At 56.5% G+C, this 56,351-nt stretch carries 54 protein-coding genes (2 of these 54 only partly in view); 15 read left to right on the forward strand and 39 right to left on the reverse strand.

The window, feature by feature from the left end:
- From AOC04_RS01600 to AOC04_RS01610, 3 genes are all read right to left on the reverse strand, one after another.
- Positions 1 to 754 carry the 5' portion of a siderophore-interacting protein gene (locus AOC04_RS01600; RefSeq protein WP_060690853.1) on the reverse strand. Its footprint begins 29 nt before the window's first position, so 754 of the gene's 783 nt are visible here — the first part of the coding sequence; it begins with the start codon at positions 752 to 754; its stop codon lies beyond the left edge, outside the window.
- The gene (locus tag AOC04_RS01605) at positions 751 to 1,320 is read right to left on the reverse strand and encodes a PadR family transcriptional regulator (protein ID WP_060690854.1); all 570 of its coding nucleotides are present in this window, start codon (positions 1,318 to 1,320) and stop codon (positions 751 to 753) included. Before AOC04_RS01605 ends, AOC04_RS01600 begins: the two co-directional genes overlap by 4 nt.
- A 282-nt stretch (positions 1,321 to 1,602) precedes the next feature.
- Positions 1,603 to 4,707 carry a transglycosylase domain-containing protein gene (locus AOC04_RS01610; protein ID WP_060690855.1) on the reverse strand — a complete coding sequence of 1,035 codons (3,105 nt, stop codon included), beginning with the start codon at positions 4,705 to 4,707 and terminating at the stop codon, positions 1,603 to 1,605.
- A 370-nt stretch (positions 4,708 to 5,077) separates the two neighbouring features.
- On the opposite strand from AOC04_RS01610, the gene AOC04_RS01615 reads away from it, so the two are divergent.
- Complete coding sequence (locus AOC04_RS01615) at positions 5,078 to 6,493, forward strand: amino acid permease (RefSeq protein WP_060690856.1); 1,416 nt, start codon at positions 5,078 to 5,080, stop codon at positions 6,491 to 6,493.
- 115 nt (positions 6,494 to 6,608) lie between these two features.
- Here AOC04_RS01615 and AOC04_RS01620 read toward each other — a convergent pair whose 3' ends face one another.
- From AOC04_RS01620 to AOC04_RS01630, 3 genes are all read right to left on the reverse strand, one after another.
- Complete coding sequence (locus AOC04_RS01620) at positions 6,609 to 7,718, reverse strand: OpgC family protein (RefSeq protein ID WP_060690857.1); 1,110 nt, start codon at positions 7,716 to 7,718, stop codon at positions 6,609 to 6,611.
- A 164-nt stretch (positions 7,719 to 7,882) separates the two neighbouring features.
- The gene (locus tag AOC04_RS01625; RefSeq protein WP_060690858.1) at positions 7,883 to 8,167 is read right to left on the reverse strand and encodes a putative quinol monooxygenase; all 285 of its coding nucleotides are present in this window, start codon (positions 8,165 to 8,167) and stop codon (positions 7,883 to 7,885) included.
- A 15-nt stretch (positions 8,168 to 8,182) separates the two neighbouring features.
- The gene (locus tag AOC04_RS01630; protein ID WP_060690859.1) at positions 8,183 to 9,802 is read right to left on the reverse strand and encodes an FMN-binding glutamate synthase family protein; all 1,620 of its coding nucleotides are present in this window, start codon (positions 9,800 to 9,802) and stop codon (positions 8,183 to 8,185) included.
- A 293-nt stretch (positions 9,803 to 10,095) separates the two neighbouring features.
- Between AOC04_RS01630 and AOC04_RS01635 the strand changes: the two genes are divergently transcribed.
- Genes AOC04_RS01635 through AOC04_RS01645 form a run of 3 tightly spaced genes read left to right on the forward strand, consistent with a single transcriptional unit; the run spans position 10,096 to position 11,733 of the window.
- A complete protein-coding gene (locus AOC04_RS01635) occupies positions 10,096 to 10,536 on the forward strand; it encodes an NUDIX hydrolase (protein ID WP_060690860.1) in 441 nt (146 codons plus the stop codon).
- Positions 10,537 to 10,560: 24 nt separating this feature from the next.
- On the forward strand, positions 10,561 to 11,199 hold the full coding sequence (locus AOC04_RS01640; protein WP_060690861.1) for a LysE family translocator: 639 nt from the start codon (positions 10,561 to 10,563) through the stop codon (positions 11,197 to 11,199).
- A gap of 12 nt (positions 11,200 to 11,211) precedes the next feature.
- Positions 11,212 to 11,733, forward strand: a complete 522-nt coding sequence (locus AOC04_RS01645) for a GNAT family N-acetyltransferase (protein ID WP_060690862.1) — start codon at positions 11,212 to 11,214, stop codon at positions 11,731 to 11,733.
- Between the two features lie 66 nt (positions 11,734 to 11,799).
- Here AOC04_RS01645 and metR read toward each other — a convergent pair whose 3' ends face one another.
- Complete coding sequence (gene metR, locus AOC04_RS01650) at positions 11,800 to 12,717, reverse strand: transcriptional regulator MetR (RefSeq protein ID WP_060696843.1); 918 nt, start codon at positions 12,715 to 12,717, stop codon at positions 11,800 to 11,802.
- Positions 12,718 to 12,824: 107 nt separating this feature from the next.
- Between metR and metE the strand changes: the two genes are divergently transcribed.
- Positions 12,825 to 15,137: a 5-methyltetrahydropteroyltriglutamate--homocysteine S-methyltransferase gene (gene metE, locus AOC04_RS01655; RefSeq protein WP_060690863.1), complete on the forward strand. Its 2,313-nt coding sequence runs from the start codon at positions 12,825 to 12,827 to the stop codon at positions 15,135 to 15,137.
- A 68-nt stretch (positions 15,138 to 15,205) separates the two neighbouring features.
- Here the strand turns inward: metE and AOC04_RS01660 are convergent, their stop codons facing one another.
- Genes AOC04_RS01660 through AOC04_RS01685 form a run of 6 tightly spaced genes read right to left on the reverse strand, consistent with a single transcriptional unit; the run spans position 15,206 to position 22,441 of the window.
- Positions 15,206 to 16,597 (reverse strand): sigma-54-dependent transcriptional regulator, encoded by a 1,392-nt coding sequence (locus tag AOC04_RS01660; RefSeq protein WP_060690864.1) that lies wholly within the window; start codon positions 16,595 to 16,597, stop codon positions 15,206 to 15,208.
- Positions 16,594 to 18,357 (reverse strand): sensor histidine kinase, encoded by a 1,764-nt coding sequence (locus AOC04_RS01665; RefSeq protein WP_060690865.1) that lies wholly within the window; start codon positions 18,355 to 18,357, stop codon positions 16,594 to 16,596. The genes AOC04_RS01660 and AOC04_RS01665 overlap by 4 nt, the downstream gene beginning before the upstream one ends.
- A complete protein-coding gene (locus AOC04_RS01670) occupies positions 18,357 to 19,481 on the reverse strand; it encodes a GNAT family N-acetyltransferase (RefSeq protein WP_060690866.1) in 1,125 nt (374 codons plus the stop codon). The genes AOC04_RS01665 and AOC04_RS01670 overlap by 1 nt, the downstream gene beginning before the upstream one ends.
- Before the next feature lie 14 nt (positions 19,482 to 19,495).
- Positions 19,496 to 20,362, reverse strand: a complete 867-nt coding sequence (locus AOC04_RS01675) for an alpha/beta hydrolase (RefSeq protein ID WP_060690867.1) — start codon at positions 20,360 to 20,362, stop codon at positions 19,496 to 19,498.
- Positions 20,359 to 21,753 (reverse strand): aspartate aminotransferase family protein, encoded by a 1,395-nt coding sequence (locus AOC04_RS01680; protein WP_060690868.1) that lies wholly within the window; start codon positions 21,751 to 21,753, stop codon positions 20,359 to 20,361. The genes AOC04_RS01675 and AOC04_RS01680 overlap by 4 nt, the downstream gene beginning before the upstream one ends.
- The gene (locus AOC04_RS01685; RefSeq protein WP_060690869.1) at positions 21,746 to 22,441 is read right to left on the reverse strand and encodes an MtnX-like HAD-IB family phosphatase; all 696 of its coding nucleotides are present in this window, start codon (positions 22,439 to 22,441) and stop codon (positions 21,746 to 21,748) included. Before AOC04_RS01685 ends, AOC04_RS01680 begins: the two co-directional genes overlap by 8 nt.
- Before the next feature lie 226 nt (positions 22,442 to 22,667).
- Here AOC04_RS01685 and AOC04_RS01690 point away from each other — a divergent pair, with 226 nt between their 5' ends.
- Positions 22,668 to 23,432 (forward strand): MipA/OmpV family protein, encoded by a 765-nt coding sequence (locus AOC04_RS01690; protein ID WP_060690870.1) that lies wholly within the window; start codon positions 22,668 to 22,670, stop codon positions 23,430 to 23,432.
- A 65-nt stretch (positions 23,433 to 23,497) separates the two neighbouring features.
- On the opposite strand, the gene AOC04_RS01695 is transcribed toward AOC04_RS01690, so the two are convergent.
- The 14 genes from AOC04_RS01695 to AOC04_RS01760 form a co-directional block, all read right to left on the reverse strand.
- On the reverse strand, positions 23,498 to 23,917 hold the full coding sequence (locus tag AOC04_RS01695) for an EamA family transporter (RefSeq protein WP_082363640.1): 420 nt from the start codon (positions 23,915 to 23,917) through the stop codon (positions 23,498 to 23,500).
- 10 nt (positions 23,918 to 23,927) lie between these two features.
- Entirely contained in the window at positions 23,928 to 24,302 is a 375-nt protein-coding gene (locus AOC04_RS01700; protein ID WP_060690871.1) for a DMT family transporter, read from the reverse strand.
- The gene (locus AOC04_RS01705; RefSeq protein ID WP_060690872.1) at positions 24,299 to 25,219 is read right to left on the reverse strand and encodes an arginase family protein; all 921 of its coding nucleotides are present in this window, start codon (positions 25,217 to 25,219) and stop codon (positions 24,299 to 24,301) included. The genes AOC04_RS01700 and AOC04_RS01705 overlap by 4 nt, the downstream gene beginning before the upstream one ends.
- A gap of 149 nt (positions 25,220 to 25,368) precedes the next feature.
- Positions 25,369 to 25,695 carry a GlpM family protein gene (locus AOC04_RS01710; RefSeq protein WP_171970561.1) on the reverse strand — a complete coding sequence of 109 codons (327 nt, stop codon included), beginning with the start codon at positions 25,693 to 25,695 and terminating at the stop codon, positions 25,369 to 25,371.
- 8 nt (positions 25,696 to 25,703) lie between these two features.
- Positions 25,704 to 26,981: a two-component response regulator AauR gene (aauR, locus tag AOC04_RS01715; RefSeq protein WP_237178920.1), complete on the reverse strand. Its 1,278-nt coding sequence runs from the start codon at positions 26,979 to 26,981 to the stop codon at positions 25,704 to 25,706.
- Between the two features lie 44 nt (positions 26,982 to 27,025).
- Positions 27,026 to 28,930 carry a two-component sensor histidine kinase AauS gene (aauS, locus tag AOC04_RS01720; protein WP_060690875.1) on the reverse strand — a complete coding sequence of 635 codons (1,905 nt, stop codon included), beginning with the start codon at positions 28,928 to 28,930 and terminating at the stop codon, positions 27,026 to 27,028.
- A 156-nt stretch (positions 28,931 to 29,086) separates the two neighbouring features.
- On the reverse strand, positions 29,087 to 29,821 hold the full coding sequence (locus AOC04_RS01725) for an amino acid ABC transporter ATP-binding protein (RefSeq protein WP_060690876.1): 735 nt from the start codon (positions 29,819 to 29,821) through the stop codon (positions 29,087 to 29,089).
- The gene (locus tag AOC04_RS01730) at positions 29,818 to 30,492 is read right to left on the reverse strand and encodes an amino acid ABC transporter permease (RefSeq protein ID WP_060690877.1); all 675 of its coding nucleotides are present in this window, start codon (positions 30,490 to 30,492) and stop codon (positions 29,818 to 29,820) included. Before AOC04_RS01730 ends, AOC04_RS01725 begins: the two co-directional genes overlap by 4 nt.
- Complete coding sequence (locus AOC04_RS01735; RefSeq protein ID WP_060690878.1) at positions 30,492 to 31,238, reverse strand: amino acid ABC transporter permease; 747 nt, start codon at positions 31,236 to 31,238, stop codon at positions 30,492 to 30,494. Before AOC04_RS01735 ends, AOC04_RS01730 begins: the two co-directional genes overlap by 1 nt.
- Before the next feature lie 203 nt (positions 31,239 to 31,441).
- Positions 31,442 to 32,362: a glutamate/aspartate ABC transporter substrate-binding protein gene (locus AOC04_RS01740; protein WP_060690879.1), complete on the reverse strand. Its 921-nt coding sequence runs from the start codon at positions 32,360 to 32,362 to the stop codon at positions 31,442 to 31,444.
- A gap of 362 nt (positions 32,363 to 32,724) precedes the next feature.
- Complete coding sequence (glpD, locus tag AOC04_RS01745) at positions 32,725 to 34,263, reverse strand: glycerol-3-phosphate dehydrogenase (RefSeq protein WP_060690880.1); 1,539 nt, start codon at positions 34,261 to 34,263, stop codon at positions 32,725 to 32,727.
- 259 nt (positions 34,264 to 34,522) lie between these two features.
- Positions 34,523 to 35,278, reverse strand: a complete 756-nt coding sequence (locus tag AOC04_RS01750) for a DeoR family transcriptional regulator (protein WP_060690881.1) — start codon at positions 35,276 to 35,278, stop codon at positions 34,523 to 34,525.
- A gap of 138 nt (positions 35,279 to 35,416) precedes the next feature.
- Positions 35,417 to 36,922 (reverse strand): glycerol kinase GlpK, encoded by a 1,506-nt coding sequence (gene glpK / locus AOC04_RS01755; protein ID WP_060690882.1) that lies wholly within the window; start codon positions 36,920 to 36,922, stop codon positions 35,417 to 35,419.
- An 87-nt stretch (positions 36,923 to 37,009) separates the two neighbouring features.
- Complete coding sequence (locus AOC04_RS01760; RefSeq protein WP_060690883.1) at positions 37,010 to 37,861, reverse strand: MIP/aquaporin family protein; 852 nt, start codon at positions 37,859 to 37,861, stop codon at positions 37,010 to 37,012.
- Positions 37,862 to 38,241: 380 nt separating this feature from the next.
- Here AOC04_RS01760 and ybaK point away from each other — a divergent pair, with 380 nt between their 5' ends.
- On the forward strand, positions 38,242 to 38,712 hold the full coding sequence (ybaK, locus tag AOC04_RS01765; protein ID WP_060690884.1) for a Cys-tRNA(Pro) deacylase: 471 nt from the start codon (positions 38,242 to 38,244) through the stop codon (positions 38,710 to 38,712).
- A gap of 83 nt (positions 38,713 to 38,795) precedes the next feature.
- Here ybaK and AOC04_RS01770 read toward each other — a convergent pair whose 3' ends face one another.
- Positions 38,796 to 39,905: an ABC transporter ATP-binding protein gene (locus tag AOC04_RS01770; protein ID WP_060690885.1), complete on the reverse strand. Its 1,110-nt coding sequence runs from the start codon at positions 39,903 to 39,905 to the stop codon at positions 38,796 to 38,798.
- Positions 39,902 to 40,822 carry an ornithine carbamoyltransferase gene (gene argF, locus AOC04_RS01775; RefSeq protein WP_060690886.1) on the reverse strand — a complete coding sequence of 307 codons (921 nt, stop codon included), beginning with the start codon at positions 40,820 to 40,822 and terminating at the stop codon, positions 39,902 to 39,904. The genes AOC04_RS01770 and argF overlap by 4 nt, the downstream gene beginning before the upstream one ends.
- A gap of 409 nt (positions 40,823 to 41,231) precedes the next feature.
- Between argF and grxD the strand changes: the two genes are divergently transcribed.
- Positions 41,232 to 41,573 (forward strand): Grx4 family monothiol glutaredoxin, encoded by a 342-nt coding sequence (gene grxD / locus AOC04_RS01780; RefSeq protein ID WP_060690887.1) that lies wholly within the window; start codon positions 41,232 to 41,234, stop codon positions 41,571 to 41,573.
- Positions 41,574 to 41,675: 102 nt separating this feature from the next.
- Here grxD and bfr read toward each other — a convergent pair whose 3' ends face one another.
- Together bfr and AOC04_RS23240 are read right to left on the reverse strand one after the other, a co-directional pair.
- Positions 41,676 to 42,146: a bacterioferritin gene (gene bfr, locus AOC04_RS01785; protein ID WP_048378033.1), complete on the reverse strand. Its 471-nt coding sequence runs from the start codon at positions 42,144 to 42,146 to the stop codon at positions 41,676 to 41,678.
- Positions 42,147 to 42,344: 198 nt separating this feature from the next.
- The gene (locus AOC04_RS23240) at positions 42,345 to 42,563 is read right to left on the reverse strand and encodes a bacterioferritin-associated ferredoxin (RefSeq protein WP_073508905.1); all 219 of its coding nucleotides are present in this window, start codon (positions 42,561 to 42,563) and stop codon (positions 42,345 to 42,347) included.
- Positions 42,564 to 42,841: 278 nt separating this feature from the next.
- Here AOC04_RS23240 and AOC04_RS01790 point away from each other — a divergent pair, with 278 nt between their 5' ends.
- Entirely contained in the window at positions 42,842 to 43,444 is a 603-nt protein-coding gene (locus AOC04_RS01790) for a peroxiredoxin (RefSeq protein WP_060690888.1), read from the forward strand.
- Between the two features lie 76 nt (positions 43,445 to 43,520).
- Here AOC04_RS01790 and rnt read toward each other — a convergent pair whose 3' ends face one another.
- On the reverse strand, positions 43,521 to 44,195 hold the full coding sequence (gene rnt, locus AOC04_RS01795; RefSeq protein ID WP_003443180.1) for a ribonuclease T: 675 nt from the start codon (positions 44,193 to 44,195) through the stop codon (positions 43,521 to 43,523).
- A complete protein-coding gene (gene pyrC, locus AOC04_RS01800; protein WP_060690889.1) occupies positions 44,192 to 45,238 on the reverse strand; it encodes a dihydroorotase in 1,047 nt (348 codons plus the stop codon). The genes rnt and pyrC overlap by 4 nt, the downstream gene beginning before the upstream one ends.
- 155 nt (positions 45,239 to 45,393) lie before the next feature.
- Between pyrC and AOC04_RS01805 the strand changes: the two genes are divergently transcribed.
- From AOC04_RS01805 to AOC04_RS01815, 3 genes are all read left to right on the forward strand, one after another.
- Positions 45,394 to 46,299 (forward strand): flagellar protein MotY, encoded by a 906-nt coding sequence (locus AOC04_RS01805; RefSeq protein WP_060690890.1) that lies wholly within the window; start codon positions 45,394 to 45,396, stop codon positions 46,297 to 46,299.
- A 128-nt stretch (positions 46,300 to 46,427) separates the two neighbouring features.
- A complete protein-coding gene (locus tag AOC04_RS01810) occupies positions 46,428 to 47,645 on the forward strand; it encodes an argininosuccinate synthase (protein WP_060690891.1) in 1,218 nt (405 codons plus the stop codon).
- Positions 47,646 to 48,103: 458 nt separating this feature from the next.
- The gene (locus tag AOC04_RS01815; protein ID WP_060690892.1) at positions 48,104 to 48,730 is read left to right on the forward strand and encodes a response regulator transcription factor; all 627 of its coding nucleotides are present in this window, start codon (positions 48,104 to 48,106) and stop codon (positions 48,728 to 48,730) included.
- 86 nt (positions 48,731 to 48,816) lie between these two features.
- On the opposite strand, the gene AOC04_RS01820 is transcribed toward AOC04_RS01815, so the two are convergent.
- The 4 genes from AOC04_RS01820 to metG all read right to left on the reverse strand — a co-directional run bounded on the left by AOC04_RS01820 (position 48,817) and on the right by metG (position 53,019).
- Positions 48,817 to 49,005 carry a PA3496 family putative envelope integrity protein gene (locus AOC04_RS01820; protein WP_060690893.1) on the reverse strand — a complete coding sequence of 63 codons (189 nt, stop codon included), beginning with the start codon at positions 49,003 to 49,005 and terminating at the stop codon, positions 48,817 to 48,819.
- 106 nt (positions 49,006 to 49,111) lie between these two features.
- A complete protein-coding gene (gene nth, locus AOC04_RS01825) occupies positions 49,112 to 49,750 on the reverse strand; it encodes an endonuclease III (RefSeq protein ID WP_060690894.1) in 639 nt (212 codons plus the stop codon).
- Positions 49,751 to 49,801: 51 nt separating this feature from the next.
- Positions 49,802 to 50,791, reverse strand: a complete 990-nt coding sequence (gene rsxB, locus AOC04_RS01830; RefSeq protein WP_060690895.1) for an electron transport complex subunit RsxB — start codon at positions 50,789 to 50,791, stop codon at positions 49,802 to 49,804.
- A 176-nt stretch (positions 50,792 to 50,967) separates the two neighbouring features.
- A complete protein-coding gene (gene metG, locus AOC04_RS01835; RefSeq protein WP_060690896.1) occupies positions 50,968 to 53,019 on the reverse strand; it encodes a methionine--tRNA ligase in 2,052 nt (683 codons plus the stop codon).
- Between the two features lie 147 nt (positions 53,020 to 53,166).
- Between metG and apbC the strand changes: the two genes are divergently transcribed.
- Positions 53,167 to 54,261: an iron-sulfur cluster carrier protein ApbC gene (gene apbC / locus AOC04_RS01840; protein WP_060690897.1), complete on the forward strand. Its 1,095-nt coding sequence runs from the start codon at positions 53,167 to 53,169 to the stop codon at positions 54,259 to 54,261.
- 210 nt (positions 54,262 to 54,471) lie between these two features.
- On the opposite strand, the gene AOC04_RS01845 is transcribed toward apbC, so the two are convergent.
- Complete coding sequence (locus AOC04_RS01845) at positions 54,472 to 54,681, reverse strand: cold-shock protein (RefSeq protein ID WP_002554837.1); 210 nt, start codon at positions 54,679 to 54,681, stop codon at positions 54,472 to 54,474.
- Between the two features lie 353 nt (positions 54,682 to 55,034).
- On the opposite strand from AOC04_RS01845, the gene dcd reads away from it, so the two are divergent.
- Both dcd and AOC04_RS01855 read left to right on the forward strand, forming a co-directional pair.
- Entirely contained in the window at positions 55,035 to 55,601 is a 567-nt protein-coding gene (gene dcd / locus AOC04_RS01850) for a dCTP deaminase (RefSeq protein ID WP_003443164.1), read from the forward strand.
- Positions 55,602 to 55,695: 94 nt separating this feature from the next.
- Positions 55,696 to 55,896, forward strand: coding sequence for a hypothetical protein (locus AOC04_RS01855; RefSeq protein ID WP_060690898.1), 201 nt, complete (start codon positions 55,696 to 55,698; stop codon positions 55,894 to 55,896).
- A gap of 156 nt (positions 55,897 to 56,052) precedes the next feature.
- On the opposite strand, the gene AOC04_RS01860 is transcribed toward AOC04_RS01855, so the two are convergent.
- Positions 56,053 to 56,351, reverse strand: partial view of an ABC transporter ATP-binding protein gene (locus AOC04_RS01860; protein WP_060690899.1) — the end only. 466 nt of this gene lie beyond the right edge of the window; 299 of the gene's 765 nt are visible here — the last part of the coding sequence; its start codon lies off the right edge, out of view; its stop codon occupies positions 56,053 to 56,055.

Consider the following 56,351-nt stretch of genomic DNA (forward strand, 5'->3'; position numbering starts at 1 on the left):
AGTAACCTGCAGCTTTGACGAATTCTTCATTTAGACCGTGGGTATCGAGCAACACTCTGCGGACTTTGCGCGATAACGCCGTTTCGGTGGCGACCCAGGCATAGAGCTTGCCCTGGGGAATGCTTAGTCCTTGGACGATCTCCAGCAAATTGTTTGAGCCGTCGCGATGAACCCAAATCACGTCGACTGAGGCTGCGCTGTTCAAGGTTTGCTCTTCAGCGGCATTTTCCACTTCGACCACCACCAGGGCGCGGCGATTGGCGGGCAGTTCTTCCAGGCGCCTGGCAATCGCAGGCAGTGCCGTTTCGTCGCCGATCAGCAGGTAGCTGTCGAACATGTCCGGCACCACCATCGAACCCCGCGGGCCGCCGATATACAACCATTGCCCCGGCCTGGCCTGAGCCGCCCATGTGGCTGCCGGGCCGTCGCCGTGCAAGACAAAATCGATGTCCAGCTCAAGTGTGTCCAGGTCATAGCGACGCGGGGTGTAGTCGCGCATCGGGGGCATGGTCTTGCTCTTCATGCCTGCACTCAGCTCCAGATTTTCCAGAGTCGCCAGTTCTTCGGCTGTCTGCGGGAAAAACAGTTTGACGTGGTCATCGCTGCCCAGACTGATAAAGCCTGCCAGTTGCGCACCGCCAACAGTGATGCGGCGCATGCGCGGAGTCAGATCGACTACGCGTAGCACGTCCAGTTTGCGGCGTTTGATTTCATGCGTGACCCGGTGAATGGTCTGGGTATCAGTGGCATTCATTCAGCGTGCTCCTGCGAAGTGACAGGGCCATCGACGATGGCTTTGGCGGTGTTATTGAGCAAATCGCGGACCCGCACTATTTCCGCCGGGCTCCAGCGGCCGTGGTGCATTTGCAAGGCATGGCGCAAGTTGTGCACCGCTTCGTGAATTTCTGCCGGGCGATCATGGCCGCGCAGTGAGCGCTTGCTGACATCGATGCGCATACGCACGCCATCCAGGGCGATGGCTTGATCGCTCAGGGACTGGCGGCCCAGGTCGGTCACGCAATAGCGTTTTTTCCCGCCTTCAGCGTCGCCCTGAATCATTTCACTTTCTTCAAGGAAGGTCAGCGTGGGGTAGATCACGCCGGGGCTGGGGCTGTAGGCGCCGTCGAACATGGTCTCGATCTGGCGGATCAGGTCGTAGCCGTGGCAAGGCTGTTCAGCGACCAGAGCCAGCAGCAGCAATTTCAGATCGCCGGGTGCAAATACCCGTGGTCCGCGCCCGCCGCGCTCGCGGCCGGAGCGTTTCTCGAAACCGTCCTGGCCCGCGCCATGGTCGCGGTGATGGGGATGATGTTCTCTCATTTCTCTTAGTCCTCTCTGCAAGTTAGATACAACTTAAGATATATCTTAAGAAGTGCGCAAGTGCAGTAGACGAACGGTAATTATTCTCAACTGGAATCCTGTCAACAACCTACCGATGAACTGCCTACAAACCCGCCGCTGAACTGCTGACAAACTGTAGGAGCGAGCTTGCTCGCGAGCTCTGCTCGATCTTGCAGAAGAGCTCGCGAGCAAGCTCGCTCCTACAGGGTAAGCAGGGTAAGCAGGGTAAGCAGGGTAAGCAGGGTAAGCAGGGGAGCCGGTTCAGAGGGTTTGTACGGGTTTCGGGATCTGGCACAGGGTTTGGGTGCCGGGTTGCAGATAGGGCGTGAGAATGGGGGCCATGCCCTTGAGCACTTGCACCGGTAACGCCGAGGTGAACTTGAAGGCTTCGGCCGAGCGCCCGGGTACGAAGGCTGTCAACGTGCCGAAGTGGTGATCGCCGATGTAGAACACAAAAGTGGCGGTGCGGTTGATCGATTTTGAACTGAGGATTCGGCCGCCGGCGCCCATGCTTTCGATCCGGTTGTCGCCGGTGCCGGTTTTGCCTCCCATGGCCAGCGGGGTGCCATCGTCCACTTTGAAACTGCCCGATACTCGCCGCGCTGTTCCCGCGTCGACCACTTGCGACAGGGCATCGCGCATTGCGGTCGCGACTTCGCTGGGCATGACCCGCACCCCTTTGTCGGGGTCGTTTATCAAGCGTGTCTCGTACGGCGTATCTGCAGCGAAATGCAGGGTATCAATACGCAACACCGGCAAACGGACGCCATCGTTAAGGATGATGCCCATCAGTTCAGAGAGTGCAGCCGGGCGGTCCCCGGAGCTGCCAAGCGCCGTGGCGAGGGACGGTACCAGGTGGTCGAACGGATAGCCCACCTGTTGCCAGCGCTGATGAATATCAAGGAAGGCTTCGATCTCCAGCATGGTGCGAATCCGGCTGTCACGGGCGCTTCTGTGCTTACTTTTAAACAGCCAGCTGTAAACTTCCTGGCGCTCGAACTCACTGGCGGTAACCGCTTGCTGGAAGGTGGCTTGCGGGTTATTCAGCAGATAGCCCAGCAGCCACAGGTCCAGCGGATGGACTTTGGCAATGTAGCCCTGGTCCGGCAGGTCGTAAGTGCCCGGACCGTAGCTTTGGTAAAGCTTGGCCAGACGTTCGTCAGTGATTTTGTCGCTGCTCAGGTGCGAGCGTACGAACCTGTTGAAGGTGGTTTGATCGGCGCGCGGGAACAGATAGCGGTGTACCGCGGACATGCGAATGGCGGTCGGGTGCATGCTGTCGAGAAAGGTCTCCAGTCGCGCCTTGGAATCCTTGCCTTTGTATTTTTTCCAGAACTTGAGCATGTAGGTCGTCCCTTCGCGGTCGGCGAAGCGGCTCAGGTATTCCTGACGGCGCGGGTTCTGGTCGTCGCGCAGCAATTCAGCATTATTGCTGGGTGCCTGATAAGAGGTGTAGCGCACCACGTCGCGCATAAGACGCACGAACGGCAGGTTGATCGATTCCCGTATTGCGTCGCGCAGGGAGGGGCTTCGGTTGTTGTCCTGATTGCGGAAGTTGTGGAAGTGATGCATGCCGCCGCCAGTGAAGAAGCCTTCCCCCGGATTGGCTGAGTATTGGCGATCCAGAGCCGCATCGAGCATTTTGGCGAGGCTGGCGCCGGGGTTCTGGATCATGTAAGTCAGGGCCCAGCGAGTCAGCGGATCCTGGTCGGTAATCTGGATTTTTTTCAGATTGGCGCTTGGCTGGCTGCCATAGCGGTCATGCAACTCGGAAATGATCTGCAGGTAGGTGGTCATGACCCGCAGTTTTGCCGTTGAGCCCAGTTCCAGCTTGCTGCCTTCATTGATATCAAACGGTTGGTCGGTGCTGTCGGTCTGAACTCGCGCGCGCGCGCCGTCGGGAGTCAGTTCAAACAGGGTGAAGCTGTAGCGCACCTGAGCCGTACTGGCAGGCGTCAGTAAGCTTGGGCCCAACAGGCCGAGCTTGCCGGCAACGACAGGGTCAGCCAGTTTGCGCAGATAGTCGCTGGCTTGCTGCTGCAAGTCGCCCTGCAGGGTGCTGGTGGCTGACAGATCAAGACGGTCGAGGTCATACAGCGGGCGTTTGAGCAGAACCGAAAGCCGGCTGCGGGCAAGGCTGATGCCCTTGTTGGTTTCGATGGGTTGAATCGTCGGAGCCTGTTGCCAGTCGCGATAGGTGACACGGCTGGCCAGGGCGGCGTCGGTCAGTGCGGGATCGATCACATTATTCTGTGCGAGTAAGCGTATGTGGCTGTCGGTCAGTTGCGCCAGTTCGTCGTGGCCCTTGGTCAAATAATGTGAAGGGCGACGCTGGGCAATCATCAGTGACAACACCTCGCGCAGGGCCAGGCCTTTGCCGGCCAGGCTTTTCGGGTCAGTGGCGGTGCTGGCCAACTGCTGATTGACCTGATTGAAATCGGCGCCGTACCACACACGCAAACCCTCAGCCATGCCATGCACTTCGCCATGGCCGGGTACGGCTGACAGCGGCACGCTGTTGAGGTAGTCGCGTACTACTTTTTGCCGTGCTTCCAGGGTTTGCGGACCGCTCTGGTACGCCCGCACACTCGCTGAAATCATTTGCCTGAGCTTTTCGCCACCGGAGACGGTCAGGCCATCCGGAGAGTGGCGGTACTTCTCGAGTTGGGTGGCCAGGGTGCTGCCCCCTGCGGACTGGCCGGGCAAGTGCAGCAGCTTGGCCACCTGGGAGTAGGCGGCCATGGCAAAGCGAGGCCAGTCGACCGCGGGGTTGGTAAGCGGCTCTTTGGGGTCCAGCAGGTCGCGGTTTTCAATGAACAGCAAGCTGTGAACCACCAGCGGCGGAATACTGGCAAAGCTGGAGTACAGCTGCTGCGGGTAGTTGAATTGATACAGCGGGCTGCCCGCACAGTCGGTGATGGAAAGGCCTGCCTGGATTTTTTCCGAATAAGGTACGAAAAATCCTTTTTGGCTGTAGCTCATTAGCTCAGGGGAGAAGCGGGTTTGCTGAGCGATGATGTAGTCACGCTTTAAGAGACGCGGCAGGAAATCACCCAGGGAGCTGTAGCCCAGTCGCTGGTCGAAAGGGCCGGCGCCGGGATAGCGCATTGCGTCGCTGGGGCCATCATGCATGGAGTAGCTCAGGGCGGCAGCAAAACGGCTGAACTCCCTGGCCTGGAGTTTGGAGGTGCGCACTTCGTTGACGATGGCAAACCCGAGGACGACCAGTGCAATTAACACCAGCAGCCAGAACAATCCCCAACCATAACGCCGCGATTTACCCTTTTTTGGCGGGGGCACAGGATCCGCCATTGTTACTGATGGCTCTGCAGTTTTATTTGAATTGGAATTCCACAGTACGCCCATAGTTAACAGATCCACCTACGCATATTGGCTGCGCTTTAATGAAGCGTAGTCGCTGGCGCAAGCAGGCGAAAAAATTTGTGCAGAACGACACGAACAGATTTTCCCGACGGGTGCGGGCACCCGATTGCTAAGTGGTATTAGTCCCAAAGCGTAGGAATAGAGCGTTCCGCCAGGTAAATACGTCTTTGGGCGGGGCATGACTGTGTACCAACCCTGTGCAATACTCGCCGCCGATCTCAATAGGGCATTTCCCTTTTGGTCTATCGACCTACAAGGTCAGGGCCGATCAAGAGGCAAGTCTGGTTAGGTACCCGGCTTGATCGAGCGCTCAATTGATGCACATCCAATAACAAGACGAGGTTGTACATTTATGCCAGTCGGCAACCACCAGCCCCACGGTGAAACCGTACAGGGCGGTCCGCTCAAACGCGAACTGGGCGAACGCCACATTCGCTTGATGGCACTCGGTGCCTGCATCGGTGTCGGCCTGTTTCTGGGCTCGGCCAAAGCAATCGAAATGGCCGGTCCGGCCATCATGCTGTCCTACATCATCGGTGGCCTGGCCATTCTGGTGATCATGCGCGCACTGGGCGAAATGGCCGTGCACAACCCGGTAGCCGGCTCGTTCAGCCGCTACGCCCAGGATTACCTGGGCCCATTGGCCGGATTTCTGACTGGCTGGAACTACTGGTTCCTGTGGCTGGTGACCTGCGTTGCAGAAATCACTGCGGTTGCGGTGTACATGGGGGTCTGGTTTCCCGATGTGCCGCGCTGGATCTGGGCGCTGGCGGCACTGATCAGCATGGGCTCGATCAACCTGATCGCGGTCAAGGCTTTCGGTGAGTTTGAGTTCTGGTTCGCCCTGATCAAAATTGTCACCATCATTGCGATGGTTATCGGCGGGATCGGCATTATCGCGTTCGGCTTCGGCAATGATGGCGTCGCGCTGGGTATTTCCAACCTCTGGACCCATGGCGGCTTCTTGCCCAATGGTATTCAGGGCGTGCTGATGTCCCTGCAAATGGTGATGTTCGCCTACCTCGGCGTCGAAATGATCGGCCTTACCGCCGGCGAAGCCAAGAACCCGCAAAAGACCATCCCCAGCGCGATTGGCTCGGTATTCTGGCGCATCCTGCTGTTCTACGTCGGCGCGCTGTTTGTAATTCTGTCGATCTACCCGTGGAACGAAATCGGAACCTCGGGCAGCCCGTTTGTCATGACGTTCGAGCGCCTGGGCATCAAGACAGCTGCCGGCATCATCAACTTTGTGGTGATTACCGCCGCACTGTCATCCTGCAACGGCGGGATTTTCAGCACGGGTCGCATGCTCTACAGCCTCGCGCAAAACGGTCAGGCCCCGGCCAACTTTGGCACTACCTCGAAAAATGGTGTGCCGCGTCAAGCTTTGCTGCTGTCGATTGCCGTATTGCTGGTAGGTGTATTGCTTAACTACCTGGCACCGGGCCAAGTGTTCGTATGGGTGACTGCGATTGCGACCTTCGGTGCGATCTGGACCTGGCTGATGATCCTGCTGGCTCAACTGCGCTTTCGCAAAAGCCTGAGCCCGGAGGAGGCTGCTGGCCTGAAGTACCGCATGTGGCTGTATCCATACAGTTCATACGCCGCTTTGGGCTTCTTGCTGATGGTTGTAGGGCTGATGGCCTACTTCGAGGAAACCCGGATCGCCCTGTTCGTAGGCCCGGCGTTCCTGATTCTGCTGACGGTGCTGTTTTACGTGTTCAAGCTGAAGCCGACTCAAGCAACATCGGCAGCGGTCCGTAGTTAAACTGCCTCGCTCCCACAGGTCTGTAGGAGCGAGCTTGCCTCGCGAGGCAACACCCCGGTCAATCCGTTGAACCGAAGTGTCTGCATCGCCGGCAAGCCAGCTCCCGCAGTGCTGCTTACCTGGCCGGTTGGGCCAGGCGCTTGTTCCAGTCCAGCCATGCGGCCAGCACGGCCATGATTCCTGCGCCCATCAGTGCGCTGAAAACCTGCATGACGACCCGGTCACCACCCAGTGCATTCAGCATGTCGGCCAATGGCGCCAGAATCACACCCAGACAAAACACTTCAAGAGAATATCGGCCCATGCGGCAGGTTTGACGGGCGAACCAGTTGTTCAGCCAGGCACTGTGGGGCACACATTTGGCAACCACATACGCTAACGCCAGAAAGTGCAGCAAGCGCACCGGCGAGAGATTGGTTTTGCTGATCGGGTACAGGTATTCCCCCAGCCATAGCGGCATGACGGCGTCGTGCAACTGAGGCCACTTCCATGACAACGCCAGCAGACCTGTGAGCAACAGGTACACCACAGCCGATATGAACAGCGTTTGATGCCACAGTGGCCGGGTTTCAGGCGCTTTGATTTGCTGGCCGTGAAGTGCAGCTGCGCCCCCCAGAACAAACAGGAACTGCCAGGCCATCGGGTTGAAGAACCACACCCCGCCTTCTTGAGCGGCGAAGTTCCACACCGGTGCCATCAGGTAAAGCGCGAAAGACAGGGCAACGACGTAGCGGGCTTTGCGCAGCAACAACGGCAGCACCAGCGGCAACCCGAGCAACAGCACGATATACAGTGGCAGCGGGTCCATCAGGTTGGGTTTGAAGCGCAGGAGCAGCTCATCGGTCAACGCTTGTTGCGGGTTGCTCAAGAAGTACTGCAAGCCCATCTCTTGCACCAGATCCCGGGTCTCTACATGACTGTTGGCAAAGAACACGATACCCATCAGCACTGCGAGCAAGAAGATGTGTACTACATACAGTACCCAGGCGCGGCGCAAGATTTTTACCCCGGCGATCAGCAGACCATCGCGCTGTGCGATTTTTCCGTAGGCCAGTACCGCGGCATAACCGGCGAGAAATACAAAGATTTCCGCGGCATCACTGAAGCCGAAATTACGCACGGTCAGTTCAGCCAGCGGGTTATGCGGGATGTGATCCCAGAAGATAAAGATCAGCGCCAGCCCGCGAAAGAAATCGATGCGGTGGTCGCGTCCGTTAATCGTCACGGTGAGTACTCAAACGAAAGGTTTAATTAAGACCGGCGCGCGTAACAGATGATGCGCGCCGTACATCGGCGGCGCGCAGGGTGCGGGTATTGGAGGCTAATTGCAAAGGTTGGATATTGCAGAATGTCACAAGGGCTGCAGGTTCCTGGCAGCAAAGTGTGTCGTCAAAAAGCACTCATAAACATAAACGTACATTCCCGTGCCTGACAGGCGTTGATCTGCGGTACCAACCGCCTGAAATGCTCACTTTGACAGTGAGCATCCAGAGCGGCCTGATCGGGCCATTGCTCGACAAAAATGAAATGCCCCGGGTCCAGGTGATCCACATACAGGTCGTAAGCGATGCAGTCTGGCTCCAGGCGGGTTTTTTCCACCAGTTCGGCGTACCACGGGCGCACCGTTTCAAGGTGTGCGGGTTTGATGAAGTCTTCGGCAATCACTTTCAACATGTTGATCATTCCTTGTCAGGCCACGGCAATTTCATTGGGCTCAAAGCTGTCGGCCCGGGCCATTTGCCACATGCGCGAGTAGAACTCGCCATTGATTTCGCCGGTCAGCAACTCGCCGGGTTTGAGGAATACGTGCAGTTGCGAGAAGAGTTTGATTTCGGTGGCTGTCACGCGCCGAACCAGGTGTTTGGCCGAGAGTTGCGCCGGGTGTTCCAGGCCTGCTGCCGCGAGCATTTCGGCAAGTGCCTTGAGTGTGTTGGTGTGGAACTGCAACACCCGCTGGGCCTTGTCGGGAACCACCAGTGCCCGCTGGCGCAAAGGGTCCTGGGTAGCGACACCGGTCGGGCACTTGTTGGTGTGGCAGGACTGGGACTGAATGCAGCCGACGGCAAACATGAAGCCCCGGGCCGAGTTCGCCCAGTCGGCGCCAATGGCCAGCACGCTGGCAATATCGAATGCGCTGACAATCTTGCCGCTGGCCCCCAGCTTGATTTTGTCTCGCAAATTCAAGCCCACCAGGGTGTTGTGGACGAACAGCAAGCCTTCGCGCATCGGTGCGCCGATGTGGTCGGTGAACTCCACGGGGGCTGCGCCGGTGCCGCCTTCCTTGCCATCGATCACGATAAAGTCGGGGAGGATCCCCGTTTCGAGCATGGCCTTGGCAATCCCCATGAACTCCCACGGGTGGCCCAGGCAAAACTTGAAACCGACAGGCTTGCCGCCGGACAACTCGCGCAGTTGGGCGATGAATTGCATCAGTTCCAGTGGCGTTGAAAATGCACTGTGGCGCGACGGCGAGACGCAGTCTTCGCCCATGGGGACACCGCGTGTTTCTGCAATTTCCGGGGTGACCTTGTGCTTGGGCAAAATACCGCCATGGCCCGGTTTGGCACCCTGGCTCATCTTGATTTCGATCATTCGAACTTGCGGCGTGCGTGCTTGCTCGGCAAAGCGCTCGGGGTCGAAACGACCGTCAGAGGTCCGGCAGCCGAAATAGCCGCTACCCAGTTCCCAGGTCAGGTCGCCGCCGTTTTCACGGTGATAGGAACTGATGCTGCCTTCGCCGGTATCGTGGGCAAAGTTACCGAGCTTGGCGCCCTGGTTCAGGGCGCGAATCGCATTGGCACTCAATGAGCCAAAACTCATCGCCGAAATATTGAAGATAGAGGCCGAGTACGGCTGGGTGCATTGCGGGCCACCGACAATGATGCGGAAGCTGGCGGGGTCAGTGAGCGGGGCCGGACGCATGGAGTGGCCGATAAACTCGAAGCCGGGCTGGTACACGTCAATCAGGGTGCCGAAAGGTTTGTCGGCGCTTTCATTCTTGGCGCGTGAATAGACCAGGGAGCGTTGGGCGCGTGAGAAGGGCAGCGCATCGCTGTCGGACTCCAGCAGGTATTGGCGGATCTCCGGGCGGATGGCCTCCACCAGATAGCGGATATTGCCTAGGATCGGGTAGTTGCGGCGCACCGCATGGGGGCTTTGCAGCAGGTCGAAAATGCCCAGTACACTCAAGATCAGTGTCACAGTGGTGAAGGGCCATAACCACTCGTAGTGCATAAACGGCAGGCTGGCGAGAGTGAAGATTACGCAGAAGGCAAAAAACGCATAGCGGCTTAACAGTGACAGGCTCATACGGTTTCCTGTTTCAGGCTTGTCTGTTCAGGCGGGCGTCGAACAGAAGAAACGGGGCGGTAAACCCCCGGCGATATAGCGGCTGCAGTCGGCTCGCTGTCTAGGGTGTCGTCAGGTCTCTCTCTGAACTGGAGGTTTGCTGATCAGGCATCTTACCCATTGAACGGCATTTAGTGTCTTATACCCGGCGAAAGTCCATACAGATGGCTCGATTATGCCTGTGATCTGTGTCTGTGCATTGGCGTGAAGCCATGTGATCCTTCTGGCCCTGTCTAATCTGTTGGTCAACTCTTGTGACGTCTTCTGAACATTTCTGCGCAACCTCCAAAGTCATCCGGATTGCCGCTGCCGTACTGATAGGCCCTGATGGCCGAACCTTGCTGGTGCGTAAGCGTGGTACCCGGGCTTTTATGCAGCCAGGTGGCAAGATCGAAGCCCATGAGCAGCCGGTCAATGCCCTGGCCCGAGAGCTGGAAGAGGAGCTGGCGCTGAACATTGATCCGGCCAGTGCCACTTATCTGGGGCATTTTTCGGCACCTGCGGTCAATGAGCCGGGTTTTGAAGTGCAGGCCGAGTTGTTCCTGTTGCACATCCAGCAATCAGTCAGCCCGGCTGCCGAGATTGAAGAAGTGCAGTGGATTGATCCGTGCGGTGACGGCGGTCTGGAATTGGCGCCCTTGACCCGTGATCTGATCCTGCCTTTTTATCGCGACAGCGTGCTGACTTCTGCCTGAGCCCCCGGCTGACAAGGATTGACCATGATTGCTGCTCAAGATCTGCTGATTTTCGCTGCGGCATGTTTGCTGATGGTTTTGACACCGGGGCCAAACATGATTTACCTGATTTCGCGTTCGATCTGTCAGGGGCGAAAAGCCGGGGTTACGTCACTGCTCGGTGTGGTCGCAGGTTTTTTTGTGCACATGTTTGCCGCAGCTGCCGGGCTGACGGCGGTATTTCTGGCCGTGCCGATGGCCTATGAACTACTGAAATGGGCGGGTGCCCTGTACCTGTTATGGATGGCCTGGCAGGCGCTAAAACCGGGCGCCCGTTCGCCTTTTGAAGCGCAGGAGCTGGCGCCGGATTCATCCCCCAAACTGGTGCTGATGGGGTTTATGACCAGCGTGCTGAACCCCAAGGTAGCGGTGTTTTACCTGTCGGTGTTTCCGCAATTCATCAGCCCTGAGCATGGCTCGATGTTTTCCCAGAGCGTACTGTTGGGCCTGACCCAGATCAGCGTCAGTTTCACCGTGAACCTGTTGATTGCGCTGTTTGCTTCAGGCATCGCCTTCTGGTTTGTGCGTAACCCGTTGTGGCTGGCCGTACAGCGTTACGTGATGGGCTTTGTATTGGCCGGGCTGGCGGTTAAATTGATGCTGGAACAACGTAAAACCCTATGACCTGGACCCTCAATGGCTATAGAACTGCTTGACCCCTCACACGCCAGCGCTTATCGCCAGTTGATGCTGGAAGCCTACGCGCTGCACCCGCAGGCTTTTGTTTCCAGCCTGTCAAACCGTGAAAAGTTGCCGCTGAGTTGGTGGCAAGGGCAGCTGGATGATGAGCTGAGTACGCTATTCGGCGCCTTTGTCGATGCCCGGCTGGCCGGGATAGTCGGTCTGGCTTTCGAACCATGGGAAGACGCCCGGCACAAAGCCACGTTGTTTGGCTTGTACGTTACTCCGGCCTTTCGCGGACAAGGGCTGGGCGAGCACCTGGTGCAGGCGGTGCTGTCACTGGCCGAAGAGGAGCCTGAAATCAAAGTGCTGGAACTGACTGTGAGTGCCAACAGCCTCGGGGCGCTGGCGCTGTATCGCCGCTGCGGGTTTGAACAGTCGGGGCTTGAAGACTGTGCGATCCGGGTAGGGGAGGAGTATTACGACCGGGTGCATATGCGCCGGCTGGTACAACCGGCCAACACCCCGGACCTGTAGGCGCGAGCTTGCTCGCGAGCCGTTATCAAGAGCTCGCGAGCAAGCTCGCTCCTACAGGTTACAGGTTTAGCGAACGGCACTTACCCCGTCCAGGGTCGAGAACGATGTGTCTTTGGCCGTCAGCAAAAAGTCGCGCATATAAGGTGCATCGAGCATATCGGCACGTACCGCTGCATATAGCGTGGCAAACAACCCTTTCTCACCCAGGCGCTTGGCTTTTACATAGCCGCGTGAGCTGTATTCATGCAAGGCCCAGTGCGGCATCCCGCACACACCGCGGCCACTGGCCACGAGCTGCATCATCATGACCGTCAGCTCGGAGGTGCGTACTTGCGCCGGTTCAACGTCAGCCGGTTCCAGGAAGCGGGTGAAGATGTCGAGGCGGTCGCGCTCCACCGGGTAGGTGATGAGAATTTCGCTGCTCAAGTCCTCAGGCACGATAAATGGCTTGCTCGCCAGAGCATGCTGATTGGCAACTGCCAGCATGGCTTCGTAGGTAAACAGCGGTACGTACGTCAGCCCTGCGATCTCTTGCGGGTCAGAAGTAACCACCAGATCCAGATCGCCACGGGCCAGTGCCGGCAAGGGCGCGAAAGCAAAGCCCGAAGCCAGGTCCAGTTCAACCTCGGGCCAGGCGTCGCGGAACTGATCGATGGTGGGCATCAGCCACTGGAAGCAACTGTGGCACTCAATGGCCATGTGCAACCGTCCGGCCGTACCTCCGACCAAGCGGGCGATATCGCGCTCGGCGCCCCGTAGCAGCGGCAGCATGGCGTCGGCCAGTTGCAACAGACGCAAACCGCCGCTGGTGAAACGAACCGGCTTGGTTTTGCGAACGAACAGCGGCATGCCCATGCGCTCTTCCAGCTCTTTGAACTGATGGGATAAAGCAGATTGTGTCAGGTGCAGACGTTCAGCCGCTTCGACCAGGCTGTCGGACTCGCGTAAAGCGTGCAGGGTTTTGAGGTGACGAATTTCCAGCACGGTGGCTCCATGAGTAAATTTGATGATCAACACGAAAACGTTGAGTTTGTCTCATGTTGTGGTGCGTGTCGATAATTGTGCCATTACTTACACGAAGGAATGTCGTTATGGCCCTGGCACACAATCTTGGTTTCCCGCGTATCGGTGCGGATCGTGAACTGAAAAAAGCACTCGAAGCGTACTGGAAAGGCGATATTGACCAGGCCGCCCTGCAAGCCGTAGGTCGTGAGTTACGCGCCACCCACTGGCAACTGCAAAAAGACGCCGGCATTGACTTGCTGCCGGTTGGTGACTTTGCCTGGTATGACCAGGTGCTGACCCACTCGCTGACTTTCGGTGTCATTCCCGAACGTTTCGCCAACACCCTCGACGCTGAAGGCCGTCCAACCCTGGACACACTGTTCGGAATGGCCCGTGGTGCGAGCCAGAGCTGCTGCGGGGGGGAGCACAGTAAAGGTCAGTATGCGCAAGAACTGACCAAGTGGTTTGATACCAATTACCACTACCTGGTGCCCGAGTTCAGCCAGGATCAGCGCTTTGAACTGAACTGGAACCAGTTGTTCGAAGAAACCGCCGAAGCGCTGGCGCTCGGCCACAAGGTCAAGCCGGTGATCATTGGCCCGCTGACTTATCTGTGGCTGGGTAAAGCCAAAGGTCAGGAGTTCAACAAACTCGAGCTGCTGGAAAACCTGTTGCCGGTGTACGCCGGGATTCTTTCCCGTCTGGCCGAGCAAGGCGTGGAATGGGTACAGATTGACGAACCGATTCTGTCGCTGGACCTGCCTCAGGAATGGAAAAACGCCTTTGAGCGCGCTTACCACATTCTTCAGTACTCACCGCTGAAGAAGTTGGTCGCCACCTATTTCAGCGGCCTGGAAGACAACCTGGGTCTGGCTGTCAGCCTGCCCGTAGAAGGTTTGCACGTAGACCTGGTGCGCGCCCCTGATCAGTTGCATGCCATTCTGGATCGTCTGCCAACTTATAAAGTTTTGTCGTTGGGGCTGGTGAACGGTCGTAACGTATGGCGCTGCGATCTGGAAAACGCACTGGCCCAGTTGCAGGCTGCCGAAGAGCGTTTTGGTGACAACCTTTGGGTAGCCGGCTCTTGCTCGCTGCTGCATAGCCCGGTTGATCTGGACCGCGAAACCCGACTGGATGCCGAACTTAAAAGCTGGCTGGCGTTTGCCAAGCAAAAGTGCGGCGAGATTGCCGTGCTGCGTGATGCGCTGAATATTCCCCAGGATGCCAAAGTACAACAGGCACTGGCCCAAAGCCGCGCCGTGCAGGCCAGCCGCGCCAACTCGCCGCGGATTCACAATCCCGCCGTGCAAGCGCGTATCGACGCGATCACTGCAGCTGACAGCCAGCGTCAGTCGCCGTTTGCCACCCGTATTGAAGTGCAGCGTGCCCGCCTGAATCTGCCGGCGTTCCCGACCACCACCATTGGTTCGTTTCCGCAGACCGCATCGATTCGCCTGGCGCGTCAGTCCTACAAGCAGGGCAAGTTATCGGTCAGTGAATACACCGACGCCATGCACAGCGAGATTCGCAATGCCGTACAAACCCAGGAGCGTTTGGGCCTGGACGTGCTGGTCCACGGTGAGGCGGAGCGTAACGACATGGTCGAATACTTTGCCGAGCAGCTGGATGGTTACGTGTTCACCCAATACGGCTGGGTTCAGAGCTACGGTTCCCGATGCGTGAAACCGGCGATCATTTTTGGCGACCTGAGCCGTCCCCGGGCCATGACCGTAGAGTGGATCAAATACGCTCAAGGGCTGACCGACAAGGTGATGAAGGGCATGCTGACCGGCCCGGTGACCATGCTGATGTGGTCATTCCCCCGCGAAGACGTATCGCGCAAGGTACAGGCGCAACAACTGGCGCTGGCGATTCGTGACGAAGTAGTGGACCTGGAAAAAGCCGGGATCAAGATTGTGCAGATTGACGAAGCGGCCTTTCGTGAAGGTTTGCCGTTACGCCGTGCGCAGTGGCAGGAATATCTGGACTGGGCCGTCGAGGCTTTCCGTCTTTGTGCTTCGGGAGTCGGGGATGAAACGCAGATTCATACCCACATGTGCTACAGCGAGTTCAACGACGTGATCAAGTCGATTGCCGAAATGGACGCTGATGTCATCACCATCGAAACCTCGCGTTCGGACATGGAACTGCTGGATGCGTTTGAAGCGTTCGATTACCCGAACGATATCGGCCCGGGTGTGTATGACATCCACTCGCCACGGGTTCCGGACACGGCCGAGATGGTCAAGTTGCTGAGCAAGGCGGCCCGACGTATTCCCGCTGAGCGACTGTGGGTCAACCCTGATTGCGGCCTCAAAACCCGTGCCTGGGTCGAGACCGAAGCGGCATTGATCAACATGGTGGCGGCGGCGCGGCAGTTGCGTGCGCAAGTAGCCTGAACCCTCGGCACAACTTTGTAGGAGCGAGCTTGCTCGCGAGCATTTGATGTGGAAACAGGGATTTGGCTTTATCTGATGATTTTATCCACGTGGATATCGAGCTTTTTCAGGCGATACCAAAAGCTGCGCTCTGAAATACCAATCAACTGTGCAGCAGCAGCCTGTACGCCCTGGGCTTGTTGCAAGGCCGCAAGGATGTAGGCTTTTTCCACCTCTGCCAGCGCCGCTTCCAGATCGGGCGGCACGGCTGGCCCCGGGCTCAGCAGGGCGCTGGCTTGGCTCGGCTGGGCGCTGAACAGGTAGGGCGGCAAGTCACTGTCCTGGATCGTGTTGCTGGTGGCCACAATGGTGGCGCGTTCGACACAGTTTTGCAGTTCGCGAATGTTGCCCGGCCAGTTGTATTCGGCCATGGCCTGCAAGGCACTTGGGCTGAAGCCGGTAATCCGTTTGCCCGCAGTTGCCCCCAGATTGTGGGCGAAGTGTCGCGCCAGCGGGGCGATGTCCTCAACGCGCTCGCGCAGGGCGGGAAGCGGGATCGGAAATACATTCAGCCGGTAATACAAATCCTCGCGAAACTCTTTGTTGGCCACTGCTTCCAGCAGGTTTTTATTGGTGGCCGCAATTACCCGTACATCGACCTTGCGCTCTCGCGGATCACCCACGGGCTCAATTACCCGTTCTTGCAGCGCACGCAAAATCTTGGCTTGCAGTGCCAGGGGCATATCGCCAACTTCATCGAGAAACAACGTGCCTTTGTCTGCCTGCATGAAGCGCCCGACACGATCGGCGACCGCGCCGGTAAATGCGCCTTTGCGATGACCGAACATCTCGCTTTCCAGCAGCCCCTCGGGAATGGCCGCACAGTTGACCGCGACAAAGGGTTTGTCGGCCCGGCTACCGTGTTTGTGGATGGCCCGGGCAACCATCTCTTTGCCGGTACCGCTTTCACCGGTCAGCAGGATAGTAGCGTTGCTGTCACGTACCGAGTCGATGGCGTGCAGCACCCGACGAAAACTCGGGCTGTCACCTATCAGGTTCTCGATATGCCGGTGTTCGTCGAGTTCGGCTCGCATGCGCGCGTTGTCGCGCAGGATGTCGCGAAACTGCAGGGCTTTGCTGACCGAGACATCCAGTTCATCGATATCGAAGGGCTTGGCTATGTAGTCGTAAGCACCATTGCGCATCGACTGTACGGCGTTTTTCACCGTGCTGTAGGCCGTCATCACAATGACGGGCAGTTGCGGATAACGCAGTTTGACCTCAGCCAGCAGTTGCGGGCCGTCCATACCGGGCATGCGCCAGTCGCTGATGATCAGGTCGATGTCTTCCTGCTCCAGAATGGCCAGTGCTTGCAGGCCATTGCCTGCGGTAAATACCTGCACTTCGTTCTGGCTCAGCGCGGAACTGAGCAGGTCGCACAGTTTCGGCTCGTCATCGACCACCAGGATGTTGTGACTCATGACTCATCCCCTCCATGGGCCGGAATATACAAGTTGAAGGTGGTTCCGGCGTCTTTCTCGCTGATGCATTCAACACGACCGTCGTGGTTATCCATGATTGAGAAAACCTTGGGCAAACCCAAACCTGTACCTGAGGCCTTGGTGGTGACAAAGGGCGTGAAAATTCGCTCGATCATGTCAGGTTCAATACCTTGGCCGGTATCGATAATGCTGATCACAGTGTCATCGTTGTCATCACGGGCGATGCGTAATGTCAGGTGCCCGCCGCCGGGCATGGCGTCGATGGCATTGATGATCAGGTTCAGACAGGCCTGTTTCAGTTGCCGGGTGTCCGCGTAAATGGTCGCCCCGGGGGCTTTGTCGTCTATTTCGGTTTTGATGTTGTGGCTGTCCAGCTCGGGCTTGCAGAAGCCCAGAATATCCTCGACCAGAGGGCGTGCCGGCTGGACTGAACGCACCGGTGCACTGGGTTTGGCAAAGTCGAGGAAGTCAGTGATCAGTTCGTTGATTCGCGATACCTCGCTGATCACGTACTCCAGATGGCGCTTGTCGGTTTCGTCCAGATTGGCCCGCCGGTGCAGCAGTTGGGTGGCGGTTTTGATAATACCCAAGGGATTGCGAATTTCATGGGCCAGGCCCATCGCGACTTCGCCCAGTGCATGCAGGCGATCACGGCGCCGTAACTGAGCCTCAAGGTGATGCAGTTGGGCCAGGCGCACGGTCATGTGGTTGAAGGTGCTGCTTAACTCTGCCAGTTCATCGCGCCCTGACACTGTCACCAGTCGTGTGTAATCCCCGGCGGTCACAGCTCGCACACCTTCAGACAGCCCCCGCAACGGCCGGGTCAGGCGCGCGGAAACCAGCCAGCCAACGCTCAGCGAAAGCATCGAGCCGACCAGGAAAATCAGTGCAAACAGGTTGCTCTGATTGACCAGGCCGACAAGGCTGGTATGGCGTAGAAGACCACTGTAGATCACCCCTTGCAGTTCACCGGTATTGTTGAGGATTGGCCAGTACAGCCCGCTGTAGCGGCTGGTGAATTGCTCGCTGGGCTGCTTGGTTTCACGCAATATTTGTTCGATCGCATGCGGCACCTGGGGCTGGCGGTCATCAAAGTGCTGACTGGAGAAAATCTCGGAAAAGCCATCGGGATTGGCCAGATACAGGCGCAAATCCAGGGAGTGCACGTCAGCGACGCTGGTCAGAAAACTGTTGTCCATATAAGTGGCAACCAGCAGTTGATAGGCCTCGCCATCCTGAGTGGTAGGGAAAGTCGACACTACAGTACCTGTCGGCACGCCGCCCACGTCGATGGTTTGCAGCACTGCGTTGGGCGCAAGGCTGATCTGGTCAACGATGTCTTCGCTGGCCGTGCTGAAAACTACTTTGTGATCACTGCTGCGAATCAGCGCTACGACGTCAATGTCCATCGCGCCTGCAATATCAGCGGTCAGTTTGTCGTGGCGCAGCGCTGCATGGGAAGAGGGCGGGTGGGTATAGCGCAGGAACAACTGTGCGGCGCGGGCATTGTCGTGAACGATTTCACCAATTTCGTCTTTGACGATCTTGGTCGACTCCTGCAGCCAGACCCGCACGTTGCTGTCGAAAATATGCGACAGCGTGGTGGCGGCCAGTTCGGCAGCGATCATGGTGGGAATGACGCTGACCAGCCAAAAAGCCAGGACCAGTTTGCGCTGAACCGTCCAGCGCGAGACCTTGAACGGTTGGGCATTGCGCGTTGATTCAGGCGTGATTGGCATTAATGCTCGCTTATTGCTGCCGCAAGGGCGGGGTCATGACGGTCGGGGCGGATGAACAGTTTGACCAGTTTGAGCACGTTATTGATCAGCCGGTTGCGATGGCGGAAAAACAGTGTATTGCTCTGGAAGCTGCACCCTAGTCGAACTTTGCAGGCGTATCCGGCCTGGCCGCACTCGTATAGCTCGATCCCGTTACGGATGCAGTAGTCGACGTTTACCATCCAGCTTCTGAAATACAAACTGTACTCGCGCGTCAGTTCAAGGTCGTGACCGAAAAACTTGTCGATCAGCCGATGTTCGTTAATCAATACCAGATTGAATGCTACCAGTTGGTCGTCGAGCCAATACAGCACGCAGAGTGCCCGGTCCCCAAGTTGCCGGAGGATACCTGTGAAATAAGCGGGTGGTAAGCGTTCGAATTGCAGGTCGCTGCGCGCCAGGCTCGCTTCATACAACCGCATGATATCGGGCAAAACATCGTCAATGGCGCTGCGCCATTCCACCCGGGGGCCGGGCGAGCGCAATTTGCGGCGCAAGTCTTTGCGGGTGGACTTACCCAGGGAGCCGAGGTAACAGTCAACCGAGCCAAAAGGCACCGGCAACATGGCACTGGGAAGGCTGGGCATGGACTGAAACCCCGCCGCCTTGCAGCTTTGCGACCAGTCATCGTCGTTGCTGGAGACATCCTTGACCGCTATCAAGCCGATGCCCAGTCGGCTGGCATCTTGCTGGGCCAGACTAAGCAGTTGTGCCAGCAGGGCCGGCCGCTGGGCAGGTTGAATATGGCTGGCGGTGCCAGCGGTGCATTGTTCGGTCACCGGCGAGCCGATGGCGTATAGATGCAATTGCATCAGCCCCGGCACTGCACGGTTCAGTTTTTCGGTAAACCGTTTACCAATACCCTGAACCGTGGTGTCGAGGCGATAGCTGGTGGTGAATGCGGTGGCGGCGGCAATCAGGTCAGAACCTTTGAACAGCGCCAGGTAGCGCCATTCGAAACCCTCAATGCCAGCGTTTTCGACAGCCATGATGTAGTCCCAATCCTCCAGAGAACCTGGGAAACAGTCATTCCAGGCCTCGCGTTTAATGGCCTGGATTGATGAAAAGGCTTGGGCTGTAATCATGGATCCTCCTTGGGTCAGGCCTGCTGCAGGTACTCGACAGGTTCCTGTGAGACGGTGCTGTTTTTCTTGATGAAGGCGGCACTCAGTTCAATCACTCGACGGTATTGCAGATCGACGGTGATCATGTGGTAACAGTTGTCGAGCAGAACCTTGGTCACCGGACCGCCCAGATGGCGCTCCACGTAATCGGCGTTCCAGCGGCTGGTGATGTCGTCTTCGATGGAGTGCAGCACCAGTGCGGGCGTGGTGATCGACGGCATGCGTTTTTTCACCACGGCATTCATCCGGTGCAGTTCGCGCACGGTGATGCCTTCCATCGTCAGTAGCCCGGCATTACTGCTTTCACCCGCTTTCATCTGCCGTTCAACGATTGCCCGCAAGCGCTCGTTCTTGATCCCGTAAGGCGGTTTCTCCTCAAAACTGCACAGGCGGACGCCGAACGGAATTGCCATCAGCAACGGTGTCAGGAATGCCAGTTTGTTAATGCTCCAGCCGTCGTACCGCAAGGTGGTGGAATACATCAACAAGCCCGCCACTTGCCCCGGATGCTCGGAGGCTACGTACATCGACATCACGGCCCCCATCGACAAGCCGCCGACGAAAACCTGGCTATGGCGCTGGCGCACATCGGCGAAGGTCTTACGCACCCCTTCGTACCAGTCTTGCCAGCCGGTGGCCTGCAGGTCGCTGTTGTCTCCGCAATGGCCAGCCAGAGTCGGTACGTACACCGTGCACGTCCCGTCCTTGGCCAGCCCCTGGGCCACCCGACGCAACTCCGTCGGGGTGCCTGTGAGGCCGTGGATCAACAGAATCCCGACCTCGCCCGTGCCGAGAACGAAACCGGCGTCGCCTTCGCCCAGATCGATCCCTGCACTGTTCACCGTTTCATGGCCCGATGCAGCAGGCGGTCGAGCAGGGCGATGCCCAGATCGATTTCGGCGTAGCTGATTTCCAGCGACGGAGCCAGGGTGATGACGTTTTTGTAGTAGCCGCCAACGTCCAGAATCAGACCCAGGCGCTTGCCGTCGATTTCGATGTCGCCTTTCATTCCTTCTTCAACCATGTAGTCCAGGGTTGCCTTGTCTGGCGTGAAGCCATCCGGGCCGCAGATTTCGCAGCGCAGTGCCAGGCCCAGGCCGTCGACGTCGCCGATGATCGGATAGCGTTTCTGCAAGTCCTGCAGACCTGCCAGGAAGTATTTGCCTTTTTCCATGACCATCGCGCCGTAGTCGATTTCGCTGGTCATTTTGAACATTTCCAGACCGACCGCAGTGCCCAGCGGGTTGGAGGCGAAGGTCGAGTGGGTCGAGCCAGGCGGGAAAATTTTCGGGTTGATCAACTCCTCACGGGCCCAGATACCGCCCAGCGGGTTGAGACCGTTGGTCAGTGCTTTACCGAACACGATCACGTCGGGTTTGACGTCGAAGTGCTCAATGGACCACAGCTTGCCGGTGCGCCAGAAGCCCATCTGGATTTCATCGACCACCATCAAAATGCCGTGTTGATCCAGCACATGCTTGAGTTCGCTGTAGAAGTTCATCGGTGGAATCACATAGCCGCCGGTACCCTGGATGGGTTCCACGTAAAACGCTGCATATTCGCTCTGACCGACTTTCGGGTCCCATACGCCGTTGTATTCGGTTTCAAACAAGCGGGCGAATTGCTGCACGCAGTGGCTGCCATATTCTTCTTTGGTCATGCCTTTCGGGCCGCGGAAGTGATACGGGAAGGGGATGAAGTTGGCACGTTCGCCGAAGTGGCCGTAGCGACGGCGGTAGCGGTAGCTGGAAGTAATCGATGAGGCGCCGAGTGTTCGGCCGTGGTAGCCGCCTTCGAAGGCAAACATCAGGCTTTTACCGTTGGTGGCGTTACGTACCACTTTCAACGAATCCTCGATGGACTGCGAGCCGCCGACGTTGAAGTGCACTCGACCGTCGAGGCCGAACTTGTTTTTGGCATCGACCGCAATGCGCTCCGACAGCTCGATCTTGCCTTTGTGCAGGTATTGGCTGGCGATCTGCGGCAGGGTATCGATCTGTTGTTTCAGTGCGTTGTTCAAGCGCGGATTGGAGTAACCGAAGTTAACTGCCGAGTACCACATTTGCAGATCCAGATAAGCCTGGTCGCTGGTGTCCCACACGTAGGAGCCTTCGCAGCGGCTGAAAATGCGTGGCGGTTCGATGTAATGAACGGTGTCGCCGTACGAGCAGTACTTGGCTTCTTTTTCCAGAAGAATCTGGTCTTCAGGTGTAGCAATTCGGATATCAGACATGATTGAAGAGTTCCTGCTGTTCACGAGAATAGTGGGGTGCGTTGGCGGCATTGCTAGGCAATTCGGCGAACAGGGCTGCCAGTTCGGAGAATGTGTCGAAGCGGGCATAGGGAATGCCGTTGCGCTCGCAATGGTCGGCGAGGCTGTCTTTGGCAAACACGAAATCGGCGCTTGCAGCCACACACATGTCGGAGCGGCCGTCACCAATCACCAGCACGCGTTTGCCGCCGGGAGTGGTTTTACATTTGCAGTTGCCTGAGGCCGCACGGCAGGCATCGCTTGCATGCGGGAAGTCGATGCGCCAACTGTTGTGGTCAACCTGGCGCAGGCGGTTGGCGAGGATCGGCAGCAGGCTCACGTAGTTACGGGCCAGAATGCGCGCGATGCCCTGTTCGATACCGTCACTGACCACTTCGATAGAGGCTCCGAGACCGATGACGTGGTCAACGAAGTCCGGAAAGTCCGGGTCAATCTCAACCGTATCGAAATAAGCCAGCAGTTCGGCTGGGGAAGCTTTAACCAGCGACAGCTGGCGGCTGAGGCATTCCCGCGAACCAATTTCACCTTTGACCCATTGATCTTCGATCGCTTCCCAGCTGGGGTCGGCGAAGCGTTGAAGAATGTTGTCGATGACATCGGTACGGGTGATGGTCCCGTCGAAATCACACACGATATGCCATTGCATCATCTGCATTGTCCTGTTGTGGAGAAGCGCACTTTGCGCATATACGGGACAGAGCATGGACTGTGCCAACTTGCCAAAGCCCCGTGGGCCGGGGCTTTGGCAATGGGGTGCGGTAAAAAGGCAGCAGCAAGCTACAATTTTTGTAGCTTGCTACAAACAACATCAGTGCTTGCGTCGAGTGTTCAAAAAATGGATTTATGCGCGCATGAATTTTTATGGAAGTTTCGTAATGAAAACCTCAGCGCCTGTTTTTATGTTTCTCACATTGTTGAGTGTTGGTGCTGGGGCACATGCTGCGGATGGTCCCAGTGGAGAAGTCGGGGTCGGGATTGGCTATCAGCCGTCCGATCCAAGTGGCAGTCGCTATCAGACGGTGCCGTTGCCGTATTTTGATGTGGACTGGGGCGATGTCAGCCTTGATACCGACGATGGCCTTACCTGGAGCGCCTTAAAGACGGATGGCTGGAGTGCGGGGCCCTTTATCAATTACTTGTCGGGGCGTAACGCCAACGGTTCGCTGCGAGGATTGCGCGATGTATCGGATATGGCCCTGCTGGGCGGCTTTGTGCAATACAGCCCTGCCGAGTTCTGGCGTGTGTATGCGCAACTGGGCCAGGCCGTAGGCGGTAGCGGCGGGCAGGGCGGGTTACTGGGCCAAGTGGGCGGTGAGCTGGGTTATCCCCTGGGACTAGGGATTATTGGCAGCAGCCAGTTGGCGGCGCACTTTGCAGATGGTCGGCAAATGTCCACTTTCTTTGGCGTCAGCGCCAGTGAAGCCCAGGCTTCAGGGATCTCTGCCTATCACGCCAGCGGTGGCTTCCAGAATGTGACGCTGACCCAGAACGTTGAATTCCCGCTGGCGCAGCATTGGTCGCTGGTGGCCAGCGTCAGCTGGGTTCGCCTGGTGGGTTCGGCGGCCGACAGCAGCATCGTCAGAGAGCAAGGCGATGTGAATCAGGGCTCGGTGCAGACCGCGGTCAGTTATAAATTCTAAAGCACAGGCACCCTTGTTTTTGAGGGGGCCGGCATGCCGGCTCCCTCAGGTGTGCGGTCGATCTCTCAGTGCTCCGGCTCGCCGTCAGCCAGCAAGGCAATTCCGCCAATGATCACCGCCACGCCCACCCAGTGCAGTGTGCTGATGTGCTCGCCCAGGCCCAGCCATGACCCCAGCAACACGCCTACGAATACCAGCGAACTCAGTGGAAATGCCAGCGACAGACTGCTGCGGCGCAATATCAGCATCCATACGAAAAATGCCCCGATATAGCAGGCAATGGCTGCCCATACCCCGGGGTTCAGCATGACGTCTTGCAGCCATTGCAGGGTGAAATCCATATTGCCCAACTGATCGCCACCGACTTTGGTCGCAATCTGCCCAGCGCTTTCGAGGATGATCAGCAGAGCCCACAGTACAACGGTGCCCAGACGGCCATGCAGCCATCCATTATGTGGCTGATTCATCGGTTCAGTGTTTTGCATGATTTATCTCCTAAGCTCCGGCGATGCAGACCAGCAACACGCCGAGGGTAATCACCAGAGTGCCCATCCAGCGGCGACGGCTGACGTGCTCGCCAAGAAACACCTTGCCGGCGTAGACCACTCCGCAATACGCCAGCGCCGCGGCCGGAAATAACAAACTCAGCGGTGCCCGCGACAACGCTTCGAGCCAGATGAAAAACTCGATCACGTAGGCGCCGATGCCCGCCCACAGCATGGGCGCCTGGAAGACTTGGCCCCAGAAGGCATTCAGGCGAAAGCCGCCTTCGAGTTCGGGTAACCGGTCGAGGCCGATTTTGAAACACAGTTGGCCGATCACATCGAGCACGATAGAAAACGCCACTAGCGCAATAACAATCAAAGTCACGGGAACAGTTCCTCAAACAGTGAAATAAGGGCTTTGTTGGTGGTGGAGTTGCGCAGCAAGTCGGCTTCACTCCAGCGCTCTGGTGCAGGCTGATCGGACCTGGCCTCCCAGCGTTTGAGCAGGTTGCGGTGGGGCGCCCTGGCGAACTCGCCGCATACATCGATTCCCAGTACCCGCTTGCTGGCAGCCAGAGCACGGATGGCATGCAGCAAGTGGGTAAGGCGCATGCCGCCCTGATCCCAATTGGTGGCAGCGTCTTCGCTGGCCAGCACGTCTTTGTCGATGGTGATCCACACGGCGGGGGTTGGCAGGCTCTGGATCAGGTCGTCGATAAAGGTTGGCCAGTCCAGATCGGCCAGGTTGCGCCAGTGCAGATGATTTTCGTGTTGCTCATGGCCCGCGCCATCGCCGATTCGGCCCCAGACTTTGGTGGGCGCGTGTTGCCAGGGGAACAATTGCAGAGCCCCGCTGCGCAAGGCCCCCAGGTTGGCGCCCTTGAACTGCGGACTTTGCAGGTCATCGCTGCAGGGGCCAAGGGTGACGATACGCTGGATGTTTGGCAGCTTCAGGGCCCGGTTGATCCATGAACCGCAATGCCGGCGGGGGGCAAAGCGTACCCAGTCAGGGTGATTGTCGAAGTGGATCAGCGTGACCGGCTCTGCAAGGTCTGCCAGCAAAGCCGGTGTCAGATGGTGGTAATCACCGGAGCCGACAAAGAATATCTCCGGCTTGTGTGCCGGTCGTTCGGGGCGGTTTTGCAAGGCTTTGATGAAGCGTTGATAGTTGCGTTCGCTGGACCATAGCCGCAATTTCGGGCCCAGCTCCAGTAAATCAAGGCAAGTGGCACGACCATCGGCCAACCGCAGCGCAATAGGCGCTTGAGCAGTCAGGCTGTGGTCAAGATCTAGAATATTCAACGTGTTATCTACCCCCGTGTATTCGCCGCCAGGTCAGGCCGGGCGGGCTTTAGGGGGTAAATGCAAGGGACGGGCCAGAATATTTGCGGGAGCGGGTTTCTGCGGGAGCGAGCTTGTTCGGCTTTGCTATCGCGAACACCCACTCCTGGTCAGTGCAACCGTACCCAGACACTGACCAGTATGGTCGCGGCAATCAGCCAGGCTACGGCGGCGAGTGCCAGTGACGCTTCAAGGCGCATGCGGTCCACCAGTACGTAGAGCGCCGCGAGGTAGACGAAGTAGGGAATGATCGACCACATGCCGAAGACAATGGTGGTTTTCAGGTCGTCCAGTGATCGCCCTTTGCCGACGATGTAATGGGCAATCAGGGCGAAGGTCGGGAACAGCGGGACCAGACCTGCGATGTAGTAGTTTCTGGTTTTTGCCAGCATCGCCAGGATGATGACCACGGCGGCGCCCAGTGCAGCTTTTAGAATCAGATCCATCAGTGAGCCAGCCCGTATTTTTTTACTTTGTCGAATAGCGTGGTTTTAGCCATGCCCAATTCCTGGCTGGCCTGGGTCAGGTTACCGCCGCTGCGTTGTAGCGCATCATTGAGCAGGTTGCGTTCGAAGGCTTCCACCGCTTCTGAAAAACCCAACCCTTGGGCTGCGTTGCTGCCCGATTTTTTGAAGGCCGGCAGGCCCAGGGCAAAGCGCTCTGCCACGTTGCGCAGTTCGCGCACGTTGCCCGGCCAGTCATGGCTCATCAGGTTGGACAGGGTCTGGTTGTCCAGTTCGGGGGCCTCCCGGTCGAAGCGCAGGGACGATTGCTGCAGGAAGTATTCGAACAGTTGCAGGATGTCTTCGCGGCGTTCGCGCAGAGGCGGTAGCTCGAGCGTCACTACATTCAAGCGGTAATAGAGGTCGCTGCGAAACTGGCTGGCTTTACTCAGTTGATCCAGGTCGGACTTGGTGGCGGCGATCACCCGGCAGTCGACATCGATGCTTTGGTTGGAGCCCAGGCGCTCCAGCGAGCGCTCCTGCAATACCCGCAGCAGTTTGATTTGCAGGTTGAGCGGCATGCTTTCAACTTCGTCGAGAAACAGGGTGCCGCCGTCGGCATGTTCGATCTTGCCGATCCGCCGTTTCCCGGCCCCGGTGAAGGCATTGGCTTCGTGGCCGAATATCTCGCTTTCAAACAGGTTTTCCGGCAGCCCGCCGCAGTTAAGCGCAACAAATTGCCGGGGCTGGCGGCGGCTGAAGTCATGCAGACAGCGGGCGACCAGCTCCTTGCCAGTACCGGTTTCGCCTTCAATCAGCACGTTGGCAGAGGTGTCGGCGACGTTGGCGATCAATTCGCGTAATTGCTGCATGGCAGGCGAGCGGCCGATGATCCGGCCTTCAAGGGAGTCACGCTCGGCCAGTTGCCGGCGCAGTGACCACACTTCCCGGGCCAGGCCGCGTTGCTCCAGTGCCCGGCGGGCGATATCGACCAGCCGTTCCGGAGAAAACGGTTTTTCCATAAAGTCATAGGCTCCATCGCGCATGGCTCCCACGGCCATCGAAATATCGCCGTGCCCGGTAATCAGGACCACCGGCAGACTGCGATCACGCGCCTTGAGCCGTTTAAGCAGCTCCAGGCCATCAATTCCCGGCAGTCGGATGTCACTGATGACAATGCCGGGGAAATTGTCCCCGACCATTGTCAGTGCCTGTTCGGCACTGCTCACGCCTTCGCTGCGAATATCTTCCAGTGCCAGCGCCTGCTGGCATCCGAGCAGGACATGGGGGTCGTCTTCGACAATCAGGACGGTCAGCTCGTTATTCATATCGGCTCGGCCTTAGCGGGTTGCAACAGCGGTAATAAGAGGACAAACGCGGCACCACCGGTGGCCGGGAACTCGACGCTGAGGTTACCTCCGGCGGCGGCGGCCAGACTGGCCGACAGGGTCAAGCCCAGGCCCAGACCCTGCTCGCCTGGTTTGGTGGTGAAGAAAGGTTCAAACAGATGTTTTCGGCTTTCGGGGTCAATGCCGGGACCGTTATCGCGAACACGCAGGCGATATTTACCGTCGCCGGATTCGCCTTCCAGCCACAGCCGGGGGGGATCTGCCTGGTCTTGCATGGCGTCCAGCGCGTTGCCGATCAGGTTGACGAGAATTTGCTCCAGCCGGGTCTGATCGATCTTGAGCTGGACATCACTGAAGTCGCGATGCAGTTCGACAGCGGACGCTTCAAGGCGAACGGCCAGCAGTTGCAAGGTCGCGTCGACCGCCTTTTCCAGGCTGGCCTGGCCCTGGTCATCGCCGCGCCGGGCAAAAGAGCGCAGGTTGGCTGTGATGCGGCCCATGCGGTCGACCAGATTGTTGATGGTGTTGAGATTGTCCGCCGCTACCTTCAGGTCGCCGCGCTGGAGAAACCGTATGGTGTTGCCCGACAGCGTGCGCAAGGCGGCCAATGGCTGATTCAGTTCATGGGCAATGCTGGTAGACATTTGCCCGATGGCGGCCAGCTTGCCGGCCTGGACCAGTTCGTCCTGTGCGTGGCGCAGTGTGTCTTCGGCCTGGCGGCGTTCACGAATCTGGCCTTTGAGCCGTTCGTTGCTGGCGCGCAGGTGGGCGGTGCGCTCAGTGATTTTGCGTTCCAGCTGATTGTTGGCCTCTTGCAGGGCTTCGCGGGCTGCAAGCCTGGTGGCAATCACTTTGCGCCGCTCATTCCAGGCAATCAGCAAGAAGGCCAGCAGGGCAAAGGCGACGGCGACCAGCATGCCCTGATTGGCGGCTGCACGACGCAAATCCTGCAACGGGGTCAGCAGGGTTATTTCCCAGGGTGTGTCGTTCAATTTTCGGGTCTGGGCCAGATAACTGACTTCTTTATCATCTGTGACCAGTTCGCTATTGGCGGCAAAGGTGACGGTTTCTACGCCTTCGGCCAGTTGCTCGCGCTCAAGTGGCTGAAGTTCGTTAAGCGGCCACCAGTAATACTGCAGGCTGCGCGCCAGCCGCTCTTTGGTGTCGGCAGTCAGGGGGCGGACCGATTTCAGGCGACGGGTCGGGTCACTCGACAGAATGATGATGCCGTTTTCATCACTGACATAAGCTTCGAGGCGGGCGCGTTGCCAGCGTTCTTCAAGAGCTTCGAGGCGGACTTTGATGACCGCCACGCCAATGATCTTGCCGTGTTCTTCCAGGCCATGTGCCAGGTAGTAGCCCGGCTCGCCGGAGGTACTGCCGATCCCGTAGAAACGTCCCGGCTGACCGCGTACTGCGTCTTGAAAGTAGGCGCGGAAGGACAGGTCTTCACCCAGATAGCTGTCGGTATCGCGCCAGTTGCTGGTGGCCATTACCCGGCCCGTAGTGTCGAGCACATAGATTGCCCGGCTGCGGCTGCGTCGGTTCAGGCCTTCAAGGTATTGATTAACGGTAACCCGGTTCTGCGCGGTCGGATCAGCCAGCAGTTGCGAAACGCTGGACTCCAGCTCCAGCAGGCTGGGCAGGTAGGTGTATTTGCCGAGTTCGCTCTCGACAGTGCGTGCGTGGAGTTCTAGCTGACGCTCGCCGTTCTCGCTGAGGCTGCGGATGCCAAAGTGTTCGCTGATGCGATAGCCGGCATAACCGAGCCCGACGGTTAGCAGCAGGATCAATGGCGGTAGCAGCAAATGACGGAGCAGGCGAGGTTTCACGGCAAGTGATGGCGGGGCACCGCGATAAAGAGTGGGGTCGCATTTCATCACAGATGCCTTGGGTCAACCACTGCGCAAGGGCAGCCGATTAACAGAAATCTCCTTCAGGAGCGGGCTTGCCTCGCGATGATCGCCACACGGTTAACCAATTGACCGCGTCGCATCTTCTCGAGACAAGCCCGCTCCTGCGGGGAATGGTGCTGCTTAGTGCTGCAGGATCTTGGCGAGGAAGTGCTGGGCCCGTTCGGAACGGGCCGATACATCACCGAAGAACTCTTCTTTCTCACAGTCTTCGACGATCTTGCCCTGGTCCATGAAGATCACCCGGTTGGCGACCTTGCGTGCAAAACCCATTTCATGGGTGACGCACATCATGGTCATGCCTTCGTGGGCCAGTTGCACCATCACGTCGAGCACTTCGTTAACCATTTCCGGGTCGAGGGCAGAGGTCGGCTCGTCAAACAGCATCACGATCGGGTCCATGGCCAACGCGCGGGCAATGGCGACACGCTGTTGCTGGCCGCCGGAGAGTTGCCCCGGGTGCTTGTGGGCATGCGCCGACAGGCCAACGCGTTCCAGCAGTTCGAGGCCTTTTTTGGTGGCTTCTTCCTTGCTGCGCCCCAAGACCTTGATCTGCGCGATCGTCAGGTTTTCGGTGATGGTCATGTGCGGGAACAGTTCGAAATGCTGGAACACCATGCCAACCCGCGAGCGCAGTTTTGGCAGGTTGGTCTTCGGATCGGCAATCGAAGTGCCATCGACCACGATGTCGCCTTTCTGGAACGGTTCAAGGGCATTGACGCACTTGATCAGGGTCGATTTACCGGAGCCGGACGGGCCGCAGACTACAACCACTTCGCCCTTTTTGACTTCAGTACTGCAATCGGTCAGTACCTGGAAGTCCCCGTACCACTTGTTAATGTTCTTGATCGAGATCATACGGCAAACCTTTTTTGCAGACGCTTGACCAGCAGCGAGGCGGAAAAGCTGATGATGAAATACACCAGACCGGCGAAGATCAGGAACTCATTGGAGCGGCCGATAATATCGCCATTGGAGCGAGCAGCATTGAGGAAGTCCACAAGGCCAACGGTGTAAACCAGCGAGGTGTCCTGAAACAAAATGATGCTCTGTTGCAGCAGCAGCGGAGTCATTTTGCGAAAGGCCTGAGGCAGGATGATCAGGCGCATGGCCTGGCCGTAACTCATGCCCAGCGCTTTGGCTGCGCCCATCTGACCTTTGGGTATGGCCTGTACACCGGCCCGTACGATTTCGCAGAAGTAAGCGGCTTCGAACATGACGAACGCCACCATGCACGACTCGAACGCACCGATCGGGGTGTCTTTGCCGGTGATCCAGCGCAGTACGAACGGCACTGCCAGGTAGAACCAGGTAATGACCAGCAGCAACGGGATGGAGCGGAAGTAGTTCACATAAGCGCCGGCCAGGTTGGCCAGCCACTTGCTCGACGACAACCGCATCAGTGCCAGTACGGTACCCAGAGCAATACCACCGATAACCCCCAGAACCATGAGCTTCAAGGTCATGATCATGCCGTTCCACAGGCCGGGCAGGGCAGGAACAATCCCGCTGAAATCGAAGAAGTCCATTATTTGCCCCCCAATGACATCAGGCCGGGCACCGCGACTTTCTTCTCGATCAGGCGCATCAGCAGCATCAGGCTCATGTTCAGGGTGAAGTAAATCAGCGTAGCCAGGGTGAACGCCTCAAACAGGTTGGCGGAGAATTCAGCTGTCTGTTTGGTTTGCGCCAGCAGTTCCATCAAGCCGATCAATGAAGCCACTGACGAGTTCTTGAACACGTTGAGGAATTCAGAGGTGAGCGGTGGAATGATGATTCGGTAGGCTTGTGGCAGCAGTACGTTCCAGTAGATCTGCGACAGGCTAAAGCCCATGGCGCGTGCGGCGGCTTCTTGCCCGTGGGGCAGCGCCTGAATACCGGTACGTACTTGCTCGCAAACCCGTGCCGCAGTGAACAGCCCCAGACACACAACAACGCTCAAGTAAGCCGAGGTGGTCGGGTTGAGGTCTTGTTTGTACCACTCCTGCAGATTGGCAGGCAGCAGATCGGGTACCAGGAAGTACCAGATAAACAGCTGCACCAGAAGCGGTACGTTACGGAAAATTTCCACGTAAACCGTGGCGATGCCCGATACCAGACGGTTCGGCATGGTGCGCATCACGCCCAGCAGTGACCCCAGTATCAGGGCAACAATCCAGGCGACAACAGCGATCGCGATGGTCCAGCCCAGGCCGGAGATAAACCAGTCGAGATACGTCTCGCTGCCTATGCCGGTGGACTTGAAAAATACGCTCCAGTCCCAGTTGTAATTCATGCAGGGTCTCCCCTCAGATGGGTCTATAAAAAAGCACTTGCTTCAGGGAATCCGTTCTCACCCGACAGGGTCGCCGGGCACACTCAACCCGCTCGATAACCAGGGGTTCGAGTGCTCTCTAATGCAGTAAGAAGCCAGTACAACAGGTGGTCAGCAAGTCCCGGGCGCGATGACTCACGCCCGGGAGACTCAGCGGTCGGTAATCAGGCCGCCGGTTTTTCTTCAGGTGCCGGTTTGTCGTTCGGGTTGGCGATCAGCTCTTTGAGCTCTTTGCTCATCGGGAAGTCGAGATTCAGGCCTTTAGGCGGGATCGGCGACTGGAACCATTTGGCGTAGGATTTATTGACGTCGCCCGACTTGTAATACCCAACAATGGCGTCATCCACCGCTTTTTTGAAGTCAGGATCGCCTTTGCGCAGCATGCAGCCATAAATTTCGTACGACTGTGGCGTACCGGTCACGGCCCAGTCAGTTGGCTTCTTGGCCTTGGCCATTTCACCGGCCAGCAGGGCGTCGTCCATCATGAAGGCTACAGCGCGGCCCGACTCAAGCATGTTGAAGGCTTCGCCGTGATCTTTTGCCGAGATCACGTTCATGCCCATCTGCTTGTCGGCGTTCATCGCCTTGAGGATGCGCTCGGAAGTAGTGCCTGCGGTGGTGACTACGTTTTTACCTTTCAGGTCAGCGAAGTCCTTGTAAGGCGAGTCCTTTTTGGACAGCAGGCGAGTACCGATTTCGAAGATGCCGACCGAAAAATCCACTTGCTGGGCGCGTTCAGCATTGTTGGTGGTGGAACCACACTCAACGTCAACGGTGCCGTTCTGTACCAGCGGGATACGGGTCTGGGAGGTGACCAGGTTGTACTTGACCTTGAGGTCGGGCATGTCGAGCTGCTTTTTCAGCCCTTCGACAATTGCCAGTTGCACATCGTGGGAGTAGCCAACTGGCTTGCCGGAGCCGTCTGCGATGTAAGAGAACGGGATGGAGGAGTCACGATGCCCGAGGGTGATGGTGCCGGATTCTTTGATTTTCTTCAGTGTGCCGGTCAATTCGGCTGCAAAAACTGGAGTGCTAATCAGAGCTGCAGCAATTGCTGCGCTCAAAAGTTGCGGAACGATGCGCATCGGTGTTTCCTCGACATTGTTTTTTTTATTGAGCCCGTTTACGGACCCTTTTTGTACTAGGAATGGCCCAACAGGCTTTAGCGCTGTTTAAGCATTCGGCCCTGAGTGTAGAGCATGAGTCATGCCAATCGTGCGAGTTATAGTTAACTAGCTGATTTATAAGGGTTTTTAAATATATAAGGGAGAGGCTTTAGGAGAGGATGCCCGGAAAGCCGAATCAATGCGCGTCGGGCTGTTCGGAAAACCGAATGGGGCAGGGTGCCTGCAAGAGCAAACCTGCTCGCGATGAAGGTACCCGGTTGACAGTTGAAACGGTGCACTACGTCCCCCTGCAGGCTTGCTCCTGCAGGGGGCGTCAAGTTTTAAGCGGCTTCTACCTTGCGATGCTTCAAGTCCAGCGTGGCCATGTATTGCACCAGGTGTTCCTGCTCCTGGGCAGTGGTGAACAACCCCAGTTTGGTCCGGCGCCACAGGATGTCTTGCGCATCCAGTGCCCATTCCTGGCTGCACAGGTAATCGACTTCACGGCTGTAGAGACCGCTGCCGATGTGCTCACCCATGTCGTCCAAGCCCTGCATGCCCTCCAGCAGGCTCCATGAGCGGCTGCCATAGGTGATAGCCCAGCGCTTGGCAATGGCAGCATCCAGCCAGCTGTATTTGCTGGTCAGGGCAGCGCTCAGGGCTTGTGGGGTCGTCATGTTCTCTGCGCCCGGCAGTGTTGCCTTGGCGGTCCAGCTTGGCTTGATCTGGCTGAAGAACGGGGCCAGTTGCGCCATGGCCGACTCGGCCAGTTTGCGGTAGGTGGTCAGCTTGCCGCCAAATACAGACAGCAATGGTGCTTCGCCCGGTACGCCGGACAGTGCCAGGGTGTAATCACGAGTGACCGCCGACGGGTTATCCGACTCGTCATTGCACAGCGGGCGAACGCCGGAGTAGGTGCGCAGAATATCGGCCCGGCTTACTTGTTGTTTGAAATGAGCATTGACCACATTGAGCAGATAGTCGGTTTCTTCTTCGGTGATGCTGACTTTGGCCGGGTCGCCGGTGTATTCGCGGTCAGTGGTACCAATGATGGTGAACTGGTCCATGTACGGAATGGTGAAGACGATCCGCTGGTCTTCGTTCTGCAGGATGAATGCATTTGGCGCGTCATACAGTTTCGGAACGATCAGGTGGCTGCCCTGAATCAGGCGAATGCCGTAGGGCGAGTCGAGCTTGAGATCGTCTTTGATGAATTTGGCGACCCAGGGCCCTGCGGCGTTTACCAACGCCTTGGCGCGAATCGAGAACAAGCTGCCGTCGGCTCGCTCCAGATTCAGTTCCCACAAGCCTTTGCTGCGACGAGCACCGACGCAGCGGGTTTGGGTGTGGACATGCGCACCTTTTTCCCGCGCTGCCATGGCGTTCAGTACTACAAGACGAGCGTCATCCACCCAGCAGTCCGAGTATTCAAAGCCCTTGGTGATTTCTGCTTTTAACGGGCTGTCGGCACCGAACTTGAGACTGGTAGAACCGGCGAGCTTTTCACGCTTGCCCAAATGGTCATACAGAAACAGGCCGGCACGAATCATCCAGGCCGGGCGCAGGTGCGGGCGATGAGGCAAGACAAAGCGCATGGGTTTGACAATGTGCGGGGCTTTGGCCAGCAACACTTCGCGTTCGGCCAGTGCTTCGCGCACCAGGCGGAATTCGTAATGCTCCAGATAGCGCAGGCCACCGTGAATCAACTTGCTGCTGGCAGACGAGGTGTGGCTGGCCAGATCGTCTTTTTCGCAAAGGAACACAGACAAGCCGCGACCGGCAGCGTCTGCCGCGATTCCTACGCCGTTGATTCCACCGCCAATCACGGCAACATCATAAACCTCGGAGAGGGGAGTGGCAGGCAAGGTGGTCAGGGACATATGTAGGCCTCGCGTTCTTTACGCTTATTTGAATTCGAACATTAATGTTCATTTTCGAAAATGGTAGCGGATAAACGCGCCCACGGCCAGCCTGCTTCGATTGAAAAAACTCATCGAAGGATGATGAAAAGAAGAATTTCGAACATTTACTGTAGGCGCGAGCTTGCCCCGCGATTCAGGCAACGCAGGGTTTGAACCTGAGCGCGTTGCTGCTATCGCGAGGCAAGCTCGCTTCTGAAGGGAAGATGGAGCGCTGGAGTTACACCACTTCCAGCCGGATCTTGTGCTGGGCGAGCAGTTGCGCCAGCTCCGGTACCGGCGGCTGGTCGGTGACCAGGCAATCAATCAGGCTGATCGGGCCAAGGCGAACCATCGCGTTGCGGCCAAATTTACTGGAGTCAGCGGCGAGGATGGTCTGTCGGGCATTGGCGATAATGGCCTGGGAAACGCGCACTTCCTGGTAGTCGAAATCCAGCAGGCTACCGTCTGAATCGATACCGCTGATACCTACCAGAGCAAAGTCAAACTTGAACTGGTTGATAAAGTCGACGCTGGCCTGGCCCACGATGCCGCCATCACGACGCACGTTGCCGCCGGCTATCAGTACTTCGAAATCATCCTTGGCGCTCAGGATCGAAGCGACATGCAGGTTGTTGGTGATGATTTTCAGGTGGTTGTGGTTGAGCAGCGCCCGGGCTATCGACTCGGTGGTGGTGCCGATATTGATGAAAATCGAGGCGTGATCAGGAATCTGGGCAGCGATGGCTTCGCCAATGCGGCGCTTTTCATCGCGCATCTGGTCGGCGCGCATGGCGTAGGCGGTGTTTTCAACGCTGGAGTCATAGGCTGCGCCACCGTGATAACGACGTAACAGATCGGCTTCTGCCAACTGATTGATGTCGCGACGGATGGTCTGCGGTGTAACGACGAACAACTGAGCCATTTCCTCGATGCTGACGTAGCCGCGCTCGCGAACGAGTTCGAGGATCTGCTGTTGGCGTGGAGGCAGATTCATGGAGTTTCCTTTGGGCGGCGAAGCAAAATTCGCCCATGATGCCGCAGGAAAGCGTCGCCTGCTACTCGCAGGTGCCATGAGACACAGGCGCAAGCAGTGAACATCTGAAGTGTTCGCTGCTTGCGTACTGCAAAGTGCTTAGTTGCTTTCTTCGTGGGGTTCCCAGTCGCGTGTACGGCTCACGGCCTTTTTCCAGCCAGCGTAGAGCTTCTCTTTACAGGCTTCCTCAAGCGTAGGTTCGAACTCGCGTTCAATCACGGCTTTACCTCGCAACTCTTCCAGGCTGCCCCAGAAACCGCAGGCCAGACCCGCCAGATAGGCTGCGCCCAAGGCAGTGGTTTCACGCATTTTCGGACGCTCGACCATGGTGCCGAGAATGTCGGCCTGGAACTGCATCAGGAAGTTGTTGGCTACTGCGCCGCCATCTACGCGCAAGGCTTTGAGACGCTCGCCCGAGTCTTGCTGCATGGCATCCAGCACGTCGCGTGTCTGGTAGGCAATTGATTCGAGCGCTGCACGAATGATGTGATCCACGCGTACTCCGCGGGTCAGACCGAACAATGCGCCGCGTGCATACGGGTCCCAGTAGGGAGCGCCCAGGCCGGTGAAGGCCGGTACCAGGTACACGCCATTGCTGTCTTTGACCTTGTTGGCGAAATACTCGGTGTCATGCGCGTCGTTGATTATTTTCAACTCGTCGCGCAGCCACTGCACGGTGGAGCCACCGTTGAATACTGCGCCTTCCAGCGCGTAAGCCACTTCGCCTCGAGGGCCGCAGGCAATGGTGGTCAGCATGCCGTGTGAAGATTTGACGGCCTTGGAACCGGTGTTCATCAGCAGGAAGCAGCCAGTGCCGTAGGTGTTTTTGGCCTGGCCCGGTTCAACGCACATCTGGCCAAACAGCGCGGCCTGTTGGTCACCGGCAATACCGCCGATGGCGATACCGCTTTTAGTGCGGCCGTAGATTTCCGAAGACGATTTGACTTCAGGCAGCATTTCGCGCGGGACGTCCAGCACCTCCAGCATCTTGGCATCCCACTCCAGCGTGTGGATGTTGAAGAGCATGGTGCGCGAAGCGTTGGTGTAGTCAGTGACGTGGGTTTTGCCGCCGGTAAATTTCCAGATCAGCCAGCTGTCGATGGTGCCGAACAGCAGTTCGCCATTACGTGCACGTTCGCGGCTGCCTTCGACGTTGTCCAGGATCCACTTCAGCTTGGTGCCCGAAAAGTAAGGGTCGGTTACCAGGCCGGTGGTGTCGCTGATGTATTGCTCGTGGCCGTCGCGCTTGAGCTGCTCGCAGATCTCTGTACTGCGTCGGCACTGCCAGACGATCGCGTTGTAGATCGGACGCCCGCTGATTTTGTCCCAGACAACGGTGGTTTCCCGCTGGTTGGTGATGCCGATAGCAGCCACTTGATCATGATGCAGGCCGGCCTGGGCCAGAGCTTCGACCATCACCGCGCTTTGGGTGGCGAAGATTTCCATCGGGTCATGTTCAACCCAGCCTGGTTGCGGATAGTGCTGCTGGAACTCGCGTTGCGCGGTGCAGACCACGTTTGCGTCACGATCGAAGATGATCGCTCGCGAACTGGTGGTGCCTTGGTCCAGCGCAATAATGTAGTTCTTATTCTGAATGTCGGTCATTTGAGTGCCTTGCAGAATTAAGTAATAGGTTCAGGGCTCGAGAAAAGTACGGGCAGTAGTCTCGTGAGCCCCGTTTCAACGGTTCTATCAGGAAGCCTGGGTTTTCACCTCTGGGATGGCTTGGGTCTGCGTTGCCAGAGGTTCGGCAGCAGGCAAATGGCGGGCAATCATTCCGCGATATATGGCTGCGCCGAGGCAGGCACCTACGATCGGTGCAAAAATCGGAATCAGGAAATAAGGGATATCGCGCCCGCCGGTAAGCGAAATCTCACCCCAGCCAGCAAAGAACGTCATCAGCTTGGGCCCGAAATCACGTGCGGGGTTCATTGCAAATCCTGTCAGCGGGCCCATCGAGCTGCCAATTACGGCAATCAGCAAGCCTATCAGCAGCGGCGCCATCGGGCCGCGAGGCAAACCATTCTTGTCATCGGTGAGGGCCATGATCACGCCCATGAGAATAGCGGTAATGACCATTTCGACGAGGAAGGCTTGCAGGGTGGAGAGTGCCGGGTGCGGATAGGTCGAGAAAACCGAGGCCGTGTCCAGGCTGGCCTGGCTGCCGCGAATCAATTGATGGGTTTGTTCGTAATCGAAAAATAAATTGCTGTAGAGCGTGTACACCAATGCAGCTGCGCAGAAGGCACCCGCGACCTGGGCGATGATGTAGAAAGGAAGTTTGCGCTTTTCAAAATCGGTGAACAGGCAGAGTGCAATGCTGACGGCCGGGTTCAGGTGTGCACCCGAAACGCCCGCTGTCAGGTAAATCGCCATGCTCACCCCGATACCCCAGATGATGCTGATTTCCCATAAGCCTAAGCTGGCGCCCCCTACCTTGAGAGCCGCAACACAGCCTGTACCAAAAAATATCAAAAGTGCGGTGCCGAGAAACTCGGCCATGCACTGGCCGGAAAGCGTGGGATGCTGGGTTGCGGTCGTCATTTGAAACCTCGTTTTTTTTGTTTTTTGACGTTGTCGGTCTGGGGGGCTGTTGAAGCTGCACTAAAACCGGAAAGCATTGATCCGGCTTTTCATGGGTTAGTAATGGATTATGTGTAAAAGCCGAGCATATTCATATTCGAAAAAATATAGACAAGAAACACTGCTGTCAAAGGTCGAAAGTGAACGGTGATTCATATTCTGACTTTTTACTGCCGGTTTGGTACTTGTTTTTATGTAAGCAAAGAACACAAATTGGTAGGCAAGAGCGTACCGTTTCAGCTTGAGAGGGGGCCAAGAGGCCCGTTCCAGCGCCTTTTTGTCGCTCGATAGCCTAAAATTCTGACCTGATTCACTTTGTCCGATTCCCGACTGGAGCTCTTATGACGCCTGCATTGGACCTGCTGAAAAAAGTTCGCGCCGAACATCGGGTGCATAGCTATGAACACGACCCCAAGGCTGCTTCCTACGGGTTGGAGGCCGCAGAAAAGCTCGGTCTTGCCCCGGCACAGGTGTTCAAGACATTGTTGGTCAGCAGCGAAAAAGGTGAGTTGTTAGTCGCAGTTGTACCGGTCGTCGGAAGTCTTGATTTAAAAGCGCTGGCGCAGGCGGCCGGCGTCAAGAAAGTCGAAATGGCTGACCCGGTGGCAGCACAGCGTTCGACGGGGTATCTGCTGGGTGGGATTAGCCCGCTGGGCCAGAAAAAGCGTTTGCGTACCTTTATTGATCAAAGTGCACAGGGTTTTGCGACGATATTTGTCAGCGCCGGCCGACGCGGGCTGGAAGTCGAGCTGGCGCCTGCAGTGCTGGCAGAGCATTCGCAGGCGATTTTTGCGCCTGTGGGGCGGGCTTGAGGTGTTACGTCCAAAAAAACCGACCCTGTAGGAGCAAGCTCGCTCCTACAGGGTTTTGCCATCCAGAAATTGGCAGCCGCAGCTCAGTCAGTTGTGCTGAAGCGTCTTACCCCAGAATCAGTGTGTTGAATTTGCGCTGCCGTGCTGCCGCTGGTTTGGAACATCACCAGATGTTCAGCAGCAACGCGAATGCCGACTTCAGTCCCTGGCAAGTGGTCGGCGTGGCTCGGGAAAATCGATTCCAGCTGGCTGCCAGTGGGCAGTTGCAGGCGATACAGGGTCGAAGCACCGAGGAAGGTTTTGCCAATAATTTTCGCTTTCAATTCGCTGTCCGGGGCGTAAACGATATCGTCCGGGCGCAACAATACATCCACAGCACCACCGGTAGGCCAGGTGTAGGCTCGATTGCCGCGCAGTACACCTAACTCGGTTTGAACTGACTCAGGGCTCAATAGCTGGCCGCGAATGAAGTACCCCTGGCCAATAAAACTCGCCACAAACGGCGTCAGAGGCTCGTGGTACAGGTTGTAGGGTGTGTCCCACTGCTCAAGGCGACCTTCCTTGAAAACCCCGACATGGTCGCTGACAGCGAAGGCTTCTTCCTGGTCATGTGTTACCAGAATTGCGCTGGTGCCTCGGGCTTTCAAGATATCGCGCACTTCATGGCTGAGTTTGCGCCGTAGTTCGCCATCCAGGTTGGAGAAAGGCTCGTCCAGCAGCAGCAGTTGCGGTTCGGGTGCCAGTGCACGGGCCAGAGCAACGCGTTGCTGCTGGCCGCCGGAAAGCTCGTGGGGGAAGCGTTTGCCAAGGTTCCTGAGGTTGACCAGTTCAAGCAGCTCTTGGGTTACGCGGTCTTTGTCAGGGTGTTTGCGGATGCCGAACGCGATGTTATCGGCCACGCTCAGGTGCGGAAATAGTGCATAGTCCTGAAACACCATACCGATGCGACGCTTCTCGGGTGCAAGTGTGAACCCTGCACTGGAGATGACTTCGCCGGCCAGCTGGATTTCGCCCTGGTGTACGGGCTCAAAACCGGCAATGGCGCGCAGCGTGGTGGTTTTTCCGCACCCGGAGGAGCCAAGCAAGCAGCCAATATCGCCTGCATTGAGGTGCAGATTGAGGTTTTGCACGACGCTCTGGCCTTGGTATCCACAGGCCAGATCACGCAGGTTTAGCAATAGCGGCTGGCTCATACGGGTTGGTACGCCGATTGAACGAGGAATTCGAGCAATGCTTTCTGCGCGTGCAGGCGGTTCTCGGCCTGGTCCCAAGCGACCGAGCGCTTGTCGTCCAGCAAGTCGAGGCTGATTTCTTCTCCGCGGTGTGCGGGCAGGCAATGCATGAACAGCACGTCTTCGGCGGCCAGGTCGAGCAGGGCACGGTTTACCTGGAATGGCGCAAAGAGTTTTAAGCGCTTGGCGGTTTCTTCTTCCTGGCCCATTGAGGTCCAGACATCAGTGCTCACCAGATGGGCGCCGGTTACGGCTTCACGAGGGTCGCGAACGATGGTTACGCGGTCACCGGCCAGGGCTACGAATTCGGGGTTGGGTTCATACCCTTCAGGGCAGGCAACACGCAGCTGGAAGTCGAACTGGATTGCCGCTTCTATATAGCTGTTGCACATGTTGTTGCCATCGCCGATCCAGGCCACGGTTTTGCCTTTGATCGAGCCGCGATGCTCAAGGTAGGTCTGCATGTCGGCCAGCAGTTGGCACGGGTGCAGATCGTCCGAGAGGCCATTGATGACAGGTACCCGGGAGTTGGCTGCGAACTCGGTCAGGGTGCTGTGGGCGAAGGTGCGAATCATGACCGCGTCGAGCATGCGTGACATGACAATGGCGCAGTCGCCAATCGGCTCGCCACGGCCCAGTTGGGTGTCGCGTGGCGACAGGAAGATGGCCTGGCCGCCGAGCTGAATCATGCCGGCTTCAAAAGACAGTCGGGTGCGGGTCGATGATTTTTCGAAAATCATGCCCAGTACGCGGTTTTTCAGGGGTTCGAAGAGTACGCCGCGCTCGCGCAGGTCCTTGAGCTCGATACCGCGACGAATCACGCTGAGTAGTTCTTCGGGCGTGCAATCCATCAGGGAGAGAAAGTGCCTTGCGCTCATCATTAACTACCTTTTTTGCAACGATCGCAGATGCTCAAAGCCAGGTTTTTCGGAAAAACGGGCGAGACCTGCGGCGTAAGCCGCACGGGGCGACGGAAATAGGGGAAGGCGCGATCTTATAAGGAAATGTCGCGTCTTGCCAATAAGGGGCATATTTTTAGAGGATCGAGCGAGACTTGCGCTGTATGAGCACCAGGCTTGAACCACCATTGAGTGGTTTGCCTCACCTCAGCTGACCATTTGTACACTGCCCTCACGCTGCTTGGCAATTGTGGGCCTTGTAGCCGCTGCTCTATAGGCAGGAATTGAGACCATTGTCTGTCGGGGAGACCGAGCGTCGTGCTCGGCTTTCCGCTACAATGCGCCACCGTGCCGACAACTGAGTCGGAAAGTTCAGCCGAGGTGCTCCATGGATATCATCGAAACTATTAAAGAACAGATTGCCAACAACACCATTCTGCTCTACATGAAAGGCTCCCCGAATGCCCCGCAGTGCGGCTTTTCGGCTAAAGCTGCGCAAGCTGTGATGGCCTGTGGTGAGAAGTTCGCTTACGTGGACATCCTTCAGAATCCTGAAATCCGCGCCAACCTGCCGAAATACGCTAACTGGCCAACCTTTCCCCAGCTGTGGGTAGGTGGTGAGTTGATCGGTGGTAGCGACATCATGACCGAGATGGCAGCAGATGGTTCTTTGCAGTCGACGATCAAAGCGGCTGTAGAAAAAGCTGCCGCGACCAAGACTGAAGCGTAATGACAGTCGCCGTGTTCACTGTTTAATTAAGTGACCACGCATAAAAAGCCCCGCTCCTGATTAAACAGGGCGGGGCTTTTTTATGGCGCTTCAGGGGGTTAGTTACTCACCCATTTGCGACTGCAGGTAATTCTCAATACCGACTTTATCGATCAGGCCTAACTGTGTTTCCAGCCAGTCGATATGTTCTTCTTCAGATTCAAGAATATCTTCCAGAAGTTCACGGCTCCCAAAGTCACCTACAACTTCGCAGTGCGCGATTGCTGCCTTGAGGTCGGCGTGCCCGGTCTTCTCAATGCGCAGGTCGCACTCCAGCATTTCTTTGGTGTGTTCGCCGATGTGCAGCTTGCCCAGGTCCTGCACGTTTGGCAGGCCTTCAAGGAACAGGATGCGCTTGATCAGCTTGTCCGCATGTTTCATCTCGTCGATGGACTCGTGGTACTCGTGTGCCCCCAACTTTTCCAGACCCCAGTCCTGATACATGCGTGCATGCAGGAAGTATTGATTGATAGCGACCAGCTCGTTGCCGAGAATTTTGTTGAGGTGCTGGATGACTGAAATATCGCCTTTCATGGCTAGGGCCTGCCTTAAGTAACCGTATATAAGGCAGAGTTTGATCCGCGTACTTAAGACTGTCAAACCTAAGTGTTTGAATAATAAATGAAAATTAATCGGAATAAGAATGTTTGAGTTCCGCGTCTTGGTGCTAAGCGCTTGAATTTTGGGCATAAAAAAGCCGGACATTTAGTCCGGCTCTTTAAAATTCGGTCATCAGGCGACGGAAAATTCCGCCGGGTAACTCATTACTGCCTGGCTAGCTTGCAGCGAGGAGAGGGTTTCACGAACCACTTGCTTGGCTAAACAAGCACATTTGCCGCATTGGCTTGCGACGCCGGTCGCTTCACGCACTTCACGGTAGCTGCAGCAACCGTCATAGATTGCGTCGCGGATTTTCCCATCGGTAACGCCAGTGCAAAGGCAAACGTACATAAATAAGAACCATCGCTGGTTGGGATTCAATGCGAGGGATCTTAATGTTAACGAGAATGATTGTCAAAGTACCTTGAGTCTCAATCAGGCCTCGATGACACTCCAGTGACGAACGGTATGAGTCGACAGTTTCCCGGTCATTAAAAAGGGTTAAGGCCGGTCCGGACGAGCGGTGTATGATGGCCGGTCTTTTTACGCGGGAGCTGGTCCAAGGCTGATTTTTGCAATAGCAGCCAGACCGGACCCCGTTCTTCACGTTGCACACCAGGAGATATCCAATGAGCGTACTCGTAGGCAAACAAGCCCCTGACTTCACCGTCGCAGCCGTACTCGGCAATGGCGAAATCGTTGACAGCTTCTCGCTGTCCACTGCTATCAAAGGCAAATATGGCCTGGTGTTCTTCTACCCGCTGGACTTCACTTTCGTTTGCCCGTCCGAGCTGATTGCTCTGGACCACCGCATTCCTGAGTTCCAGGCACGTAACGTTGAAGTGGTTGCAGTGTCCATCGACTCTCATTTCACTCACAACGCATGGCGCAACACTCCAGTGAACAATGGCGGCATCGGTCAGGTGAAATACACCATGGCTGCCGACATCAATCACGCAATCTGCAAGGCTTATGACGTTGAAACTGAAGGCGGCGTTGCTCTGCGTGGCGCATTCCTGATCGATGACAAAGGCGTTGTTCGCTCCCAGATCGTGAACGACCTGCCACTGGGTCGTAACATGGACGAACTGCTGCGTCTGGTTGACGCTCTGCAATTCCACGAAGAGCACGGCGAAGTTTGCCCGGCCAACTGGAAGAAAGGCGATAAAGGCATGACGGCTTCGACTGCCGGCGTTGCTGCTTACCTGGCTGAGAACGCTGACCAGCTGTAACGGTTAGTTCAGGCATAAAAAAACCGGACTCAATGTCCGGTTTTTTTATGGCGTGATGCAAGCCTTAACGACAGTATCAGTCGTTGAAGTCTTTCCAGCCGCCCATTTGTTTCCAGCGGTTAACGATGCCGCAAAACAGTTCAGCGGTCTTTTCGGTGTCATAGCGTGCTGAGTGTGCTTCACGGCCGTCAAAATCGATATCGGCTGTTTGACAGGCTTTGGCCAATACAGTCTGGCCGTATGCCAAGCCAGCCAAGGTTGCGGTGTCAAAGCTGGAGAACGGGTGAAACGGGTTACGTTTCATGTCCAGGCGCGCGACAGCTGCGTTAAGGAAGCCCAGGTCGAAGCTGCTGTTGTGACCCACCAGAATGGCGCGTTTGCAGCCATTGGCTTTCAGGGCTTTACGCACGCCACGGAAAATGTCGGTCAGGGCTGTTTCTTCGCTTACAGCCATGCGCAGCGGGTGATCAAGCTTGATCCCGGTAAATTCCAGGGCTGCGGCTTCGATGTTGGCGCCTTCGAACGGCTCGACACGGTGGAAATAGGTGTGCTCCGGGTACACAAAACCTCTTTCATCCATGCCGATGGTGACTGCTGCAATTTCCAGCAAGGCATCAGTGGCGCTGTTGAAGCCGCCAGTCTCAACATCGATTACGACCGGCAGATAGCCGCGAAAACGCTCAGCCATCGGGTGGCGTGAGCCGCCGCCATGACCGCCTTCGTGTTCGTCATCATAATGGTCGTCGCTCACAGCTGTTCCTCCAGCAGGCGCCAGCGCAGTTTTTCACCGGCGCGCAGCGGAATTACGGTCAACTCGCCGAATGGCAGGCTGGTTGGGGCAGTCCACTCCTGGCGAACCAGGGTGATTTTTTCGGTACTGGGGGCCAGGCCGTAAAAGCGCGGGCCATTCAAGCTGGCAAAAGCTTCCAGTTTGTCCAGGGCATTGCGCTGTTCAAATGCTTCGGCATACATCTCGATGGCCGCATAGGCCGTATAGCAACCGGCACATCCACACGCAGCTTCTTTGGCATGCTGGGCATGCGGCGCCGAGTCGGTGCCCAGGAAGAATTTCTGGCTGCCGCTCGTGGCCGCATCCAGCAGGGCTTCCTGATGAGTGTTGCGCTTGAGGATCGGCAGGCAATAGAAGTGCGGGCGAATACCGCCAACCAGCATGTGGTTACGGTTGTACAGCAGGTGGTGAGCCGTAATGGTTGCACCTACGTTTGCCGAAGCCTCATTGACGAACTGCACTGCGTCAGCGGTTGTGATGTGCTCGAACACGACTTTCAAAGTCGGGAAGCGATCAACAACACGGCGCATGTGCTCGTCGATAAAGATTTTTTCGCGGTCAAACACATCCACATTGGCGCGGGTGACTTCGCCGTGTATCAGCAATGGCATGCCGACCTCGGCCATGACTTCAAGGACCGGGAAGATCGCGTCGATGCTGGTTACGCCAGAATCGGAGTTGGTCGTGGCGCCAGCCGGGTACAGCTTGGCGGCGTGCACAAAACCACAGGCCTTGGCAGTGCGAATGTCTTGCGGCTGTGTTCGGTCAGTGAGGTAAAGCACCATCAACGGCTCAAAACGGCTACCAGCCGGGCGAGCAGCCAAGATGCGCTGGCGGTAGGCATCGGCTTCGGCAGCATTACGCACCGGAGGTACCAGGTTTGGCATGATGATGGCGCGGCCAAAAGTGCGCGCAACATCTGCGACAGTGTGGGGTAGCACAGCACCATCGCGAAGATGTATATGCCAGTCGTCGGGACGCAGCAGGGTCAGGCGGTCAGACATTGGGGATTCCAGGCGGGTCAAACTGATGCGAATGCTACCGGAAAAGACTCTCTCAGGCACTCGCTATCAAGTTTTGTGGTGGCTAACCGATATACGTAAGGTCTGCGGTAAACCGACGGACTGTTTTTTTGCGGTACAAGCCTGTGGAGGCTGCGGTGCGCCAGTGTTATCTCATCCTGTTTGGCATATTTGCCAGCCTGCCTGCCATGGCCATGACTTTTCAGACTCGACTGGAGAACATTGAGTGGAAAGTCGAAGGCGATAAATTCGAGTGTCGCCTGATTCAACCGATTACCGATTTCGGTTCTGGAGCTTTCGTACGTCGTGCGGGAGAACAAGCTGTTTTTCGCCTCAATGCCTACAACTCAGTGCTGGGCGAGGGGGCTGCTACTTTGCTGGCCGCAGCTGCGCCATGGCAGCCGGGGCGGGGTGACATTGATCTGGGCACGGTACGCATTGGGCGCGGACAAGTACTCTTTAATAGTTCGCAGGCTCAGGCAGGGCGCTTGTTTCGTGGGTTGCTGGAGGGACGCAGCCCGCTGGTGAGGCATTACTCATCTACGGGCGGTTTGTCGGAGGTACGTTTATTGCCGGTCAAATTTCGCCAGGCCTACAGCGATTACGAAGCCTGTACTACAAAGCTATTGGCCAAAAACTTTGAACAGGTACGTCAAAGTCAGATCGGGTTTCCTGGTGGTGGGATCGAGCTGGACATCAAGGCCCGGTTCACCTTGCAAGTCATGCTCGACTATCTAAAGGCAGACCCTACAGTCAATCACCTCATCCTTGAGGGGTATTCTGACAATAGCGGCAATCGTTTGACCAATCGCGAGCTGTCACGGCGCCGTGCCATGGCTGTGATGAGTTACTTCAAGGAGAACGGCCTGCAGGAGTCGCAGATGACACTGCGTTTCCATGGCGAGCAATACCCCTTGGCACCTAACAACAGTGCTGCCAACCGCGCTAAAAACCGTCGCGTCAGCGTACGTCTGGAGCGCGTGCCCGAACCTGAAAGAGCGGCTCCTCCTGCGCCTGCCAAGAGCTCGGGGACAGTGTCCTGAGTTGCAACCATTGGTCGCCTTGTTGAAACTTACTGTCGCCTTGTCGTCATAACGTGTCGCGCCTCTGTAAATTTATGCACTTGGGCGGTAGACTGTTCGGCTTTTCGAACAACCCGTGGAGTGATGGCATGGCGGACGTAAACAAGGTCGTTCTGGCTTATTCGGGCGGCCTGGACACTTCGGTGATCCTCAAGTGGCTGCAGGATACTTATAACTGTGAAGTCGTAACCTTTACCGCCGATCTGGGGCAGGGTGAAGAGGTCGAGCCTGCACGCGCCAAGGCGCAAGCCATGGGCGTCAAGGAAATCTATATCGATGACCTGCGCGAAGAATTTGTTCGAGACTTCGTGTTCCCGATGTTCCGTGCCAACACCGTTTATGAAGGCGAGTACCTGCTGGGTACTTCCATCGCACGTCCGCTGATTGCCAAACGTCTGATCGAAATCGCCAACGAAACCGGTGCCGATGCCATCTCCCATGGCGCGACGGGCAAAGGTAACGACCAGGTTCGTTTTGAACTGGGTGCCTACGCACTGAAACCAGGCGTCAAGGTTATTGCCCCATGGCGTGAGTGGGATTTGCTCTCGCGTGAAAAGCTGATGGATTATGCAGAGAAGCATTCCATTCCGATCGAGCGTCACGGCAAGAAAAAATCCCCATACTCGATGGACGCCAACTTGCTGCACATCTCTTACGAGGGCGGTGTGCTGGAAGACACCTGGACCGAGCACGAAGAAGACATGTGGCGTTGGACCGTCTCTCCGGAGAACGCGCCTGACACTGCGCAGTACCTGGAACTGACCTACCGCAACGGCGATATCGTTGCGCTGGACGGCGTTGAAATGACGCCGGCGACTGTACTGGCGACCTTGAACCGCATTGGTGGCCAGCATGGTATTGGCCGTCTCGACATCGTTGAGAACCGTTATGTCGGCATGAAGTCCCGTGGCTGCTACGAAACACCAGGCGGCACCATTATGCTGCGGGCTCACCGTGCCATTGAGTCGATTACCCTGGATCGTGAAGTTGCTCACCTGAAAGACGAGTTGATGCCCAAGTACGCCAGCCTGATTTACACCGGCTACTGGTGGAGCCCAGAGCGCATCATGCTGCAACAAATGATTGATGCTTCCCAGGCTCATGTGAACGGTGTTGTTCGCCTCAAGCTATACAAAGGCAACGTGATTGTTACTGGTCGCAAATCTGACGAATCGTTGTTTGATGCAAATATTGCGACATTCGAAGAAGATGGCGGTGCTTACAATCAGGCTGATGCTGCCGGATTCATCAAGCTGAACGCCTTGCGCATGCGTATTGCCGCGAACAAGGGTCGTAAGCTGTTCTGATATACCTGCAGATAGAAAAGCCCGACCCGCAGGTCGGGCTTTTTTTTGTCGGTCTGCCACGTCATAGCGGATGTTTCGGATCTCATTAACCCCATCCTCAAGTGTCTGAATTAGCCGTGGAGGTTTGATCCACTAAAGATCCAGGCATATGCCTTTCGAGAGTTGCCGTTGTTGAAGTGGCGCATAACCTTTGTCGCCATTTTAAATGTCGGTTATGAGAATAAGTATTATTGGTTGGGCGTTTACTACGGATTGGGCTGTATACCTGGTTAAAGCAGTCATGTAGCGAAAGGATGTAACAAGTGTTTAATGTTTAGAAACGTTTTTAGGATAACTCTTTATTTTTTGTAGGATATTTCTTTAATTGTTGTTGGAGGGTTAGATGCTATCCCCAGGGATGGACAACTAGGCTATTGTGCGGCCTCTAAAAATTAGTACAGTGGAAAATGGAATTACCCATGAATAAAGTGCTGATCGTGGATGATCACCCTGTGGTTCGTCTTGCTGTACGTATGCTCATGGAACGACATGGCTACGAGGTCATAGCAGAGACGGATAATGGAGTAGATGCATTGCAACTTGCTCGGGAACACACGCCTGATATTGTAATTTTGGATATCGGGATTCCCAAGCTTGACGGGCTTGAAGTTATCACCCGCTTGTCAACACCTGATGCGCCGATGAAAATACTGGTATTGACCTCGCAAACCCCGGGCCATTTCTCCATGCGCTGCATGCAGGCGGGAGCTGCAGGTTATGTCTGCAAACAGCAGGATTTGACCGAACTGCTTAGCGCTATCCGGGCCGTGCTTTCAGGGTACAGCTATTTCCCCAATCAAGCTTTGCACGCTGTGCGTTCCAACTTGGGAAATGCCAGCGAAGCCGAGATGGTCAATCGCCTTTCGGGGCGAGAAATGATGGTGCTGCAGCAACTGGCGCGTGGTAAGAGCAACAAGGAGATAGCGGATGGCATATTTCTCAGTAACAAGACGGTGAGTACATACAAAACACGTCTTTTATTGAAGCTCAATGCCCGATCACTGGTTGATCTCATTGAACTGGCCCAGCGTAATGGTCTGGAGTGAAATACACGTGATTCGCTGATCTTCGACAGTCCCTGAAAACAAAAAGCCTCCGCTAATGGAGGCTTTTGATGTCGCGAGCTTAAAATTTAAAGATCGTATGGATAATCTTCCAGCTCCTTTTGCAGCCGTTTATCTGCCAGAAGCGCATCAATCGTCCGGCGCTTGGCCAAATTGGTTTTAGCGACCTCGACTACAGGCTCAACGATCTCGTCTTTATCTGAGACAGGAAAATCTTCTTCTACTTCCACATCCAGTTGTTCTTTGCCAGTGCTCATTCAGTTCACTCCAGGCTAAGACGTTCAATGGCGCCCCTTATAGCGATAATCGCTGCGCGGGTAAAAAAGATTTTCTCAATCGATCAGTACATAAACGCTCTATCGCTCAATCGTCAGAGGTCTTTTCCTTGAATTCGCACAGGTCTTCTATGCGGCAGCTCCCGCAGCGCGGCTTGCGCGCCTGGCAAACGTAACGACCATGCAGGATGAGCCAGTGATGGGCATCCAGCAGGTAAGGCTTGGGCACGAATTTCATTAATTGCTTTTCGACCTCGACCACATTTTTGCCTGGTGCAATGCCGGTTCGGTTACTGACCCTGAATATATGGGTATCTACGGCCATGGTCAGCTGTCTGAAGGCGGTGTTGAGCACAACGTTTGCGGTTTTACGACCTACCCCTGGAAGGGCTTCAAGCTCTTCTCGGGTTTGTGGCACCTGACCGGCATGCCGTTCAATCAGCAAGCGACAGGTTTCGATCACGTTCTTGGCCTTGCTGTTATACAGGCCAATGGTCTTGATGTACTGCGAAAGCCCTTCCACTCCCAGAGCGTAGATGGCTTCTGGCGTATTCGCGACCGGGAACAACCTGGCCATTGCCTTGTTCACGCTCACATCAGTGGCTTGCGCTGACAAAATCACGGCAATCAATAATTCGAAGGGTGATGTGTAGGCCAGTTCGGTTTTGGGCTCGGGATTGTCTTCGTGAAACCGGCGAAATATTTCAAGGCGCTTTGCGGCGTTCATGGGTAAAAACAATTCCTGGAGGGCGATCCGTTATCTCAGGGCTAAAATTTATCAGGCTTTGGGTTCTTCCAAGGTACTGACTGCCAATTCGGCCTGTGAAACCGCGTCATTTAAAAGCGCCAGTTGTGCACCTTGTTGTTCTTGGGTGATGGCTTTTTTAAGTTCAGCCCGGCGCATGGCGAGCTGAATTTTTGCACGTTTAAGCTCTGCGTTATTTATAACAGGCGCGCTGGCAGAGGAATCAGGGCCCGGTTCCATTTGGGCGAGTGCCTGTTCAGCTGCTTCAAACTGTTGTTGAAGAATGACCAACTGCGATTGCTGCTGTGCCGTTGGAGGATGACCAAAGGCTTTAAGCGATTTGTTTAACTGGGCGCGTGCCATTGCCAGTGTGACTTTGGCTTTTTTCAACGCCATCTCGTCGAAACTGGAGGGGGCGTTTGTTTGCCCTTTGAGTTGACGGGGGGGGTCGACTGCAGGTGGGCGTTGGGCGCGTGCCAGGCGTTCTGCCTGTTTGTGTTGCTCCTCACGGCGCAGGCGTTCGGCGCGCCGTTCATAGCGGCTACGTGCATGCTCGCGCTTCAGATGGCGAGCCTTGTATTGCTCAGCTTCGCGGGCAAGTCCGCCAACAATCGGGATTATATTGGTGGGCAGTGGACGCATCTCGATGCAGTCGACGGGGCAGGGTGCCACACAGAGGTCGCAACCGGTGCATTCATCAATGATGACAGTGTGCATCAGCTTGGCTGCGCCGAGGATCGCGTCGACGGGGCAGGCCTGGATGCACTTTGTGCAGCCGATGCACTCAGCTTCGCGAATGTAGGCTACTTGGGCTGGGGCTGTACCACGCCCGGTGTCGAGCGCCACTACAGCAATACCAAGCAAGTCTGCCAGTGCGGCTATGGTTTCGGTCCCGCCGGGCGGACATTTATTGATGGCCTCGCCCTGGGCAATGCCTTGCGCATAGGGTTTACAGCCGGGATGGCCGCATTTTCCGCATTGGGTTTGTGGCAATAATGCGTCAATACATTGAGTCAGGCTCATGGTGTTATCAGTCCAGCGACGACGGGCCGCACCCGGGCGACACTCATCATGCGCAGTGAATAATAGGTGTGAGGCGGTTATATGAGCGGCGCTGATTATCCGAGAAGACAAGGAGGGCGGCTACAGATCAATATCCACTAACGGCTAGTTGGCCGTTAGTGGATGGGGGAGGTGTGTTACTTGATGCGCTGACCTGGCTTGGCGCCGCTGTCCGGGCTCAGCAGGTAAATTTCTTCACCGCCAGGACCCGCAGCCATCACCATGCCTTCAGAGATTCCGAAGCGCATTTTTCGTGGTTTCAGGTTGGCAATCATCATGGTCAGGCGACCTTCAAGTTCAGCCGGGTTCGGATAAGCGCTTTTGATTCCGGAGAACACATTGCGTTGCTCATCACCGATGTCCAGTGTCAGGCGCAGCAGTTTATCTGCGCCTTCAACGGCTTCGGCCTTGAGAATCAGAGCAACTCGCAGATCCACGGCAGCAAAGGCATCGAATTCAATTTCGGCTGCCAACGGTTCTTTTACCAGCTCACCGTTGCCTTGAAGGGCTGCGTCACCGGTATCAGTCTGGCTGGCCACCAGGTCTTCTTTTGAGGCATCGCTCATGGCTTGTACTTTTACCGGGTCGATGCGCGTCATCAGCGGTTTGAATGCATTCAACTGATGATTGGCAAGCAAGGTGCTGTGATCTGCCCAGGTCAGAGGTGCAACGTTCAAGAAGGCTTCGGCGTCAGCTGCAAGTACTGGCAGAACCGGCTTGAGGAAGATCACCAATTGACGGAACAGGTTGATGCCCAATGCGCAAACAGCTTGAACTTCGTCCTGCTTGCCTTCCTGTTTGGCCATTGCCCACGGCGCTTTTTCTGCAATCCAGGCATTGGCCCTATCGGCCAGGCCCATGATTTCACGCATGGCGCGAGCGAAGTCGCGGGCTTCATAAGCCTCGGCAATGCTCGGTGCAGCAGCCAGGAACGCATCGGTCAGCTCGGGAGCAGCATTGCCCTCGACCATTACACCGGCGTTACCTTTGTGAATGAAGCCGGCGCAACGGCTGGCAATGTTCACGACTTTGCCGACCAGATCCGAGTTGACCTTCTGTACGAAGTCTTCCAGGTTCAGATCAAGGTCGTCGACGCCACGGCCCAGCTTGGATGCATAGTAGTAGCGCAGGTATTCAGGTGACAGGTGATCAAGGTAGGTGCGAGCCTTGATGAAGGTGCCGCGGGACTTGGACATCTTTTGACCGTTGACGGTCAAGTAGCCGTGAACGTTGATCGCTGTTGGTTTGCGATAGCCTGCGCCTTCGAGCATGGCTGGCCAGAACAGGGCGTGGAAGTTGACGATGTCCTTGCCGATGAAGTGATACAGCTCGGTGGTGGAGTCCTTGGCCCAGTACGCGTCGAAGTCCAGTTCCGGACGGCGTGCGCAAAGGTTCTTGAAGCTGGCCATGTAGCCGATTGGCGCATCCAGCCACACATAGAAATACTTGCCAGGTTCGTCCGGAATTTCGAATCCGAAGTACGGTGCGTCGCGGGAAATATCCCACTGCTGCAATCCGGCATCCAGCCATTCGGCGATTTTGTTAGCAACTGCATCTTGCAGTGCGCCGCTTCGGGTCCAGCTTTTAAGCATGGCGTCGAAGTCTGGCAGTTTAAAGAAGAAGTGCTGCGAATCCTTGAGTACCGGGGTAGCCCCCGAAATTGCGGACTTGGGATTCTTCAGGTCGGTTGGCGCATAAGTCGCACCACATTTTTCGCAGTTATCGCCGTACTGATCATCCGTGCCGCATTTAGGGCAAGTGCCCTTGATGAAGCGGTCGGCCAGGAACATTTTCTTTTCCGGGTCGAAATACTGGGTGATAGAACGGGTGGCGATATGGCCTGCTTCGCGCAACTTGATGTAAATCGCACTCGACAGCTCGCGGTTCTCTTCGGAGTGGGTCGAATGGAAATTATCGAAATCGACGAGGAACTCGGCAAAGTCGGCGCTGTGTTCAGCCTGGACGTTGGCGATAAGTTGTTCTGGCGTGATGCCTTCTTTCTCGGCACGCAACATGATTGCCGAGCCGTGGGCGTCATCTGCGCAGACGTAAGTGCATTGGTTGCCGCGATGCTTCTGGAAGCGCACCCACATATCGGTCTGGATGTACTCAAGCATATGGCCAAGGTGAATTGAACCATTGGCATAGGGCAGGGCGCTGGTGACGAGGATCTTGCGTGGCTCGGACATGGGGCTCGGCTACTTGATGAGACGGTGGTCGGCCACTATAAAGCGCCGGGCAATTTATTTCACCCCGTCGGCGTGTATCTGATCGTTAACAGTGTTTTTGTAGGTACGATAGCGTGCTGTTTTATTCAGTCTTTTCGGGAGTTGCCCATGAGCGCAGTCAATCGCGCAGCGGTGGAGGCTGTCCTTCGCCAATACACCGACCCTTATTTGAATCAGGATCCGGTCACTGCCGGATGCGTACGAAACATTGAAGTTCAGGGTGAGCACGTGAGTGTTCAGCTAGAGCTGGGTTATGCCGCCGGTCTGTTCAAGAGCGGCTGGGCGCAAATGCTGCAAATGGCTATCAGCAATATGGACGGGGTGTCTTCGGCCAAGGTGGATGTCAGTTGTGTGATTGCTGCGCACAAGGCCCAGGCGCAAATCCCTGGCCTGGCCAATGTGAAAAACATCGTCGCGGTTGCTTCCGGGAAGGGTGGTGTCGGCAAGTCGACTACAGCCGCCAACCTGGCGCTGGCGCTGGCGCGTGAAGGTGCGCGGGTCGGTATTCTTGATGCGGATATCTATGGCCCGAGTCAGGGCGTGATGTTTGGCATTGCTGAAGGTACTCGTCCGAAAATTCGCGATCAGAAGTGGTTTGTGCCGATTGAGGCCCACGGTGTTGAAGTCATGTCGATGGCGTTTCTGACCGACGACAACACGCCAATGGTATGGCGCGGTCCAATGGTATCCGGCGCATTGCTGCAGCTGGTTACGCAGACTGCATGGAATGACCTGGATTACCTAGTCATCGATATGCCGCCTGGCACGGGCGATATTCAGCTGACTCTGGCACAAAAAGTCCCGGTGACCGGTTCGGTGATTGTGACCACTCCGCAGGATCTGGCATTGCTGGATGCACGTAAAGGTGTCGAGATGTTCCGCAAGGTGAACATTCCGGTATTGGGCGTTGTGGAAAACATGGCGGTGCACATTTGCTCGAACTGCGGCCATGTTGAGCATTTGTTCGGCGAAGGTGGTGGTGAGAAGCTGGCCACTGAATACGGCGTAGAAGTACTGGCGTCACTACCACTGTCGATGGCCATTCGTGAGCAAGCCGACAATGGCAAACCAACCGTGATTGCAGATCCGGATAGCCCTGTTGCGTTGATCTATCAGGAGTTGGCCCGGCATGTGGGTGCGCGGATAGTCTTGTCTGAGGCTGCTTCGCAGGCCATGCCTACGATCACCAGCAGCGACGACTGACGGTTAGCCGCAGCAGGGGATGCAGTTTGGCTGAAACGCTGAGTAACTGTGGGAGCTGGCTCGCCAGCGATTACATCTACATGGTCTGAAGTCGAACCGCATCGCCTGTATCGCTGGCAAGCCAGACGGTGCAGGGGGTTGCTGGGGCTTTTATTGCGGGCATAAAAAACCCCGCTTTTAAGGGCGGGGTTTTTACTGGATCAGTACAAGTTAGATAACTTGAACTTCCTCAGCTTGCATGCCTTTCTGACCGCGGGTAGCGATGAAAGAAACCTGTTGGCCTTCTTTCAGGCTTTTGAAGCCGTCGGATTGGATTGCTTTGAAGTGAACAAACAGGTCGTCACCGGATTGTGGAGTGATGAAGCCGAAGCCTTTTTCATCGTTGAACCACTTAACGGTACCAGTTTGGCGATTAGACATGGTGTAACTCCTTGAACAAAGAAAACTGCGACGCAGGAAAAGCCCTGGCCGAGACTGAGTGCAAAGAGCAGGAAAAATTCTTGGAGATGGTTGGATCGAAATTCAACATATCGTGTAGAGATTCTCAGTGACACAAGCAGCACAGTGGCGCCACCTTAACCCTTTTTGCCGAACGTGCAAAGGGTCTTTGCGAAGGTTTCTTTAAAAACGTGACTGACGGTTGTCCTGACAGCCCGTATTCAGGGGTTGTGCAGCTATTTTCGTTATTTTTGCCCCAGCCTTTTGAACCGGACCTTGGGGGGCGGTAAGATGCCCGACAGAATTTTTCTACCTCGCTATTCAGGACACCCGCCATGAGCATCAAACCAGACAAGTGGATTCGCCGCATGGCGCAAGAACACGGCATGATCGAACCTTTCGTCGAGCGTCAGGTGCGTGGTGAAGGCGAAAACCGCCTGATTTCCTACGGTGTGTCGAGCTATGGCTACGACGTTCGTTGCGCGAATGAATTCAAGGTGTTCACCAACATCAACTCGGCCACCGTTGATCCCAAGAACTTCGATGAAGGCAGCTTTGTCGATGTCACCAGCGATGTGTGCATCATCCCGCCCAACTCCTTTGCTCTTGCCCGTACGGTTGAATATTTCCGTATTCCGCGCAACGTGCTGACCATCTGCCTGGGTAAAAGCACCTACGCACGTTGCGGGATCATCGTTAACGTGACGCCGCTCGAGCCCGAGTGGGAAGGCCACGTCACGCTGGAGTTCTCCAACACCACAACATTGCCTGCCAAAATCTACGCCAATGAAGGTGTGGCGCAGATGCTGTTCTTCGAGTCAGATGAAGAGTGTGAAGTGTCTTACAAGGACCGTGGCGGCAAGTATCAAGGGCAGCGCGGCGTAACCTTGCCTCGCACCTGACGAACTGAGGGAATTCCTGAGCGAATTGACACTCTATTGAGTGTATTTCCGGTTACGCACCCAGCGAGCCGGATCATCGCTCAGGAGTTGCCCTATGAAGATCGATCCGAGTATCCGCGCCCAACTGGCCAGTCTTGAGCCTAATCAGGTGGGCGTGCTGGCCTGGTCGCTGCTCGCTCAGCCCCAGGTGCATGCAGGTGGCATTCCCGGCCAGCCTGACCAAGATACCCCGCTCCCTAACGAGCCTGGTGTACCCACTATTCCGGATGAGCCACCACCCGCTCCTGTGGCCTGATCACAGGCCGCATCGGGCCTGTATTCAGACATACAGGCGTACGGAGCGGTCCCATATGGACCTCTCTTGCGGTATCCCTTTGTCATGCAATGGCCAGGTGAGCGTACGCACTCAAAGTGCGTGTCTGTCAGGACGCAGGTGTCACAAAGGGATGGCCTATTTCAGATTGCCGCTAAGGAATTGGCGCAAGCGCTCGCTTTTTGGATTATCCAGTACCTCCAGTGGCGTGCCCTGTTCCTCTACCAGGCCTTGATGCAAGAACATCACCTGGCTTGCCACGTTGCGGGCGAAGTTCATCTCGTGGGTCACCATGATCATGGTGCGGCCTTCTTCGGCCAGGCCTTGAATTACCCGTAACACTTCGCCAACCAGTTCGGGGTCCAGCGCCGAGGTGGGTTCGTCGAACAGCATGACTTCCGGTTCCATTGCCAGTGCCCGGGCAATAGCCACCCGCT

This window comes from Pseudomonas versuta (genome assembly GCF_001294575.1).
GTDB lineage: Bacteria > Pseudomonadota > Gammaproteobacteria > Pseudomonadales > Pseudomonadaceae > Aquipseudomonas > Aquipseudomonas versuta.

What these genes read in the sequence shown, in the direction of transcription:
- AOC04_RS01605 (WP_060690854.1), bottom strand. Translation starts at nt 1,320, where the DNA reads ATGAGAGAACATCATCCCCATCACCGCGACCATGGCGCGGGCCAGGAC.
- AOC04_RS01610 (WP_060690855.1), bottom strand. Translation starts at nt 4,707, where the DNA reads ATGGGCGTACTGTGGAATTCCAATTCAAATAAAACTGCAGAGCCATCA.
- AOC04_RS01615 (WP_060690856.1), top strand. Translation starts at nt 5,078, where the DNA reads ATGCCAGTCGGCAACCACCAGCCCCACGGTGAAACCGTACAGGGCGGT.
- AOC04_RS01625 (WP_060690858.1), bottom strand. Translation starts at nt 8,167, where the DNA reads ATGTTGAAAGTGATTGCCGAAGACTTCATCAAACCCGCACACCTTGAA.
- AOC04_RS01630 (WP_060690859.1), bottom strand. Translation starts at nt 9,802, where the DNA reads ATGAGCCTGTCACTGTTAAGCCGCTATGCGTTTTTTGCCTTCTGCGTA.
- AOC04_RS01640 (WP_060690861.1), top strand. Translation starts at nt 10,561, where the DNA reads ATGATTGCTGCTCAAGATCTGCTGATTTTCGCTGCGGCATGTTTGCTG.
- AOC04_RS01645 (WP_060690862.1), top strand. Translation starts at nt 11,212, where the DNA reads ATGGCTATAGAACTGCTTGACCCCTCACACGCCAGCGCTTATCGCCAG.
- metE (WP_060690863.1), top strand. Translation starts at nt 12,825, where the DNA reads ATGGCCCTGGCACACAATCTTGGTTTCCCGCGTATCGGTGCGGATCGT.
- AOC04_RS01660 (WP_060690864.1), bottom strand. Translation starts at nt 16,597, where the DNA reads ATGAGTCACAACATCCTGGTGGTCGATGACGAGCCGAAACTGTGCGAC.
- AOC04_RS01665 (WP_060690865.1), bottom strand. Translation starts at nt 18,357, where the DNA reads ATGCCAATCACGCCTGAATCAACGCGCAATGCCCAACCGTTCAAGGTC.
- AOC04_RS01670 (WP_060690866.1), bottom strand. Translation starts at nt 19,481, where the DNA reads ATGATTACAGCCCAAGCCTTTTCATCAATCCAGGCCATTAAACGCGAG.
- AOC04_RS01680 (WP_060690868.1), bottom strand. Translation starts at nt 21,753, where the DNA reads ATGTCTGATATCCGAATTGCTACACCTGAAGACCAGATTCTTCTGGAA.
- AOC04_RS01685 (WP_060690869.1), bottom strand. Translation starts at nt 22,441, where the DNA reads ATGATGCAATGGCATATCGTGTGTGATTTCGACGGGACCATCACCCGT.
- AOC04_RS01690 (WP_060690870.1), top strand. Translation starts at nt 22,668, where the DNA reads ATGAAAACCTCAGCGCCTGTTTTTATGTTTCTCACATTGTTGAGTGTT.
- AOC04_RS01695 (WP_082363640.1), bottom strand. Translation starts at nt 23,917, where the DNA reads ATGCAAAACACTGAACCGATGAATCAGCCACATAATGGATGGCTGCAT.
- aauS (WP_060690875.1), bottom strand. Translation starts at nt 28,930, where the DNA reads ATGAAATGCGACCCCACTCTTTATCGCGGTGCCCCGCCATCACTTGCC.
- AOC04_RS01725 (WP_060690876.1), bottom strand. Translation starts at nt 29,821, where the DNA reads ATGATCTCGATCAAGAACATTAACAAGTGGTACGGGGACTTCCAGGTA.
- AOC04_RS01730 (WP_060690877.1), bottom strand. Translation starts at nt 30,492, where the DNA reads ATGGACTTCTTCGATTTCAGCGGGATTGTTCCTGCCCTGCCCGGCCTG.
- AOC04_RS01735 (WP_060690878.1), bottom strand. Translation starts at nt 31,238, where the DNA reads ATGAATTACAACTGGGACTGGAGCGTATTTTTCAAGTCCACCGGCATA.
- AOC04_RS01740 (WP_060690879.1), bottom strand. Translation starts at nt 32,362, where the DNA reads ATGCGCATCGTTCCGCAACTTTTGAGCGCAGCAATTGCTGCAGCTCTG.
- glpD (WP_060690880.1), bottom strand. Translation starts at nt 34,263, where the DNA reads ATGTCCCTGACCACCTTGCCTGCCACTCCCCTCTCCGAGGTTTATGAT.
- AOC04_RS01750 (WP_060690881.1), bottom strand. Translation starts at nt 35,278, where the DNA reads ATGAATCTGCCTCCACGCCAACAGCAGATCCTCGAACTCGTTCGCGAG.
- glpK (WP_060690882.1), bottom strand. Translation starts at nt 36,922, where the DNA reads ATGACCGACATTCAGAATAAGAACTACATTATTGCGCTGGACCAAGGC.
- AOC04_RS01760 (WP_060690883.1), bottom strand. Translation starts at nt 37,861, where the DNA reads ATGACGACCGCAACCCAGCATCCCACGCTTTCCGGCCAGTGCATGGCC.
- ybaK (WP_060690884.1), top strand. Translation starts at nt 38,242, where the DNA reads ATGACGCCTGCATTGGACCTGCTGAAAAAAGTTCGCGCCGAACATCGG.
- AOC04_RS01770 (WP_060690885.1), bottom strand. Translation starts at nt 39,905, where the DNA reads ATGAGCCAGCCGCTATTGCTAAACCTGCGTGATCTGGCCTGTGGATAC.
- argF (WP_060690886.1), bottom strand. Translation starts at nt 40,822, where the DNA reads ATGAGCGCAAGGCACTTTCTCTCCCTGATGGATTGCACGCCCGAAGAA.
- grxD (WP_060690887.1), top strand. Translation starts at nt 41,232, where the DNA reads ATGGATATCATCGAAACTATTAAAGAACAGATTGCCAACAACACCATT.
- bfr (WP_048378033.1), bottom strand. Translation starts at nt 42,146, where the DNA reads ATGAAAGGCGATATTTCAGTCATCCAGCACCTCAACAAAATTCTCGGC.
- AOC04_RS23240 (WP_073508905.1), bottom strand. Translation starts at nt 42,563, where the DNA reads ATGTACGTTTGCCTTTGCACTGGCGTTACCGATGGGAAAATCCGCGAC.
- AOC04_RS01790 (WP_060690888.1), top strand. Translation starts at nt 42,842, where the DNA reads ATGAGCGTACTCGTAGGCAAACAAGCCCCTGACTTCACCGTCGCAGCC.
- pyrC (WP_060690889.1), bottom strand. Translation starts at nt 45,238, where the DNA reads ATGTCTGACCGCCTGACCCTGCTGCGTCCCGACGACTGGCATATACAT.
- AOC04_RS01810 (WP_060690891.1), top strand. Translation starts at nt 46,428, where the DNA reads ATGGCGGACGTAAACAAGGTCGTTCTGGCTTATTCGGGCGGCCTGGAC.
- AOC04_RS01815 (WP_060690892.1), top strand. Translation starts at nt 48,104, where the DNA reads ATGAATAAAGTGCTGATCGTGGATGATCACCCTGTGGTTCGTCTTGCT.
- AOC04_RS01820 (WP_060690893.1), bottom strand. Translation starts at nt 49,005, where the DNA reads ATGAGCACTGGCAAAGAACAACTGGATGTGGAAGTAGAAGAAGATTTT.
- nth (WP_060690894.1), bottom strand. Translation starts at nt 49,750, where the DNA reads ATGAACGCCGCAAAGCGCCTTGAAATATTTCGCCGGTTTCACGAAGAC.
- rsxB (WP_060690895.1), bottom strand. Translation starts at nt 50,791, where the DNA reads ATGAGCCTGACTCAATGTATTGACGCATTATTGCCACAAACCCAATGC.
- metG (WP_060690896.1), bottom strand. Translation starts at nt 53,019, where the DNA reads ATGTCCGAGCCACGCAAGATCCTCGTCACCAGCGCCCTGCCCTATGCC.
- apbC (WP_060690897.1), top strand. Translation starts at nt 53,167, where the DNA reads ATGAGCGCAGTCAATCGCGCAGCGGTGGAGGCTGTCCTTCGCCAATAC.
- AOC04_RS01845 (WP_002554837.1), bottom strand. Translation starts at nt 54,681, where the DNA reads ATGTCTAATCGCCAAACTGGTACCGTTAAGTGGTTCAACGATGAAAAA.
- dcd (WP_003443164.1), top strand. Translation starts at nt 55,035, where the DNA reads ATGAGCATCAAACCAGACAAGTGGATTCGCCGCATGGCGCAAGAACAC.
- AOC04_RS01855 (WP_060690898.1), top strand. Translation starts at nt 55,696, where the DNA reads ATGAAGATCGATCCGAGTATCCGCGCCCAACTGGCCAGTCTTGAGCCT.